Consider the following 55,398-nt stretch of genomic DNA (forward strand, 5'->3'; position numbering starts at 1 on the left):
GGAGAGATCAACGTCTGGCTCGGGGCCAACCTGGCCATCTCGCTGGCCGGCGTCGGCCGCCGGGTCGTGCTCGTCGACGGCCGCCTCGACGGCCAGGGCGGGGGGCCCGACGACGACCCGCACGCGGTCGGGCTGCTCGAGGTGCTCGGCGGGGGCCTGTCCCTCGACGACGCGCTCGTCGCCGGCCCCGTCGACGGCCTCTCGGTCCTGCCCGCCGGCTCCGCCCACGTCCAGCCGCCCGAGGTGCTCATCGAGACCCGCTGGCCGGCCGTGCTCCAGCAGGCCCGCGACCGGGCCGACGTCGTCGTCGTCCTCGCCCCGCCGATGGACGACAGCGACGACGCCCGCGTCATGGCCGCCGGGGGCGCCCTGCTCATGGCGGTGCCCGAGGGCACCGTCTCCGTCGCCGCCCTCCGGGTGCACAGCGAACGCGTGCGCTCGGTGGGGGCCCGACTGCTCGGCCTGGTCCTCGTGGGCCCGCGCGCCGAGCGCCTCGCGGCCTGAGGAGGGCCGACCGATGTCACCGACCGACGCCACCCGCCAGCCCTGGGAGCGGCCCACCACCGGGCGCATGCACGTCGTCCACGTGTCCCGCCCGACCTCCGAGGGCACCGCCGTGGTCGCGCTCGGCTACGTCCGCGAGCAGCTGGCCCGCGGCTGGGAGGTCACCGTGGCCTGCCCCACCGACGGCTGGCTGGGGTACGCCGCCCGCGAGGCCGGCGCGCGCGTGCGCTGGTGGGAGTCGGGTCGGGAGGCCCACAAGGGCGTCCTGCCCGAGGTGGCGGCCCTGCGCGCGATCCTGCGCGAGCGCCCCGTCGACGTGCTGCACCTGCACGCGGCCAAGGCCGGGCTCGTGGGACGGCTGGCCGACCGCGGCCGGCACCTGACCTTCTACCAGCCGCACGGCTGGTCGTTCCTGGCCGGCGAGGGCCGCTCCTCCGACCTCGCCGTGCGGTGGGAGCGCTTCGCCGCCCGCTGGACCGACTCGCTGGTCTGCGTCAGCGACGACGAGCAGGAGCTCGGCGCCCGCAAGGGCATCGACGCCCACAGCGTCGTGCTGCACAACGGCATCGACCTCTCGCAGTGGTCCGACGCGGCCTCGCGGGAGCGCTCCGTCGCCCGCCGCGAGCTCGGCCTCGGTGACGGGCCGGTCGCGGTCTGCGTGGGCCGCCTGGCCCCGCAGAAGGGCCAGCACGACCTGCTCGACGCGTGGCCCGCCGTGCGCGAGCGCGTCGTCGACGCCTCCCTGGTGCTGGTCGGCGACGGCCCCGACCGCGACGAGCTCGCCCGCCGCTCGGCCGACCTGCCCGGCGTGCGCCTGGTCGGGGCGCGCACCGACGTGCACCGCTGGATGGCCGCGGCCAACGTCGTGGTCGTCCCCTCACGCTGGGAGGGCATGGCCCTGGTGCCGCTGGAGGCGATGGCCTCGGCCCGCAGCGTGGTCGCCACTCGCGCCATCGGCATGGCCGAGACCGTGCCGGCCGGTGCCGGCGCGGTGGTCGACCAGGGTCACCAGGGTGCCCTGGTCGACGCCCTCATCCACCGTCTCGCGCACCCGCACGTGGCCGACGACGAGGGCGAGGTCGGACGCGACCACGTGGAGCGGAGCTTCGACTCCGCCGACGTCGCGGCGGAGCTGTCGCGGACCTACCTGCGTCGCCTGGCCCTGCGCCGACGCGGCTGACCTCGCCGCTGCTCCCGGCGCTCCCCGCCGTGCGGACCACCGCCACCGCGTCGCGGGCCGTGGGCTGCGCGCGCCGCATCGTGGGCAGGGTGCGGGCCAGGATGGTGATGTCGCGCCACAGCGACCAGCTGTCGATGTAGGCGTTGTCGAACCGCACCCGCTCGCTGATCGAGGTGTCCCCGCGCAGGTGGTGCACCTGGGCCCAGCCGGTGATGCCGACCGGCACGCGGTGGCGGTCGTCGTACCCGTGGTGGCGGCGGGCGAACTCGGTGGCGTAGTGGGGGCGCTCGGGTCGCGGGCCGACCAGGCTCATGTCGCCGCGCAGCACGTTGACCAGCTGGGGCAGCTCGTCGAGGCCCGTGCGGCGCAGGAACCGCCCCGTCGGGCCGAGGCGGGCGTCGTTGTCGATGTTCCAGGTCTCGCCGGCGGCCGGAGCGGGGCGGAGGGTCTGCAGCTTGTAGAGCGTGAAGGTGCGGCCGTGGAGGCCGACCCGCGTCTGGCGGAACAGCACCCCGCCGGTCTCGCGCCGCGCCGCGAGGCCGCAGACCGCGAGCAGCGGGGCCAGCGCGACGAGCGCGGCGCCGGCCAGCACGACGTCGAGCCCCCGCTTGGCCACCCGGCCCACCGACCACTCCGAGAGGCGGGGCAGCCGGGTCAGCGCGACCCCGTGCACCAGCTCGGTGCGGGTGGCGTGGCGGCGGCTCATGGCCTCGAAGAACCGCGGCACCACGAAGACCTGGTGGTTCTCGGCCACCGCGCGGCGCACGGCCCGCACGACCTCCGGTGACGGCGCGTCGCCGAACGCGACGACCACGTGGCGCACCTCGAGGTCGTGCAGCACCCGGGGCAGGGCGGCGAGCGGGCCGACGTACGGCGCCGCGGGGCGCAGCGGGACGGAGCCGTCGGGGGAGAGGACCCCCACCGGCCGGAGCCCGTGCTCGCGGTGGCGCACCAGCGCCTCGGTGACCCGCCGGGCCACCACGTCGGTACCGACCACGACCACGTCGTGCGAGACCCGGCCCCGGCGGCGGGCGCGGTGGGTGGCGGCGTACACCAGGGCGCGGGCGAGGAGCAGCAGCGCGGCGTGCAGCGCGGCGACCGCGGCGATGCGCTCGTCGAGGACCTCGGGGACCGGGGCCAGGTGGGGGCCGAGGACGACGACCACGCCGAGCACGACGCCGGTCAGCGCGACCACGCGCGGCAGGTCGTCGAGCATGCTGAGCACCAGCCGCGACCGGTGCACGTGCAGCCCGCTCGCGGCCAGCACCGAGACGCCGGCGGCCAGCAGCAGCACCTCGGGCTCGCGCACCCCGATCGCGTGCAGGGCCGCGACCGCGGCCAGCGGGTCGAGCACCGCGAGCAGGGTGCGCATCGTGACGAGCGGTCGCAGGTCGGGCCGCGGCAGGCGGCGTCGGCGGCGAGCGCGGTGCGGCGTCGACAACGAGAGCATGTCCCCCCCAGGACGAGTCGCGCGCCCCGGGGGCACGCTCCCCCGTCCGACCGGCGGACGGAGTGCCCCCACGGTACGGAGCGCCGGGGGTCGCGCGGAACCGCTGCCGGCCTGTCAATCGGCGTCATCTCGATGCCTCGTCGCGCCCGGTGGCCACGCCCTAGGCTTCCGCGATGCGAACGTACGCCGTCACCGGCGCCGCCTCGGGCATCGGCGCGGCCCTCGTGGCGCTCCTGCGCGACGCCGGCCACCGGGTCGTCACCGTCGACCGCGACCCGACCGCCGACGTCGTCGCCGACCTCGCCTCGCCGGCGGGTCGCGCGGCCGCGGTCGCGGCGGTCGTGGCGGCGGCGCCCGAGGGGCTCGACGGGCTGGTCCCGTGCGCGGGCGTCGCGGGGCTGACCGGCGTCGACCCCCGGCTCGTCGTCTCGGTCAACCACTTCGGGTCGGTCGAGGTCGTGGAGGGCCTGCGGCCGCACCTGCGCCCCGGCTCGGCCGTGGTGCTGGTCTCCTCCAACTCCGTGACCTGCCAGCCGGGGTGGAGCCAGGACGTCGCCGCGGCCTGCCTGTCCGGGGACGAGGAGCACGCCCGGTCGGTCGCGACCGCCCTCGACGCCGTGCACGTCTACCCCGCGACCAAGGCGGCGGTGGCCACCTGGGCCCGGCGGGCGGCCGCGGCGCCGGCGTACGCCGGCGCGGGCGTGCGGGTGACCTGCGTGGCCCCGGGCATGGTGGCGACGCCGATGACCGACGCGCTGCGGGCAGACCCCGAGCTCGGGGTCTTCGCCGACGCCTACCCCTCCGCGCTGGGGAGGCCCGGCACGCCGGAGGAGGTCGCGGCCGTGGTCGCGTTCCTGCTCTCGCCCGCGGCCTCGCTCGTGGTCGGGTCGGTGCTGGTCGCCGACGGCGGCACAGACGCCCTGCTCCACCCCGGCCACGGCACCGCCGACCCCCCGCTCGGGTGAGGGTGGCGCCGGTCGGGGTGAACCCCCGGACCGGCCCCGCGGGCGAGCGTGGACCCATGACTGGTGGCACCGACGCGACAGCCGAGACGACCGTGACCGAGTGGCAGGCCGCCTACGACCGGGTGCGCGACCTCGCCCGCGAGAAGGGCGAGGCCGGCCTCGACGTCAAGGTGCCGGCGACCCCCGACTGGACCGCGCGGCAGCTGCTCGCGCACATGGTCGGCGTGGGCCACGACGCGCAGGCGGGCCAGATGCCCGAGCAGCCCGACGACGACTGGACCCGGGGCCACGTGGAGCAGCGCCGCGACCTCAGCGTCGACCAGGTGCTCGACGCCTGGGCCGAGGACCGGATCTCCATCGAGGCCACCGTGGCCGACGACCCGGGCCCCCTGGCCGACCTGGTCATCCACGAGCAGGACCTGCGGGGCGCCGTCGGCGAGCCCGGGGCCCGCGACACCCCCGGCCTGGCCCTGGTCCGCGACGTCGCCGCCGGCCAGCTCGCCGAGGCCGTCCGGGGTCGCGACCCGCTGCGGCTGGAGTCGAACGGCTGGACCTGGCAGAGCCACGACGGCGACCCGGGGCTGGTGCTGAGGGCCGAGGAGTACGACCTGTTCCGGGCCATCACCAGCCGGCGCACCGAGGACGAGCTGCGCTCCTACGTCGCCGCCGGTGACCTCGACCCCTACCTCGACGCCTTCGCCGGGATGGGCCCGCTACCCGAGAGGTCGCTGGGCGAGTGAAGCGCTACGACCTGGTCGTCATCGGCGCGGGCTCCGGCAACACGGTCGTCGACGACCGGTTCGCCGACCGGTCGGTCGCGATCATCGAGCGCGGTCCGTTCGGCGGCACCTGCCTCAACCGCGGGTGCATCCCGTCGAAGATGCTCGTCGCCACCGCCGACCGCGCGCACGACGCGGCCACCAGCGCGCCGTTCGGCGTCTCGACGTCGTACGACGGTGCCGACTGGCCCGCCATCCGCGACCGCGTCTTCTCCCGCCTCGACGGCATCGCCTCCGACGGGCACGACTACCGCGTCGGTCTCGACCACGTCACCGTCCTCGACGGCACGGCCCGCTTCACCGGTCCGCGGCGCCTGGAGGTCACCACCGACGCGGGCACCGAGGAGCTCGAGGCCGGCCAGGTGGTGCTGGCAGTGGGGTCGCGGCCCGTCGTCCCGGACGTCCCGGGCCTCGACGAGGTCGAGGTGCACACCAGCGACACGGTGATGCGCCTCGACGCGCTGCCCGGGCGCATCGGCATCATCGGCGGCGGCTACATCGGCTGCGAGCTGGCCCACATCTTCGACGGCCTCGGCTCGGAGGTCCTCCAGGTCGAGTCGGGCGAGCAGCTCCTCGGCAACCAGGACGAGGAGGTCTCCGAGGTCTTCACCGCCGAGGTCTCGCAGCGGTGGGACGTCCGGCTGGAGACCGAGCTGTCGTCGGTCCGGCCGGTCGACGGTGGTCGCATCGAGCTGGGGCTGTCGCAGGGCGGGCCCGAGGTCGTCGACGTGCTGCTGCTGGCCGTGGGCCGGGTGCCCAACACCGACGGGATCGGCCTCGACCTCGCCGGCGTCGAGACCGACGAGCGCGGCCGGGTCGTCGTCGACGCCCACCAGCGCACGACGGCCGAGGGCGTGTGGGCGCTCGGTGACGCCTCCAGCCCGGAGCCGCTCAAGCACGTCGCCAACCAGGACGCCCGCGTCGTGCAGCACAACCTGCTGCACCCCGACCGCCTCGTCGAGAGCGACCACCGCTTCGTGCCCAACGCGGTCTTCACCCACCCGCAGGTCGCCTCCGTCGGCCTCACCGAGGCCCAGGCCCGCGACCGGGGCCTCGACCTCGCCGTCGGCCGCAACGAGATCGGCGACACCGCCCACGGCTGGGCGCTGCTCGAGGACCGCACCGACCACCGGGTCAAGCTGCTCGCCGACCGCGCCACCGGCCGGCTCGTCGGCGCCCACCTCATCGGCCCGCAGGCCTCGGCGCTCGTGCAGCCGCTGATCCAGGCCATGAGCTTCGACCAGCCGGCCCGCGGGCTCGCCCGGGGGCAGTACTGGATCCACCCCGCCCTCACCGAGACCGTCGAGAACGCGCTGCTCGCGCTGGAGGACGACCTCGACGCCTGACGCCGGGCCCCGTCACCCGATCGCGACCTCCCAGGTCTCGACCAGGCTCCGCACCTGGGCCCGGGCGGTCTCGCGGTCGGCGGGGTCGCTCCAGCGCTCGGCCCAGCCGTCGTCGGCCAGCACCGCGCCCAGGGCGGCGAGCGCGTCGTCGGCCAGCGCGGGGTCGGGCGTGCTGGGCGGGGTGCTCGGACCGTCGGCGGGCTCGGCGGCGCCGGGCAGGCCCGCGGCCAGCCAGGCCGCGGCGGCCACGACGCGGGCCGGGTCGGCGCTGCCCTGCAGCGTGGCGGCGGCGTACGCCGCGGGGTCGGTCGCCTCGTCCAGCTCGTCGCCCCAGGCGGCGGCCTCGTCGTTCTCGAACGGTCCGGTGCCCCAGGTCTCGATGCGCATGGCCCCACGGTGCCCGCCGCGGACGGCGGTGCCCCTCGCCCCCTCAGGTGAGGGTGACCCACCCCCCGCGCGGGCACCGGAGGTGGTGGACGCAGCAGGGATCGACCCCCCGGTCGCGGTGGTCGCCGGTCGGCGCACGCCGCTGACCGACGCCGTCGTGCACCTGCTGCTGGACCGCGGGTACGACGTGCACCTGCCGGCCGGGCTCGTGCCCGACGAGGTCGGCGCCCACGACCGGCGGCACCTGCGCCCGCTGCACGTCCTCGCGGGGCCGGAGCCCGCCGACCCGTTCGAGCCCCTCGTCGCCGCGGCGATCGCAGGCGGTCGGCCCCTGGGACTGGTGGTGCTGGTCGACGGCACCGCGGCCGCGCAGCGGGCGGCCACGGCCGTGGTCCGCGGCCGGGCCGGCGGTCGGGTGCTGGCCCTGCGGTCGCCCGCCGGCCACCGTCGGTGGGTCCGGGCCCGGACCACGCCGAGGTCGGTCGACCGGACCGTGCGGGGCGCCCTCGACGCCGTCGCCGGGTAGCCCCACCCCTTCGGGCAGCCGGGGATGGGACAGGCTAGGGCCACTGGTCACGACGGAGGTAGACCCATGCTGGTGCCACCCGGGGCTGCGCGCAGCGCCCCCCACGACGAGTACGACCGCGTCGCCGAGACCACGGCGGCCATGGTCATCGACGCCTACTCCAGCTCCTTCGGCCTGGCCTCCCGCCTGCTGGCCCCGCCCGTGCGCCGCCACGTGCGCAACGTCTACGCCCTGGTCCGCGTCGCCGACGAGATCGTCGACGCGCCGCGCCCCGACGGCACCGCGGTGCAGCGCGCCGCCGTCCTCGCGACCCTGCGCGCCGAGACGGTGACGGCGATGGGCACCGGCCACAGCAGCAACCTCGTGGTCCACGCCTTCGCCCGCACCGCCCGCGCCGTCGGGGTCACCCCCGACCTCGTCGAGCCGTTCTTCGACTCCATGCACGCCGACCTCGACCCCCAGCCGCACGACCAGGCCTCCTTCGACGCCTACGTCCACGGCTCCGCCGAGGTCGTCGGCCTGATGTGCCTGCGGGCGTTCCTGCACGACGAGCCCCGCCCCGACGACCGGTACGACGCCCTCGCGCCCGGGGCCCGCCGCCTCGGCGCCGCCTTCCAGAAGGTGAACTTCCTGCGCGACCTCCGCGAGGACCTCGACACCCTCGGCCGCAGCTACTTCCCCGGCCTCGACGTGGCCCGGCTGACCGATGCCGAGCGTGACGTGCTGCTGGACGACATCGAGGCCGACCTCGACGCCGCGGCGCGCGTCGTGCCCCACCTGCCGGGGTCGAGCCGGGTCGCGGTGTGCGCGGCCCACGACCTGTTCGCCGAGCTGGCCCGCCGCCTGCGGGCCACGCCGGCCGAGGTGCTCCGCAGCCGCCGGGTGCGGGTGCCCCAGCCGGTCAAGGCGCGCATCGTCACCGCGGCCGCCCTGCGCAGCGGGATGCCCCGATGAGCCGCGGGCGTCGGGTCGTCGTCGTCGGTGGCGGCGTGGCCGGGCTGAGCACGGCCGCCCTGCTGGCCGCCGACGGGCACCAGGTCGACCTGCTGGAGAAGCGCGACGACCTCGGTGGGCGCGCCGGGCTGTGGGAGAGCGACGGGTTCCGCTTCGACACCGGCCCGTCCTGGTGGCTGATGCCCGAGGTCTTCGACCACTTCTTCGCGATGCTCGGCACCACCACCGCCGAGCAGGTCGACCTGGTCACCCTCGACCCCGGCTACCGGGTCTTCTGCGAGGGGCACGAGCCCTTCGACATCGCCCAGGACGTGGCGACCAACACGGCGCTCTTCGAGCGGATCGAGCCCGGCGCCGGCGCCGCGCTGACCCGCTACCTCGACACCGCGCGCGAGGTCTACGACCTGGCCGTGCAGCGCTTCCTCTACACCTCCTTCGACTCCGTCGGGGCCTTCACCGGCCGCGAGCTGCTCCGCAACGCGCCGCGGCTCGTGCCGCTGCTGACCCGGTCGCTGCAGTCGTGGGTGCACAGCCGCTTCCGCGACAACCGGCTGCGCCAGGTGCTCGGCTACCCCGCGGTGTTCCTCGGCTCCTCGCCCGACCGCGCGCCCGCGATGTACCACCTGATGAGCCACCTCGACCTCGCCGACGGCGTCCGCTACCCGCAGGGCGGGTTCACCACGCTCGTGGAGTCCCTCGAGCGGCTGTGCCGCGAGCGCGGTGTCCGCATCCACGCCGGGTCGCCCGCCACCGCCGTCGAGACGACCGCGAGCGGCAGCCGGCGTCGCAAGGCCCGGGTCACCGGCGTCCGGTACGCCGACGCCGCGGGCGCCGAGCACGTGCTGCCCGCCGACGTCGTCGTCGGCGCGGCCGACCTGCACCACGTCGAGACCACGCTGCTGCCGCGCGACCTGCAGACCTTCCCCGCGTCGTACTGGGAGAAGGCGACGTCGGGACCTGGAGCGGTGCTGGTCAACCTCGGCGTCCGCGGCTCGCTGCCCGAGCTCGAGCACCACACGCTGTTCTTCACCGAGGACTGGCAGACCAACTTCGACGCGATCTTCGCCGAGCCGACCCGGGTGCCCGACCCCGCGTCGATCTACGTGTGCAAGCCGTCGCAGACCGACGGGTCCGTCGCGCCCGAGGGCCACGAGAACCTCTTCATCCTCGTCCCCGTCCCGCCCGACCCCGGCATCGGCCGCGGCGGGGTCGACGGGTCCGGCGACGCCGAGGTCGAGGCTGCCGCCGACCGGGCCATCGCCATGGTCGCGGCGTGGGCCGGCGTGCCCGACCTGGCCGAGCGGATCGTCGTACGCCGCACCGTCGGGCCCGCCGACTTCGTGGCCGACCTCAACTCGTGGTCGGGCGGCGCGCTCGGGCCCGCGCACGTGCTGAAGCAGTCGGCGTTCTTCCGGGCGACCAACGTGTCCCGCAAGGTCGAGGGCCTGTACTACGCCGGCTACGGCACCGTGCCGGGCATCGGGCTGCCGATGTGCCTCATCAGCGCCGAGCTGGTGCTGAAGAAGCTGCGTGGCGACACCTCGGTCGGCCCGTCGGTCGAGCCGGCCGCGGTGGGTGCGCTGCGCAGTGCCTGACGGTCCCGACGCCTACGACGCCTGGTCGGAGCGCCACGGCGGGCTCGACCCGCGCGCGTCCGGCTGGGTGCGCGGCTGGATCGGCCTGACCGACGGCGTCGCCGCTCCGCTGGCCCGCTGGGGCGTGCCCGCCGACGCCGTGACCGTCGCCGGACTGGCGGTGACCGCGGTGGCGCCGCTGCTGGCGCGGCGTCCCGGCGCCGGGCCGTGGCTGGTCGTGCCGACCGCCATCGTGGCCGGGGTCCTCGACGGCGTCGACGGGGCCGTGGCCTCCCGCGCCGGGTCGTCGGGCCGCCGCGGCCAGGTGCTCGACGCCGCCACCGACCGGGTCTCCGACGTGCTCCTGGCCGCCGTCCCCGTCGCGCTCGGGGCGCCGCGGTCGCTGGGGGTCGGGCTGGCGGTCGTCGGGCTCGCGCAGGAGGGGTTGCGGGTCGGCCGCGGGTCGCTCACGGTCACCGTCTCCGAGCGGCCCACCCGCGTCAGCGTCGCCTGCACCGCTGCCGCCCTCGCCGCCTTCCGCCCCGCCCGCCGCCGGTCCCTGGCCACCGCGGTCGCCGCGGGTGGCCTCGGGCTGGGGCTCGTCGGGCTCGGCCAGCTGGTCGCGGCGCGGCGGGCTCCCCGCTCTCCGGGAAGCCCTCCCTCGCGTGGCTGACGCCGACCCGACCTTCGTGGACGTGCGGCTCTGGGACCGCTCGGCCCTGGTGCTGATGGACTGGCTCCAGACCCACGACGAGGCCTCGCTCCCGTTCTCCGACCCCGCCGAGAAGCAGGCCCTCCGCGACCTCCTGTCGGCCCTGGAATGGTCGCTCGGGCTCGGCGCCTCCGAGGCCGAGCTCGCGGAGGCGCGGACCCGGGTGGCCCGCGACATGGCCGACGAGGACCGCGTGCTCTAGCGCGTTCGGGCGTGGACGTTGTTGCCCCTACGAGGTCGCCAGGGCCTCCAGCAGCTCGTCGACCATCCCCGCGAACGCCACCAGCTCGCCGCTCTCCTCCCACAGGTCGCGCAGCTCGGAGTCGGTGCCCCGGACACGCTGCAGGGCGGCGGTCGCCAGCCTGCGGTGGCGCCTGGTCAGGCGCGGTGGCCGGGTCGAGGGCGCGTAGGCGCTCGGCGGCGCGGCGTCGTGGGCGGAGGCGAACCACGCCGCAGCAGCCACGGCCGCCGATCCTGCCGGCGCCTCGAGGTAGCCGGTCGTCCGGACGGCCGTGCGGAGCGTCTCGCGCGCGAACCTCGCCGGGTTGCGCGCCTCGTCCAGCTCTCCCGACCAGTCGGCGGCGTCGTCGTTGTCGAACGCACCGGCGTCCCACGAGCCCACGCCGCACCCTCCCACACACGACCGTGGCGGGGCCTGGACGTGCCGGTGTCCCCGCGCGCCGGTGGTGGGCGGGGTGTGGGGCGGGGTGGTCAGGGTTCGGCGGAGCGGTCGACGGTGTACGTCGCGCCGGCGGGGCTGTGCCACTCGAACACGCCGGGTCTGAGTTGCTGGTAGGTCCAGGGGGAGTGGGTCTTGGCGCGATGGTGGGACCGGCAGAGCCGGGCGAGGTTGCTGGACCTGGTCTCGCCGCCTGAGTCGTGGGGCTGGGTGTGGTCGCGGTCGGTGCGGCGGCGATTGCAGAACGGGAACACGCAGCGCCGGTCGCGGACGTCGACCTGCTCGGCCAGGCGTGGTGAGGGTGTGTAGCCGGCGGAGGTGAGGTCGGCGGAGAGGTCGATGACGGGCTTGATGTGCGCGTCGTCGTGCCGCCACGCGGCGACCTGTTGGGCCAGGGCTTGGGCGGCGGTGGGGTCGCCGCCGGGGAGGTCGACGACGGGCGTGATGGTGACCTGGGTGCCGGGGTGGCGGCACCAGGTGGCGAGCTGCTCGGTGGTGATGGTGGTGCCGGTGGTCTCGACGACGTCGGAGTCCGAGCGCAGGTGCGCGTAGACCGTGACGCCGCGACCGGTGGTGGTCTCGAGATCCAGCGCGAGCTGGGCGCGGGCGATCTCGCCGACGGCGAGGGCGCGGCGGGCGTCCCACGACTCATGGCACCCCAGCTCGCCGAGCTGGGCCGCCACGCCGGCGACGGCGGTGTCGAGGTCGACCGCGTCAGCCAGGTCGAGGGTCCCGGTGACCTCGACGGTGCCGTCGAGCGATCGGACGTGGTCGAGGTGCACGTCGAACCGACGGTGCTCCAACGCCGCCAACCTGCGGCGCTCCACCTCGTCGGGGCAGTGGGCGGCCAGGGCGGAGGCGACGGTGCGGTCGACCTGCGCAAACGTGCAGGAGTGCGCGGTCGGCGCCAGCGCCCGGTCGACCTCCGCCGCACCCGCGGGCGGGAGCTGCTGGGTCTGCTCGGCGATGCGGAACGCCTTCCACACCGGCACCTCCAGCCCGACGACCCGGGCCCACAGGCGGGGGAGGCGGTGGCGCAGCTCGAGGGCGTTGCCGACGTACACCGCGCATGAGTCGGGCGAGCGGCCCAGCACGCAGGCCAGGTCGTGGGTGTCGAACTCGCTGACCCACGGACACCCCGGCCCGCCGAGCTGCAACCCCGGCGTCATCGTGTGGAGCGACGCCTCGGCCTCCGACACCTCGTGGGCCGCGCACCAGTCCAGCACCGCCACCAGCCGCGCGACCTCTTGACGCAGCACGGCGTGCTGTGCGTCGGCCACGGCGGCCAGGGCCGGGTCGAGGAGGCGGCTGCTGGTCATGACGTCAGACTAGACACGACCACCGACAGTTATCGACGACACGTTCGACAGCAGGGCCGCAGGGGGTGCGCTCGACGCGCACTACCGCCACGGACGTCCCCGCCACCGCTGGACCGCGTCCGGGGCCACGAGGTCGGGGTCGAGCCATCGGCCGTCGAGACTCCCGCCCCACCCGTCGAGCCGGCGGGTGACGGCATCGCTGCCGCGGCGCGCGTGGACGACGCCGCCGAGCGCGATCGTGAGGATGGTGTCGTCGAGCTCCTCCAGCAGGAGGGCGGAGCCGTCGTCACACGCGTCGCAGCCGCACACCGGGACCGAGGCGACCAGGGCCACCGGGAGCCCCGCCTGGGCCGGCGCGGCCACTCCCACGTCGATCCCGAGGGGCTCCCCATCGACGAGCGTGTCGGCCAGGAGCACCCCGAGGGCGCCGGGCGTCGTCGGCGTGATCCTCCGGACCCGGACGTCGTCCTCCGCGGGACGCAGCAGGTCGCCCACCCAGGTCGGTCGTGCAGGGACGTCGTGGGTGGTCGCCAGTCCCAGGTCCGCGAGGGCCAGCGCCCACGCGTCGACGCGGGCGGGGAGGATCCGGTACTTGCCGGGGTCCAGGCACCGGGAGTACTCCTCGTCCGCCGGCGGCTCCAGGTCGGGATGCGGGTCCGGCCAGCCGGGCGTCGCGGAGCCCGTCGAGGCGAACTCGTCGTCCACCCGGCGGACCAGGTGGTCCACCCAGGCCGGACGTGGCGGCAGGTCCCAGGTCACGCCCCGAGGATCGAGGCTGGAGCGACGGCCGGCAAGCGACTTCCGGGCCCGGGCGGGGGCGGGGACCCGGGCGCCGTGGCCTTCGAGGAGGGACAGGAGCGCGCCCGGGCGGTGCCGGGGGCCGGTGAGCACCGCGCGCCCCACCCGCCCCGCGGGAAGTCAGGCGTCGACACCGTGCAGCCGCGCGTGCAACGCCCGCACCTCGGCCTCGAGCTCGGGGGCGGGGCCGTCGACGGGGAGGTCGGGGGCGACGTCGTTGATCGCGAGCGGGCGGACCGGGCCGGGGGCGACGCCCCACTCGCGGAGCCAGGAGCCGAGCTGGGCGGTGGAGGCGGCGTACACGATGCGGCCGAGTCCGTTCCAGGCGTGCGCGGCCGAGCACATCGGGCAGTGCTCGCCGGAGGTGTACACGGTGCAGGCGGCCCGGTCGGCGGGGTCGACGTGCTCGCCGGCCCAGCGGGCGAGGTCGAATTCCGGGTGGCGGGTGGCGTCGCCGCCGGCGACGCGGTTGCGGTCGGTGCGGAGCACGGTGCCGTCGCCGCCCACGAGCACCGACCCGAAGGGCTCGTCGCCGGCGTCGAGGGCCTGGCGGGCCAGGTCGATGCAGGTGCGGAGGTGGGCCAGGTCGGTCTCGGAGATCGCCATCCCCCGAGTCTGGCAGGGTCGGCGAGGTGCACGACGTCCTCGAGACCGACCGCCTCCTGCTGCGTCCGTGGCGGGCCGAGGAGGCGCCGGTGCTGCGCGCGCTGTGGGCCGAGCGCGACCCGCGGGTGCCCGCCCGGCGCCGGATCGACGCCCAGGGGCGGCCGACCGTGGCCGACCTCGCCGACCGCATCCGCGCGATGCCGACCCCCGACCGCACCGGCCTGTACGCCGTCGAGCGGCGGGTCGAGGGCGACGTCGTCGGCGCGTGCGGGCTGGTCGAGGGCGAGCCGGGCCGCAGCCCCGAGCTGGCCTACGAGCTGCTGCGGCGGGCGTGGGCCGAGGGGTACGCGACCGAGGCCGCGCGGGCGGTGGTGACCTGGGCCCGCGCCGTCGGGCACGAGCGGCTGTGGGCGTCGGTGTGGGCGTGGAACACCCCGTCGCTGCGGGTGCTCGACCGGCTCGGGTTCGTCGACACCGGCGAGCCCGCGGGCGACCCGCGCTCCGAGCACGGGCAGGGGCACGAGCACGGCGCCAACCTGCTGCTCACGCTCGCGCTGGGCCCACCAGGTCGCTGACGATCCGCGCCGAGAGCAGCACCAGCGGCAGGCCGCCGCCGGGGTGCGAGGACCCGCCGACGAGGAACAGCCCCGGCACGGGCGAGCGGTTGGCCGGGCGCAGGAAGGCGGCCGTCGCGCCGTTGGACGACGAGCCGTAGATCGACCCGCCGGGGGTGAGGGTCAGGCGCTCGAGGTCGGCGGGGGAGCGGACGACCCGGTGCCGCACCCGCCCCCGGACGTCGAGCCCGCGCGAGGCGAGCACGTCGAGCACCACGTCGCCGTACGACGACACGAGGTCGCCCTGGTCCCAGTCGAGGCCCTGCCGGCCGGACGGGTCGTGGCGCGGGGCGTTGACGAGTACGAACCACGCCCCGTGGCCGGGCGGCGCGAGGGCCGGGTCGCGCGGGGCGCTCACGTAGACCGTGGGGCGGGCGACGGGCCGGTGCGGGCCGCGGCGGCCGAAGACGGCATCGAACTCCTCGTCGTAGTCCTCGGCGAAGAGCACCTGGTGGTGCGGGACGTCGCCGAGCGGGTCCCCGGAGCCCGCACCGGCCGACTCGTCGACGGCGACCAGCGAGACGTGGCCCGAGAGGGAGGGGGTCGTGCGCCGCAGCTGCGCCACCGCCCGCCGGCGGCCCGGGGCGGTGTCGGCCAGGAGCCGGCCGTAGACCTGGGTGGCGTCGGCGTTGGCCACGACGGCGTCGGCGGCCACGACCGAGCCGTCGCCGAGCTCGACCCCGGTGACCGCGCCCGCGGGGGACACGACGAGCGAGACGACCTCGGTGCCCAGCCGCACCTCGGCGCCGAGCGCGAGGGCCCGGTCGCGCAGGGCCTCGGCGATGCGGTGCAGGCCCCCGGGGACGTACCAGGAGCCCCAGCGCTGCTCGGCGTACGGCACGGTGGCCAGGGCCGCGGGCGCCCGGCGCGGGTCGGAGCCGGTGTAGGTGGCGTAGCGGTCGAGCAGCATGAGCAGCCGCGGGTCGCGCAGGTGGGCGCGGCCCAGCGAGCGCAGGCTGCGCCACGGGGCGACGGCGGCGACGTGGTCGAGGCGGCGGGAGAGCCGCACCATGTCGCCCACGCCGATGGGGGAGTGCAGGAAGGGGTCGGCGGTGATGTCCCAGATGCGCTCGGCCCGGCGCAGGAACGCCGTCCACTGCGCGCCGCGGCCGGGCCCGAGCGCCGCGTCGAGGGCGTCGGGCACGTCGGCCACGTCGCCGGGCAGGTCGAGCACGGTGCCGTCGGGGAAGCGGTAGCGGCAGGCCACGGCGAGCCGCTCCAAGGGGAGCACGTCGGCCAGCGGCGCCCCGGTGGCGGCGAAGACGTCCTCGAGGTGGTGCGGCAGCGTCAGCAGCGAGGGCCCGGTGTCGAAGAGGTGGCCGTCGACGTCGAGCGTGCCGAGCTTGCCGCCGACCTCGGCCGCCTGCTCGAGCACCGTCACCCGGTGCCCGGCCGCGGCGAGCCGGGCGGCCGCGGCGAGCCCGCCCACGCCGGCGCCGACCACCACCACGTGCGAGCTCACGCGACCGATCGTCCCTTCCAGGTCAGCCGGCCCCGACGGTGGGCCACCACCGAGTCGGCGGCGAGCCCGGCGAAGACGAGCACCGAGACGGGGTGGGCCCACGTGTCACCGACCCGCGCGCCGGTGCGCCGGGCGACCAGGCCCCGCGAGAGCACCGACGCGGCGTACCCGACGAGGCCGGCCCGCGACCACCCCGCCAGCGCGCCCACCACGGGCACGACGTGGGCCAGGACCATCAGCCCCACGACGCCCGCGGCGCCGGCGGGGGAGCCGAAGGCGGTCCACAGCGACTTGGCGTAGCCCTCGCGCAGCGCGGGCCAGTCGTCGTACATCCGGCAGGAGGCGATGCGCGCGCCGTCGGCGACGCCGCCGCGGCCGCCGACGGACTTGACGGCCCGCACCAGCGCGACGTCCTCGACGACCTCGGCGCGCACGGCGTCGTGCCCACCGAGCCGCCAGTACGTCGGCGCGCGGACCGCGAGCAGCTGGCCGTTGGCCGCGGCCAGCGACGGGCGCGGGGAGGTCTCGGCGAGCCCCAGGGGCAGGGTGCTCGACCACGACCACTGCAGCAGCGGCTGCACCAGCCGCTCCCCGACCGTGCGCGCCTCCTGGTGCGGGTAGGGGCTGACCAGGTCGAGGTCGGCGTCGCGCAGCAGCGCCACCGTCGCGGCCAGGGCGTCGGGGCGCACCCGCACGTCGGCGTCGACGAAGACCAGCACCTCGGCCCCGCCCGCTCCGCCGGTGAGGCGGACGTGGTCGGCCAGCTGCTGGCACGCCCACGGCTTGCCCAGCCAGCCGGCGGGCAGGTCGGCGCCGCGGACGACCTCGAGGGTGCCGGCGGCCTGCAGCCACGACAGCACCTCGCCGGTGCCGTCGGTGGAGCCGTCGTCGAGCACGACGACCCGGGCCCGCGTCTCGCGGCCGTCCACGGCGTGGGTCGCCGCCTCGAGCAGGGCGCGGACGCAGGCCTCGACGTGCTCCGCCTCGTCGCGCACGGGCAGCAGCACCGCGACCCGGTCGAGGTCGCCGGCGGCGCCCGGCACGGCGGGCGGCACCCGCAGCCGGCGCAGGTTGTCGACGGTCAGGCCGAGCGAGGCGACGGACAACGCCGCCCCCGCCCGGACCGTCCAGCGGGCGAGGCTCACCGGTGCCGCACGGCGCGGACGGCCGGCCACCCGGTCGCCCGCCCTTCGGTGACGGCGAGCGGGATCGCGACCAGCGCCATGACGAGCCCGCCGACGAGGGCCACCGACGGCCGGCCGAAGAAGGCGGCGTGGGCGAGCACGGAGGAGAAGTAGGTCCAGAGGTACGCCGCCACCGGGACCGCGTCCCGGGCCTCGCCCGGCGCGGTGCGACCGACGACCCGGTCGAGGCCGGCGCAGATGGCCAGGGAGACGAGCAGCCAGCCCGCGAAGTTGGTCAGGGGGATGCCCTCGACGCCGGGCAGGGCGGGGGTCGGGTCGGCCCAGGTCCAGTGGCCGGCGTCGACCATCTGCGGGTCGAGGAAGACGTCCCACGCGGTGAGCGCGAAGGCCCCCAGCGCGACCCGGGCCGCGGCCCGCGCCCGGCTGCCCGACCCGACGAGCCGGTGGGCCACGACGGTGGCCGGCCAGGCCATCATCACCCAGGCCAGCGGCACGAGCGCGGGCACCGAGGCCACCTCGAGCCCGAGGGTGCCGGAGTAGGCGTAGTCGCCGAAGGGGAAGCCGGTGCGCACCCCGACCGCCTCGGCCACCAGCCCGCCGCCGCCCGCCACGAGGAGCAGCACGCCCGCCGCGGCCGGCCCGCGGGAGGCCGCGGCGTGGGTCAGCGCGGCCGCGGCCAGGAGCACCACCGCGGCCACCGTCGGGGCGAGCCCGTCGCCGCCGTGGAAGGGGAAGGTCATCTGCACCAGCACGCCGCCGGCCAGCAGCGCCACCGGCAGCACCATCGGGACCCGGTGCAGCCGGGCCGCGGGGACGACCGGGCCGGCGTCGGGATGGGTCGCGGTCATGGGGTCTCCCCTCGGTAGGTGCCGTCGAGCTCGTCGACGGCGAGACGGGCGAAGAGCTCCTCGGCGTACCAGCGCTCGGGCTCGGTGCGCGCGACCGCGGAGCGGTGCTCGGGGCTGCGGTAGGCGAAGGAGACGAGGTCGTCGGTCGAGGACCACAGCGAGAAGGTGCCCTGCAGGCCGATCGGTGCCTCGCCGACCCCGACGGCCAGCCGCAGCCCGGGGGCGCCGTGCAGGTCGCCGACCACGGGCGGCACGGAGCGCCAGAACGACAGCGCGCGGGTGGGACGCAGGCGGGCTCGGGTGATCGCGGCGACGGGGCCGCGGTGGCGGCCCGGCGCGTCGGGCCCGAACGGCTCGGCGCCCGACCACCGCCCGCGCGACGTCAGCGGCGTCATCCGCACCCGCAGCCGCTCGGCCGCGGCGTCGTCCCAGGCCCGCACGACGCGATGGCGCCCGGCGCCCGCCGCCGCGGCGGCGTCGTCCCAGACCGTCAGCAGGGCCCAGTGGTGCGGGTCGGCGTCGCGCGGGGTGAAGGTGCGGCCCGAGCCGGTGCCGAGGAGCTTGGCGAACCGCAGCCCCGGCGTACGACGCAGCGGCCGCCGGCCCGCGCCCATGCGCAGCACCGCGGGCGCGACGCGGTCGACGCGCCACAGCCGCAGCTCCACCACCGGGGTCACGACGCACCTCCCGCGGCCGCTGCCGGCGGCGTGACCGACAGGGGCGTGTCCCCGGCCCGGGCCCGCCGCTCGATGGCCTGCGTGACCGACCATCCCACGAGCAGGACCGCGTGCAGCAGGTAGAGCCACAGGCCCACCGCCACGACGCCGCCCACGAAGCCCAGCCCGCCGAACGGCACGCCGACGTCGACCGGGATGGCCAGGAAGATCTGGAACCCGGACAGGAAGCCCGTCACGAACGCGGAAGTGCCGAAGCCGCCCAGGAACGCGACCCACCACCGCGGGTGCCCGGTCGCGACGTAGCGCATCACCCAGGTCAGCACGACGCCCAGCGCCAGCCACACCACGTGGAAGCCGAGGATGACCCGCAGCACCATGTCGCCCACGCCGCCCCCGCCGCCGTCGGGCGTCAGCGGCGCGATGCGGTCACCGATGCCGAGCACGAACGCGGTCAGCAGCGGCAGCACCAGCAGCACCGGCAGCAGCGCCCCGCGCGCCCGCCACCCGGTGAGCGTGTCGTCCTCGTCGCGCAGGGCCAGGCAGCCGCGCCGCAGGCCCTCGCCCCAGAACGACGCCGGCAGGAGGGCCACCAGCGCCCCGACCACGCCGAGGTGGGCGCCGGCCGAGACGAGCTCGTCGTAGGCCGGCCGACCGCCCATCTGGGGCGGGATGAGCACGTCGAGGGCGAGCAGCCGCTCCTCGGCGGCCTCGACGCCGCGGGTCCAGGTGGTCGACCAGGTGGCGAGCAGCAGCCACGGCACGACCGCGATGCCGGCGAAGAACGAGGCCGTTGCGGCGGCCGAGGCCAGGTGGGACAGGTTGCCGACGTACCACCGGGTGGTGCCCGTCATGGGGCCCTCCGGGAGGATGCGGGCGTGGGGCACCTGACGTACGTCGCGATGCTGGTCTTCGTCGTCGTGGCGACGCTCCCGCTGGAGGTGCTGCTGCGCACCCGGGTGTACGCCCGGCCGCTGCGGCTCGGGCTGACGATGCTGTGCGCCGGGGTGCCGTTCCTCGTCTGGGACGTGGTGGCCGTCGAGGCCGGCCACTGGTTCTTCGACCCCGACCTGGTGCTCGGGCTCGACGTGCCCTTCGGGGTGGCGTCGCTGCCGCTGGAGGAGGTGCTGTTCTTCGTGGTCGTGCCGCTGGCCTCGGTGCTCACGCTCGAGGCCGTGCGCAGCGTGCGCGGCTGGACCGTCGGCGACGAGGCGGGGGACCGTCGGTGACCCACACCGAGGCGTCCCTCATCGGGATCGCGGTCACCGTCGTGCTCGACCTGTGGGTGCTGCGGACGCGCCTGCTCACCCGCCGGGCCTACTGGGTCTCCTACGCCATCGTGCTGTTCTTCCAGCTGCTGACCAACGAGTGGCTTACGTCGCGCGGCGTCTTCGACTACGACGATGACGCCATCCTCGGGTGGTACGTCGGCCACGCGCCGGTCGAGGACTTCTTCTTCGGCTTCTCGCTGGTGACGTGGTCGATGGTCTGGTGGGTGTGGTGGGGCCGCCGCGGGGTGCAGGCCGAGACCGGACCCGGGCCGCGGCCGGCGGTCACCGGGCTGACCAGGGGGCTGGTCACGCGGCTCGCCACGCGCTCGCGTCGACGAGACCGCTGAGCGCGGCCCGCACGGTGGGGTCGACCGGCAGGGTCGCCAGCAGGTCGTGGGCGTCGGCGGTGAGCACGTCGATGCGCTCCTCGACGCGCCGCACCGCACCGGTCTCGGTGAGCACCGCGCGGACGGCCTCGAGGCCGGCCAGGTCGAGGTCGGGGTCGCCGAGGTGACGGTCGAGCACGCGGCGCTGGGACACGGTCGCCCGCTCCTGGGCGTGGGCGACCAGCACGGTGTGCTTGCCCTCGCGGACGTCGTCGAGCGACGGCTTGCCGGTGGTGCGGCTGTCGCCGAAGACGCCGAGCACGTCGTCGCGCAGCTGGAAGGCCTCGCCCACGCCGCGGCCGAGCTCGGCGTACCCCGCGAGCAGCTCGGCCGGGCCCCCGGCCAGGCTGCCGCCGAGGACGAGCGGGTGCTCGACGGTGTAGGAGGCGCTCTTGTAGCGCAGGACCCGGGAGGTCAGCTCGGCCGGTGCGGCGCCGCGGGCCTGGGCGAGCAGGTCGAGGTACTGCCCGGCCATCGTCTGGGTGCGCATGCGCTGCCACACCTCGCGCGCGGCCCGGCCGCGCTCGCCGGCGGAGGAGATGGCCTCGCAGAGCAGGTCGTCGGCCCAGGAGAAGCACAGGTCGCCGAGCAGGGTGGCCACCGCGTCGCCGTGGCCCGCGGCGTCGCCGACCAAGCCCTCGCGGCGGTGGTCGGCGGCGAAGCGCTGGTGGGCCGTGGGACGGCCGCGGCGCAGGTCGCTGCGGTCCATGACGTCGTCGTGCACGAGCGCGCCGAGGTGGAACATCTCGAGCGCGGCGGCCGCGGCCGGCGCGCCCTCGGCGCCCTCGGCCCCGACCAGGCAGAACGACGCCCGGATGCGCTTGCCGCCCCCGGCCAGGTCGGTGGCGGTGCGGGCCATGGCCGCCAGCTCGGGCCCGACCTCGAGGAGCACCTCGGACTCGCGGCGCAGCACGCCGGCCAGCAGCCGGTCGACCTCGTCGAGCCCGGCGGGCGCGGTCACGGTCGCGGGCGCGGGCTGCGCGGTGTCGGGACGAGCGACGGCGGGAGCAGACACAGGCCCGACGGTAGACACGTCCGCGGCCGGTGCGGACCACCCGGGGGTCTATCAATTGCTTTTTTGCAAAGCCTGTTTGGACGAGGTGTCGTCCCCGAGGGAGGAAGACGACCACCCCTGCGGGGGCGCACGGTAGGGGCCACCCGGGTACCGGGCTGCCGTGGCGCCGACGGTCGGCCCGCACCCGACGGACGGAGCGTGCAATGAGGATCGTGGTCACCGGAGCCACCGGCAACATCGGCTCGGCCGTGTGCCGGCGCCTGGTCGAGGACGACACGCACCAGGTCGTGGGCCTGGCCCGGCGGGTGCCCGAGGCGGGCTCGACCGGCGTCACCTGGCGCTCGGTCGACGTGACGGGTCCCGACGCCGAGCGCGCGCTGGCGGACGCCTTCGCCGGGGCCGACGCCGTGGTCCACCTGGTCTGGGGGTTCCAGCCGAGCCACCGGCCCGAGCGGCTCGAGGAGGTCGGCGTGGGTGGCACCCGCCGGGTGCTCCGGGCCGTCGCCGCGGCCGGGGTGCCCCACCTCGTGCACCTGTCCTCGGTCGGCGCCTACGCCCCGCAGCACGACGACCGCCGGGTCACCGAGGACCACCCGGCCACCGGCGTGCCGACCTCCGTCTACAGCCGCCACAAGGCCGCCGCTGAGCGCCTGCTCGACGAGCACGAGGCCGCCGGCCTGGGCACCGTTGTCACCCGGATGCGGCCCGGCATCGTGGTGCAGCGGTCGGCGGCCAGCGCGCTGCTGCGCTACGGCCTGCCGGGCTGGCTGCCCTCCTCCCTGCTCGGGCACCTGCCGGTGCTGCCCCTCGACCGCGACCTCGCGATCCCGGTCGTGCACGCCGACGACGTGGCCGACGCGGTCGCGCGCGCCGTCGAGCGCACCGCCGGCGGACCGTTCAACCTGGCCGCCGAGCCGCCCCTGACCGCGGCCGACATCGCGCGCGCCTTCGGGGCGCGCCTGCTGCCGGTGCCCTCGGGCGCGCTGCGGGCGGCGGTGTCGGCGTCCTGGCACGCGCGGGTGCAGCCGCTCGACCCCGGCTGGATCGACCTGGCCTTCGCCGTGCCGCTGCTCGACTGCGGGCGGGCCCGCACCGAGCTCGGCTGGGTGCCGCGCACCTCGGCCACCGACGCCTTCGGCGAGGTGGTGGCCGCGATGGTCGAGGGCGCGTCGGGTCCCACGGCCTCGCTGCGGCGTCGTACGCCGGTCGGGGCGCTGGCCGACGCGCTGCGCTCGGGCCCCGTCAGTCGCCGGGAGGTGCCGTGACGGCGGTCCCCGCCGCGCCGTCACCGGTCCGCGGCCGGGTCGAGCTGCTGCTGGCCGCCGCCCACGGCGGTCCGGCCGTGGCGGTCACGCTGCTCGCGGCCCTGCTGGGCGTCGCGGCCGACCTCGGCCCCGGCCGGGTCGTCGGGATCACGCTGGCGGTGCTGGCCGGCCAGCTGACCATCGGCTGGGGCAACGACCTGCTCGACGCCGACCGCGACTCCGCGGTCGGCCGGTCCGACAAGCCGCTGGCGACCGGGCGCCTCGACCCGGGCCTGGTGCGGGGCTGCCTGGCCGCGGCGGCGGTGGCCGCGGTCGCGCTCTCCCTCGTGCTCGGCTGGCGGGCCGGGTCGGTGCACCTGCTCCTCCTGGTCGGCATGGGCCACGCCTACAACCTCGGCCTCAAGGCCACCGCCGCCAGCTGGGTGCCGTACGCCGTCGCCTTCGGCTCGCTGCCCGCCGTCGTCACCCTCGCCGCCCCCGGCGCGACCTGGGGCGACTGGGCGCCGTGGTGGCAGTGCGTGGCGGGCGCGACCCTCGGCGTCGGGGCCCACCTGCTCAACGCGCTGCCCGACCTGGCCGACGACCTCGCCACCGGGGTCCGCGGGCTGCCGCACCGGCTCGGGGCGACCGGCTCGCGGGTGCTGGCCGCCCTCGCGCTGCTGGCGGCCTCGGTCGCCACCGTCGCCGGTCCCGGGGGACGCTCGTGGGCCGCCTGGGCCGCGCTCGTCGTCGTGGTCGCGCTGCTGGCCGTCGCGACCACCGGGCGCGGGCGGTGGCCGTTCCGCGCGGCCGTGCTGGTCGCGCTGGTCGACGTCGTGCTGCTGGTGACCGCCCGGTGAGCAGGGGAGGAGGCCGACTGACCATCGTGGGCGCCGGCCCGGCCGGCACCGCCACCGCCCTGGGCGCGCTGGCCGCCGACCCCACCCTCGACGTCACCCTGGTCGACCGTGCCGCGTTCCCCCGCGACAAGGCCTGCGGCGACGGCATCGCGCCGCACGCGCTCGACGTGCTGGCCGAGGTCGGCGTCACGGGCCTGCTCGACGACTGGGCGCCGATCCCGGTGCTGCACCTGCGCCGCGGGCCCCAGCTGGTCGAGCGCACCATGCACCGCCCGGCCCGCGTGGTGCCCCGACGGGTCCTCGACGCCCGGCTGCTCGACGCGGCCGTCGCGGCCGGCGCCCGCTTCGTCGTCCGACGCGTCCGCGGCCTGGCCGACGTGGCCGACGCCGAGGTGGTCGTCGCCGCCGACGGCGCCCACTCGGTGCTCCGCCGCGAGCTCGGCCCGGTCGCCGGCCGCACCGGCACCAACGCCATCGCCGTGCGCGGCTACGCGCCGACGCCCGTCGACCAGGCCGGCACCCAGCGCATCGTGTTCGCCCCGGCCGAGCAGCCGGCGTACGCCTGGTCCTTCGACCGTGGCGACGGCCTGGCCAACGTGGGGTACGGCGAGCTGCTGCGGCCCGACCGACCGGCGCCGACCCGCCGGCACCTGATGGGGCGGCTCGAGGAGCTCCTGCCCGGCAGCACGGGCGCGGGCGAGGACTGGGTCGGCCACCACCTGCCGCTCTCGAGCGCCCGCTGGCACCCGCCCGACGGCCGGGTGCTGCTCGTCGGCGACGCCGCCCGGTTGGTCAACCCGCTCACCGGCGAGGGCATCTTCTACGCCGTCGCCACCGGCGTGGCCGCCGGTCGCGCGGCGGCCGAGGCCATCGCCGCCGGCGACCCGCTGGGCGCGGGCCGGCGCCACCGCGAGGCCACCCGGCCGCTGCTCGCGCGCCACCTCCAGCACACCGCGCTCGCCGCCCGGCTCGGCCGCTCCGGCCGCGTGCTCGAGGCCGGTCTGGCCGCCTCGGCCCGCGACCAGCGGGTCTTCGACGACCTCGTCGAGATCGGCCTGGCCCGCGGCCGCATCACGCCCCGACTGGCCGGCGCGCTCGTCGCCGGCCTCGTCCGTCCCCCGTCCCGGCCTACTGTCGGAGACGTCGACCCCGTGAAGGAGCACCCGTGAGGATCCTCAGCGTCCGCGGCACCCTGCCCGAGCACCAGTACCGGCAGGAGGAGATCGCCGAGTCGTTCGTGAGCCGGATGATGGCCCGCCAGGTCGACCGGCGCGTCGTCGACCGCTTCTTCGGCAACGCCGGTGTGCAGACCCGGCACACCGCGCTGCCCCTCGAGGCGTACGCCGACCTGGCCGACTTCGGGGCCAGCAACGACGCCTTCATCGAGCACGCCGTGGCCCTCGGGTCGCGGGCCGTGGTCGACGCGCTCAAGGCCGTCGACCTCACCCCCGCCGACGTCGACTGCGTCATCTCGGCCACCGTCACCGGCCTGGCCGTGCCGTCGCTGGAGGCCCGCATCGCCGCGACCATCGGGATGCGCGAGGACGTCGTGCGGATGCCGCTCGTCGGCCTCGGCTGCGTCGCGGGGGCGGCCGGCGTCGCCCGGCTCCACGACTACCTCCTCGGCCACCCCGACGCGGTCGCCGTGCTCGTCTCGGCCGAGCTGTGCTCGCTGACCCTGCAGCGCGACGACGTCTCGGTGGCCAACCTGGTCGCCAGCAGCCTGTTCGGCGACGGCGCGGCGGCGGTGGTGGCCGTCGGCGAGCAGCGGGCGGCCGCGCTGCCCGCCGGGGGCGCGGCCGAGCCGGGCGGCGCCGTACGCCCGCAGGTGCTGGCCTCGACCAGCCGCCTCTACCCCGACTCCGAGCGCACCATGGGCTGGGACGTCGGCGCCGGCGGCCTCAAGATCGTGCTCGACAGCAAGGTGCCCGACCTCGTGCAGGCCTACGTCGGCGGCGACGTCGACCGCTTCCTGGCCACGCAGGGGCTCACCCGCGCCGACGTCGAGTGGTACGTCGCGCACCCCGGCGGGCCGAAGGTCCTCGACGCGCTCGCCGCCGCCCTGGGCGTCGACCGCTCGGCGCTCCAGGTCACCTGGGACTCGCTCTCCCGGGTCGGCAACCTGTCGTCGGCCTCGGTGCTGCACGTGCTCGCCGACACCCTCGAGCTCACCGGCGACCGGGCGCCGCGGCCCGGGTCCTACGGCCTGCTGCTGGCCATGGGGCCGGGGTTCTGCTCCGAGCTCGTGCTGCTCAAGGCGGCCTGAGCGTGGGTCTGGGCATGGAGGTGTGGTTCACCGTCCTGGTGCTGGCGTTCGGGGTCGAGCGGCTCGTCGAGCTGGTCGTGTCCAAGCGCAACGCGGCGTGGAGCTTCGCCCGCGGCGGCACCGAGCACGGCCAGGGGCACTTCCCGTTCATGGTGGTGCTGCACACCGGGTTCCTCCTCGGCGCGCTCGTCGAGGTGTGGGTGCGCCGCCCCGACCCGCCGGCCGCGCTGTGGGTGCCGATGCTGGCGCTGGCCGTCGCGACCCAGGTGCTGCGCTGGTGGTGCATCACCACCCTCGGCCCGCGCTGGAACACCCGCGTCATCGTCGTGCCCGGGCTCGCGCCCGTCACCGCCGGTCCCTACCGCTTCCTGTCCCACCCCAACTACGTCGCCGTCGTCGTCGAGGGCATCGCCCTCCCGCTCGTCGGTGGCGCCTGGATCACCGCGCTCGTCTTCACCGTGCTCAACGCGGGCCTGCTCACCGTGCGGATCCGCTGCGAGGAGGCCGCGCTGACCCGCGCCGCGGCGGCACCGGGTGCGGCCCCGTGAGCGGCGCGGTCGACCTGCTCGTGGCCGGCGGCGGGCCGGCTGGGCTGGCCACGGCGCTGCACGCCTCCCGGCTCGGGCTGTCGGTGCGCGTCGTCGAGCCGCGCGAGGCCGTCATCGACAAGGCGTGCGGGGAGGGCCTGATGCCCGGGGCGCTGGCCGCGCTGCGCGACCTCGGCGTCGACCCCGCCGGCCACCCGATCACGGGCATCGCCTACTGCGCGCCGGGACGCCGCGCCGAGACCTCCTTCGCCGCCGGTCCCGGCCGGGGCGTGCGGCGCACGGTGCTCCACGCCGCCCTGCGCGAGGCCGTCCTCGACGCCGGCGTCGAGGTCGCGACCGGGCGGGTGCGCGAGGTCCGCCAGGACCGGCACGGCGTCACCGCCGACGGCGACCGGGCCCGCTACCTCGTCGCGGCCGACGGGCTGCACTCCCCGCTGCGCCGCTCGCTCGGGCTCGAGGTCCGGCCCCGCGGCCGCCCCCGGTGGGGCCAGCGCCGCCACGTCGCCCTCGCCCCCTGGACCGATCGCGTCGAGGTCCACTGGGCCCGCGACGCCGAGGCCTACGTGACCCCCGTCGCCGACGACCTGGTGGGCGTCGCCGTGCTGTCGTCGCGCCGGGCGCCGTACGAGGAGCTGCTGGGGGCCTTCCCCGCGCTGCAGGAGCGGCTCGCCGGCGCCGAGGCCGCCTCGACCACCCGGGGCGCCGGGCCGCTGCGCCAGTCCGCCCGCCGTCGCGTGGCGGGGCGGGTGCTGCTCGTGGGCGACGCCGGCGGGTACGTCGACGCGCTGACCGGCGAGGGCGTGGCCCTGGCCCTCGGCCAGGCCGCGGCCGCCGCCCGGGCCGTCGCCGCGAGCGAGCCGGCGTCGTACGAGGGGGAGTGGCGGCGGCTCACCCGCCGCTACCGCTGGCTGACCGCCGGCCTCGTCGCCGCCACGACCCCGCGGCCCGCGCGGGCGGCCGTGGTGCCGGCCGCGGTGCTGCTGCCGCCGCTGTTCGCCGCCGCCGTCGACGCCCTCGCCCGTCCGGTCGGCTGACTCACCCGCAGGAGGGGGACTACGGCCCCCCGGGTGCGGGTGACCGGGGGGCATGACCCAGACACCCTCCACCGCGGCCTCGACCGCGGCCGACCAAGGACGCCGCGTCGCCGGCGTCGCCCAGGGCGAGGCGGCACACGTCGCCGGCGAGGCCAAGGAGCAGGTCCGCTCCGTCGCCTCCGAGACCGCCCAGCAGGTCAGCGGCCAGGTCGGCGAGCAGAGCCGCCAGCAGAAGGACAAGCTGGTCGGCACGCTCGACACGGCCAGCGACGACCTGCACCGCATGGCCGACAGCAGCGAGGGCGGCCTGGCCGCCGACGTGGCCCGCGAGGTCGCCGGCCACGCCCGCAGCCTCTCCGACTACCTCGGGAGCCGCGAGCCCGGCGAGCTGCTCGACGACGTGCGGGACCTCGCCCGGCGCCGCCCGGGCGTGTTCCTGCTCGGGGCGCTCGCCGCCGGCGTCGTCGCCGGCCGCGTCGCACGGGGCGTCAAGGACGCCGGCTCGTCCGGCCCCGCGACGACCTCCGGCGGCCAGCACGCCGCCGAGGGCTCGGGCACCGCCCCCGCCCCGATGTACGGCGCCCCGCCGCCGTCCACGCCCCCGCTGCCGACGTCCCCGCCGCCGGTGACGCCGGCGACGACCTCGCAGGTGCCGCCCGGCACCGAGGCGCCGCCGAGCATCCCGCTGCCCGGGCAGCCCACGTGACCGCCGGGTCCACCGAGCCCGGCCAGCACACCGGGCCGGAGCAGACCCGCAGCCTCGGCGAGATCCTCGGCGAGGTGACCAGCGACCTCAGCGAGCTGTTCAAGCAGGAGGTGCAGCTGGCCAAGGTCGAGCTCAAGCAGGAGGCGACCAAGGCCGGCAAGGGTGCCGGCATGCTCGCCGGCGCCGGCCTCGCGGCCGTCCTGCTGCTGGTCTTCCTGTCCCTGACCGGTGTCTACCTGCTCGACAACGTGACGCCCGACGAGCTGGCGGCCCTGGTCGTCACCGCCGTCTGGGGCGTCGTGGCCGCGGTGCTCGCGCTCCTCGGTCGCAAGAACCTGCGCAACGCCAACCCCCAGCTGCCCACCACGCAGCAGACCCTGAAGGAGGACGCCCAATGGGCGAGAGCACAGCGGAGCTGACCGGCGACATCGAGGAGACCCGGGCCCGCCTGGGCACCCACCTCGACGAGCTGGAGACCAAGGTGAGCCCGTCGGCCGTCGTCGACCGGCGCAAGCAGGCCGCGAAGTCGCGGCTGCTCGGCGTGCGGGAGAAGGCGCTCGGCACGGCCCGCTCGGCCGGAGACGGCGCGAGCGGGGTGGGCGACCGGGCTTCCGACGCCGCCTCGCAGGCCGCCGACACCGCGCGCGACCAGTACCAGGGCGCCCCGATCGCCGCCGGCGTCGCCGCGTTCGGCCTCGGCATGGTGATCGCCGCCCTGGTCCCGGCCAGCCGGGCCGAGCAGCGCGCCGCCGTCCAGGTCAAGGACACCGTCGCCGACCGCGCCCAGCCGCTCGTCGAGGACGCCAAGCACGCCGCCGCCCAGGTCGGCGAGCAGGTCAAGGAGTCCGCCACCGAGTCGGTCCAGCAGGTCAAGGAGACCGCCCAGGACAGCGCCTCCACGGTCGCCGACGAGGGCCGCTCCTCGGCCGGCACCGTCCGCGACCAGACCTCCGGCTGACCCGACCCCACGGTGGCCGGGAGGACTCGGCTGCACCCCGTCCCTCCTCGACCCCGCGGTGGTCGAGGGGGGACGGAGTCCCGTCTCGAGGCCACGCGACCGCGGCGGGTGGTGTGGTCCCGACCCACGGTGGTCGAGGAGGGACGGAGTCCCGTCTCGAGACCACCCGACCGCAACGGGCGTGTGGTCTCGACCCACGGTGGTCGAGGAGGGACGGAGTCCCGTCTCGAGACCACGTGACCGCAGCCGGTAGTGTGTCTAGACAGGCGCCAGCGCGCCTTCCTCGACCACCGTGTGGTTGCGCCTCTACCTCCTCGACCACCGTGAGGCGCGGTGGTGACCGTCAGTCGTAGGTGTAGAACCCGCGGCCGGACTTGCGGCCCAGCAGGCCCGCGTCGACCATCCGCTGCAGGAGCGGCGGGGCGGCGTACAGGGGCTCCTTGAACTCCTCGTAGAGCGACTCCGCGACCGCCTTGGTCGTGTCGAGGCCGATCAGGTCGGCCAGGGCGAGCGGGCCCTGCGGGTGGGCCGCGCCGAGGACGAGGCCGCGGTCGATGTCCTCGGCCGAGGCGAAGCCCGACTCGGCCATCCGGATCGCGGAGAGGATGAACGGGATCAGCAGGGCGTTGACCACGAAGCCCGCGCGGTCCTGGCAGTCGATGGCGTTCTTGCCGAGCTGCTCCTGGGTCCACGCCCGGGCGCGCTCGGTGGTCTCCTTCGAGGTCAGCAGCGACGGCACGAGCTCGACGAGCCGCAGCACCGGCACCGGGTTGAAGAAGTGGATGCCGATGACCTGCGCGGGCCGCGAGGTCACGACGCCGAGCTTCATGATCGGGATCGAGGAGGTGTTGGAGGCCAGCACCGCCTCGGGCGCCTCGACCACCTGGTCGAGCCGGCGGAACAGCTCGACCTTGGCCGCCTCGTCCTCCACGATCGCCTCGACCACGACCTCGCGGTCGGCGAGGGAGTCGAGGTCGGTCAGCACCCGGATCCGGTCGAGCACGGCGGCGGCGGAGTCGATCTTGCCCTTGCTCTCGGCGCGGCCGAGGGAGGCCTCGAGCCGACCCTGTGCCCGCTTGGCCGCGTCGTCGCTCGACTCGACGACGACCACGTCGTGCCCGGCCCGGGCGCTCACCTCTGCGATGCCGGCCCCCATCAGGCCACCGCCCACCACACCGACCCGGTCCACGCTGCTCGTCTGGCCACTCATCTCGCCAGTCAACACCGCGCTCCCGAGCGGGACCACCTCAGGCCGGCGCCGCCGTACGACGCACGAGGTCGTCGACCACGTCCTCGAGCGACCCGCGCCTGCCGTACGACGCCCGCTGGCGCACCGCGCCGGTGGCCGCGAGGAGCCGCTCGACGCCGCGCTCGACCAGCGCTCTGTCGCCGGCCTCCTCCAGGGCCCGGCTGGTGGAGTCGACGAGGTCGCGCAGCACCTCGGCCGCGCCGAAGGGCCTGGACCCCGGGAACGCGGGGTGCAGCAGCGAGCCGCACAGCCCGTCGTGGGCGGCGCGCCAGCGGGCCGCGCGCAGCAGCTCGGTGCGCCAGGGCGGGGAGGCCAGGCAGCCGCGGGCGGCGGTGTCGACCAGGGCCCGCACCAGCGCCGCGAGGACGGCGACGTCGGCGAGGTCGGTGACCACGTCGCAGACCCGCACCTCGACCGTCGGCTGCTGCTCGGCCAGGCGGGCGTCGAAGTAGAGCATCCCGGCATCGCGAGCCGCGCCCGAGGCGACGAGCGCTGCCCCGGCCGCGCGGTAGCCCGCCTCGCCGCCGAACGGCTCGGTCGGGCCGGCGCTCGGCCACCGCGACCACAGCTCGCTGCGCCACGACGCGTAGCCCGTCTCGGTCCCCCCGGCGTACGGCGAGTTGGCGCTCGCGGCGAGCAGCACCGGCAGCCACGGGGCGATCGCGTCGAGCACCCGCACGCCCTCCTCGGCGTCGGCCACCTCGACGTGGACGTGCATGCCGCAGGTGCCGCCGCCCTCGGCGACCGGGCCGTAGCGGCGCAGCATGTCGCGGTAGCGGTCGTCGTCGCTGACCTCGTGGTCGGCCGAGGGCAGCACGACGACCCCGGACGCGGCCACCGCCAGGCCGACCTGCGCCGCCCGGTCGAGCACGTCGCGCCGGTGCCCGTGCAGCTCGGCGACCACGTCGGCCACGTCCGTCGCCGGGCGGCTCTGCACCTCGACCTGGTGGCGGAACAGCTCGGCGTCGGCCGACGTCCCGGCCAGCACCTCGGGGGCGCGCGGCGCAGCGCGGCGGGTGCCGGGGTGAACGACCCACAGCTCCTCCTCCACCCCGATGCGGCGCACCCCTCCATCGCACCGCCGGGCCCCGGGCCGCCGCACCCCCCGTGCGAGGGAGGCGGCCCGGGCGCCTCACTCCCCGGGGTGGGATCGGCTCCCGCCCGTCGGTTACCGGGACCTCGCACCACCTCGTACCACCACGACCAGTCCACGACCTCTGGAGGACCCATGAGCGACCGCACCACCGACACCACCGGCCCGTCCGGACCGGGTGGCCACGACACCGCCGAGGGCGTGCGCAAGGTCGCCGAGCTCGTCGACGCGGCCCGGATCTGCATGCTGACCACGATGACCGCCGACGGCCGGCACGTGAGCCGTCCGATGGCGCTGCAGGACGTCGAGTTCGACGGTGACCTGTGGTTCTTCGCCTACGCCGACTCCGACAAGGCCCACCAGGTCCAGGCCAACCCCCAGGTCAACGTGGCCTTCAGCGACGACAAGCACCAGGCGTGGACCTCGGTCTCCGGCACCGCCTCGCTCGTGACCGACCGGGCGAAGATGGAGGAGCTGTGGGCCGCCCCGCTCGAGGTGTGGTTCCCCGACGGCCTCGACACCGACGGCATCACGCTGGTCAAGGTGCACGCCGAGACCGCCGAGTGGTGGGAGGCCTCGGGTTCCCGCGCCAAGCGGCTCGTCGGCGCCGTCCGGGCCGCCGTCACCGGCGACCCCGACAAGTTCCCGTCCGAGAACCACACGGAGCGGCTCTCGTGAGCACCGACGTCGACCGCCGCGGCGCCCCGGGTGCCCGGGACAGCGAGGGCACCGATCGTGACCCCGACTCGCCCACCGACCTCACGCGCCGGTCCAAGAAGCTCGTCCTCAAGCAGACGCTGGCCGAGTTCAGCGACGACCAGTGCACCGACCTCGCCGCCGCGCTGACCTACTACGCGGTCCTCGCGCTCTTCCCGGCCGCCATCGCCCTCACCTCGGTGCTGGGCCTGGTCGGGCAGGGCACGGCCGCGGTCGACGAGGTGCTCGGCATCCTGCGCCAGCTCGGGGCCGGCGGGGTCGTCGAGTCCATCGGCCCGACCCTGCGCGACCTCAGCTCCTCCCAGGCCGCCGGGCCGGCGTTCGTCATCGGTCTGCTCGGCGCGCTCTGGTCGGCCAGCGGGTACGTCGGCGCCTTCGGTCGCGCGATGAACCGCATCTACGAGAAGGGCGAGGGCCGCCCGGTCTGGAAGCTGCGGCCCGCGATGCTGCTGCTCACCGCCGTGCTCGTCGTGCTCGTCGCGGTCGTGCTGGCCGCGCTCGTGCTCACCGGACCGGCCGCCGGCGCCGTGGGCGACGCGATCGGTCTCGGCGGCACCGCGGTCACCGTCTGGAACATCGCCAAGTGGCCCGTGCTGCTCGCCGTCGTCGTGCTCATCGTCGCACTGCTCTACTACTTCACCCCCAACGTGCGGCCGCCGCGCTTCCGCTGGATCAGCGTCGGGGCCGTGCTGGCCATCGCGGTGTGGGTGCTGGCCAGCGTCGCCTTCGGCTTCTACGTCGCCAACTTCTCCTCCTACGACAAGACCTACGGCGCCCTGGCCGGCGTCATCGTCTTCCTGCTGTGGCTCTGGATCACGAACGTGGCGCTGCTCCTCGGTGGGGAGCTCGACGCCGAGCTCGAGCGTGGCCGTGAGCTGCAGCGCGGCGAGCCGGCGGAGGACGAGATCCTGCTGCCGCACCGCGACACCCGGCAGCTGGACAAGAAGGCGGCCAAGGAGCGCGAGCGCGCCGACGAGGCGCGGGCGATCCGGCGCGACGCCGACTGAGCCGACCGAGGGGTGGACCCGTGCCACCCGTGGAGGGGGTGGGGCGACCCGGCCGTCTCGCTACGTTCGGAGTCGTCGTCCCACCCGCTCCGCCTCCTGTCCCGGGGCCCGGAGCCACCCCTCTCGTGACCGCTGGAACCACCGGCCGGTCCCTCCTCCGAGCCCTCGGAGCGCTGCCGTGACCCTGCTGATCGCACCCCTGACGGCCGACCCCCTGATGGCCGACCCCCTGCTCGATCCCGTCCCCGACCCCGCCCGCCTGTCCCGGGCCGAGCGGTCGCGGCGCACCGACGCCCTCGTCCACGCCGCCCGCGCCTGCGACGCCGCGGGTGACGAGGCCGGGAGGGACGTCCTGCTCGAGCAGGTCATGGTCATCAACCGTCGCGTCGCCGACGCCGTCGCCGCCCGCTACCGCGACCGCGGCGTGCCGCTGGAAGACCTCCAGCAGGCGGCGTACGAGGGCCTGGTCAAGGCCGTGCGCCGGTTCGACACCGCCCAGGCCGAGGACCTGCTGACGTTCGCGGTGCCGACCATCCGCGGCGAGGTGCAGCGCTACTTCCGCGACCGGTCGTGGATGGTCCGCCCGCCGCGGCGGGTGCAGGAGCTCCAGCACCACGTCAACGCGGCGATCGGCCGTCTCCACGAACGGCTGGGCCGGGAGCCCACCGACGCCGAGGTGTGCGCCGACCTCGACCTGGACCCCCAGGAGCACGCCGAGGTGGTCACGGCGTTCGGCTGCTTCCACCCGGCCAGCCTCGACCGGCCCGTCGGCGACGACGACGGTGCCGCGACCCTCGGCGAGCTGCTCCCCGACACCGGCGACGAGCGCGCTGCGGCCGAGGCCCGCTGCCTGCTCGCCCCCGCGGTGAGCCGGCTCGGTGCGCGCGACCAGCGGTTGGTCTACCTGCGCTTCTACGAGCAGCGCACCCAGCTCGAGATCGCCACCGAGCTCGGCCTCACCCAGACCCAGGTCTCCCGGCTGCTCGCCCGCGTGCTGCGTGACCTGCGCCAGGCCGTCGGGGCCGAGGCGCCGGTCGACCACGACGTCGCCCGCCCGGTGACCCCGCTCGGCCGGGCCCGGCTCGACGCCGCCCCCACCGGGCCGCGCCTGGAGGGGGTGCGCAGCGCATGAGCACCCGCCACGAGGTCGTCCGGGCCACGCCCCAGCACGTGTGGGACGTGCTGGCCGACGGCTGGCTCTACCCGCTGTGGGTCGTCGGGGCCTCCCGGATGCGCGAGGTCGACGACCACTGGCCGGCCGTCGGCGCGCGGCTCCACCACTCCGCCGGCCTGTGGCCCGCGCTGGTCGACGACACCACCGAGGTGCTGGAGAACGACGCCCCGCACCACCTGCGACTGCGCGCCCGCGGCTGGCCGGCCGGCGAGGCCGAGGTCGACCTGCGCGTCGAGGCGCACGGCGAGGGCACCCTGGTCACGCTGGCCGAGGACGTCGTCGCCGGCCCCGGCAAGCTCGTCCCCAAGCCGCTGCGCGACCCGCAGATCTCCTCCCGCAACCGCGAGACCCTGCGCCGCCTGCGGCTGCTCGCCGAGAACCGCGCGTGACGGGCCCCGACCGGTCCTACGACGCGGTGGTCGTCGGCGGCGGGCCCAACGGGCTCGTGGCCGCCAACCACCTCGCCGACGCCGGCTGGTCGGTGCTGCTGCTCGAGGCCCAGGACACCGTCGGGGGCGGGGTGCGCAGCGACCGCGAGCTGCACCCCGACTTCGTGCACGACACGTTCAGCGCGTTCTACCCGCTGGCGCCGCTCTCGGCTGCCCTGCGGCCCCTCGAGCTGGAGCGGCACGGCCTGGAGTGGTCGCACGCCCCGGCGGTGCTGGGCCACCCGCTGCCCGACGGGCGCTGGGCGGTGCTGCACCGCGAGCGCGACGTCACCGCCGGGCTCATGGACGAGCAGCACCCGGGCGACGGCGAGGCGTGGCTCGACCTGTGCGCCACGTGGGACCGGGTCGGTCCGCTGCTCGTCGAGGGCCTGACCGCGCCGTTCCCGCCCGTCCGGACCGGGGTCCGCCTGCTCCCGGCGCTGGCGCGCGCGGGCGGGCTCGACCTGGTGCGCACCCTGCTCACGCCGGCCTCCGCCCTCGGCCGCCGCCGCTTCGGCGGCGACGCGCCGGGCCTGCTCCTCAACGGCAACGCCGGCCACGCCGACATCCCCATCGGCTCCCCGGGCTCCGGGTTGTTCGGCCTGCTGCTGACCATGCTCGGCCAGACGGTCGGCTTCCCGGTGCCGGTCGGCGGCGCGGGCGAGCTCGCCGCGGTGCTGCGGCGTCGGTTCGAGTCCGCGGGCGGCACGGTGCGCACCGGCGCGGCCGTGACGCGGGTCGTCGTCGAGCGCGGCCGGGCGAGAGCGGTGCTCACCGCCGACGGGGAGCGGTACGACGCCCGCCGGGCCGTCGTCGCCGACGTCTCCGCCCTGCACCTGTTCGGCGGGGGTGGCCTCGAGGGCATGCTGGCCGACCACGAGGTGCCGCCCGGCGTGCGCCGGGGGATGCGCTCCTTCGAGCTCGACCCGGGCACGGTCAAGGTCGACTGGGCGCTGTCGGGACCGGTGCCGTGGGCCAGCCCGCCGGCGTACGACGCGGGCACGGTGCACGTGGCCGACTCCGTCGACGACATGGCGCTGTCGCTGGCCGCCGTCGCCGCGCACCGCATCCCGTCCCGGCCGTTCCTGCTGACCGGGCAGATGACGACCAGCGATCCCACCCGCTCGCCGGCCGGCACCGAGTCGTTCTGGGCCTACACCCACGTGCCGCAGGACGACGCCCCCGTCACCGACGAGCGCGGCGAGATCACCGGCACCTGGGACCACGACGACTGCGAGCGGATGGGCGACCGGGTGCAGGAGCGGCTCGAGGCGCTCGCGCCCGGGTTCTCCGAGCGGGTGCTCGCCCGTCGGGTCCTGGGCCCCGCGCAGCTGGAGGAGCGCAACGCGAGCCTGGTCGGCGGGTCGCTGGGCGGCGGCACCGCGCAGATCCACCAGGAGCTGGTGCTGCGGCCGGTGCCCGCGATGCTCGGACGCCCCGGGACGGGCGTGCCGGGCCTCTACCTCGGCTCAGCCTCCGCCCACCCCGGCGGCGGCGTGCACGGTGCCCCGGGCCACAACGCGGCCCGCGCCGCGATCGCCGCCCACCGCCTCGCCCCGCTCGCCCGTGGGCCGCTGCGCCTGGGGCGAGGTCGCCGCCGGTGAAGCCCTACCCTGGGGGGTACGCCGTCCCCCCACGGCGGACCGACCACCCGAGGGGTTCCTGATGGACCTGCCCGAGAGCTCGGCCGCGTTCGCGGCCATCGCCGCCGAGCTGCACGCCGAGTCGGCGGAGGGCCCGACCGCGCGCACGGTGGTGCACCGGCTCGCCGACCTCCTGGTCGACGCCGAGGAGGTCAGCCTCACCGTCCGCGGCCGCGAGGGCCACCGCACCCTCGCCGCGACGGGCGAGGTCGCCGAGCAGGCCGACGCGGCGCAGTACGCGCTGGGGCAGGGGCCGTGCCTGGCCGCCGCCGAGGGCGCGTCGTGGATCCGCAGCGGCGACGTGCGCAGCGACCCGCGGTGGCCGCGCTGGGGCGCCGCCGCCGCCGAGCTCGGCGTGCGGTCGCTGCTGAGCGTCCAGCTGCTGGCCTCCGACGGCACCAGTCCCGTCGGCGCGCTCAACCTCTACTGCCGCGAGACCGGCGGCTTCGCCGACCCCGACGCCATCGACGTCGCGGTGATCTACGCGATGCACGCCGCCAGCGCCCTCAACTCCGCCCGACTCGTCACCAACCTGCAGACCGCGCTCGGCACCCGGCACACCATCGGCCTGGCCCAGGGCATCGTGATGGAGCGCTACGGCCTCGACGAGCAGCAGAGCTTCGAGCTGCTGCGACGCCTGTCGTCGACCACCGAGACCAAGCTGCGCGACGTCGCCTCCGGCATCGTCGAGACGCGGGCGCTGCCCGAGCACTGAGGCGACCACCCGGACGCGGGTGGTTGGCTGGCGGGGTGCGGCTGCTCATCACCTTCGTCGGCGGGCTCGGCCACCTCGCCCCGCTGCTCCCGCTCGCGTGCGCCGCGCGCGACGCCGGGCACGAGGTCGCGATCGCCGGTTCCGGCGGGCTCGTGCCGCGCATCGAGGAGGCCGGGTTCGCGGCGTACGCCACCAGCGCCCCGGCCCACCACGCGGCGCCGCCCGCGAGCCCGGCCCGCAGCCCGCTGGAGGTGATGGACGCGCACGCGGCCGAGGTCGAGCTCGCCGCCAACTTCGCCGACCGCGGCGCCCGGCGGATGGCTGCCGCGGTGCCTGACGTGATCGAGGCGTTCCGGCCCGACCTCGTGCTGCGCGACGAGACCGACCTCGGCACGACGATCGCCGCCGAGCTGCTCGGCATCCCGGTCGCCTGCCACCTGGTGCTGGCCTCGGGCCTGCTCGTGCGGCCCGGCCTCGTCGCGCCCGTCCTCGACGCCGTGCGCACCGACCACGGGCTGCCGCCCGACCCCGACCTCGACCGGTTGACCACCGGTCTCCAGCTCACCCAGGCGCCGCCGTCGTTCCGCAGCCCGGACGCGCCGCTCCGGTTGCCGCGGGAGCCCCTGGCCTACCGGACCACGGTGCTCCCCGCCCGCTGCGCGAGCCGGGATCGCCCCGGGGGTCTACGTCACCCTCGGCACCATCTTCAACGGCGGGTCGGGTGACCTGTTCGAGCGGCTGCTGGCCGGGCTGGCCCGGCTCGACGTCGACGTGGTCGCCACGGTGGGCACCGGTATCGACCCCGCCGACCTCGGCCCGCAGCCGCCGCACGTGCGCGTCGAGCGGTTCGTGCCCCAGGACGAGGTGCTCCCCGCCGTCGACCTCGTGGTCTCGCACGGCGGGTCGGGCAGCCTGGTCGCGGCCCTCGCGCACGGCCTCCCCTCGCTCCTGGTGCCCCTGGGCGCCGACCAGCCGCACAACGCACGACGAGCCCGGGAGCTCGGCGTCGCCTCCGTGCTCGACGCGGTCGCGGTGACCGCCGCCGAGGTCGCCGAGCAGGCCGGAGCCCTCCTCGCCGACCCCGACGTCGCGCGGCGGTGCGCCGCCGTCGCCGACGAGGTCCGGTCGCTGCCCGACGCGGCCGCCGCGGTCGCTGCCCTCGAGGCGGCCGCCTCGGTCTGAGCGGCGGGGGTCCGCCCGACCAACGCGCACGACGACCGGTCTCCTGACCGCTCGCCCCTCCGGGCGAGGCTGCACGGCCCCGAGGGCGGCAACCGCGGGGGATGACCGAGGCCCTCGTCGTCATCGACCTGCAGCGCGACTACTTCGCCGACGGGGAGCTCGAGCGCTGCCGTGACGACCTGGTGGCGACGACCAACGGGCTCGCGGCGGCGGCGCGGGCGGGCGGCGTACCGGTGCTGGAGGTGCGCACCGAGCACGACCCCGGCGGGTCGACCTGGACGATCTCGATGCACGAGGACGGCGGGGGGCCGGTGATGGCCGGCACCGAGGGCGTCGAGCCGGTGCCCGGCCTCGACCTGGGACCGGACGTGCCGGTGGTGACCAAGACCCGGGACAGCGCGTTCTTCGGCACCGACCTCGCCGACCGGCTCCGCGACCTCGGGGTCGACCACGTCGTCCTGGCAGGGGTCTCGACCGAGTCGTGCATCGTCGGGACGGCGGTGGACGCGTTCGCCCACGACCTGGCCGTCACGCTCGTCAGCGACGCCACGGCCTCGATCGAGTGGAGCCTGCACGACGAGGCGCTGCAGCGCGCGCGGAAGCAGTACCGCCAGGACGTCGCCACCGCGGCCGAGGTCGCCGGGCGCTGGCGCGACGACGCGGGCAGGGGCCCCCAGGGGTGAGGGTCGGGCCCCCGGGCCCGGGGGCACCGGACCCCATGAAGGCAGTCACCTGGCAGGGCCGCACCGACATGCAGGTCACCGACGTCCCCGACGCCCGGATCGAGGAGCCGACCGACGTGGTCGTCCGGATCACCTCGACCGGTCTGTGCGGCAGCGACCTGCACCTCTACGACCCGCTCACCCCGTTCATGACGCCCGGCGACATCGTCGGGCACGAGCCGATGGGCGTCATCGAGGACGTCGGTCCCGACGTGCAGAGCCTGCGCCCGGGCGACCGCGTCGTCGTCCCGTTCAACGTCTCCTGCGGCACCTGCTGGATGTGCAGCCGCGGGCTGTTCAGCCAGTGCGAGACCACCCAGAACCGCGAGCACGGCACCGGCGCCTCGCTGTTCGGCTACTCCAAGCTCTACGGCCAGGTGCCGGGCGGCCAGGCCGAGGCGCTGCGGGTCCCGTTCGGCGACACGCTGCCGATCAAGATCCCCGACGGTCCCTCCGACGACCGGTTCCTCTACCTCTCCGACGTGCTCCCCACCTCCTGGCAGGCCGTGGAGTACGCCGACACGCCGGACGGCGGCACCCTGCTCGTCATGGGCGCCGGTCCCATCGGCGACATGTGCGCCCGGATCGCCAAGCACCGCGGCCTCCGGGTCATCGTGGTCGACAGCGTCGCCGAGCGGCTGGCCCGCATCACCGCCCGCGGCGGCGAGGTCATCGACACCTCCGAGATCGACGCCGACGACGTGCCCGACCGGGTCCGCGAGCTCACCGACGGCCGCGGCGCCGACGCCGCCATCGACGCCGTCGGCATGGAGGCACACGGGTCGCCCGTGGCCGAGGCCGCGCAGAAGTCGTTGCGCTTCCTGCCCAAGAAGCTGGCCGAGATGGTCATGCAGAACGCCGGCTCCGACCGCCTCGACGCCCTCTACACGACCTTCGAGGCCGTCCGCCGCGGCGGCACCGTCTCCATCTCCGGCGTGTACGGCGGCGCCGCGTCGCCCATGCCGATGCTCCAGCTCTTCGACAAGCAGCTCCAGCTGCGCATGGGCCAGGCCAACGTGCACCGGTGGAGCGACGACATCCTCGACCTCCTGCAGCGCGACGAGGACGTGCTCGGTGTCGAGGGCTTCGCCACCCACCACCTCCCGCTGGACGAGGCGCCGACGGCGTACCGGAAGTTCCGCGACAAGGAGGACGGGATGGTCAAGGTCGTCTTCCGTCCCTGACCCGCCCCGACCCGGCCGCCCGCGGCCGGTCCAGACCTGTGGACCGGCTGTGTTCGAGGACGCCGTCCAGGAGATCTACGACGTCTCCCTGCTCCCCGGCATCCGGTTTCCCGAGATCCTCGACGCCGCGTCCGAGGTCGCGACCGACACGTTCCTCCTGCCCCCGCCGCAGGCCTGACCCGAACCTTTCCCTCACCGCACCCGAAGGGCCCCGGGCCACCCTCGGCCCATGACCGCCACCCGCGCCGCCCGCAGCACCCGCGCCGCCCGCAGCACCCGCGCCGCCCGCCTCGCCGCCACCGTCGTCGCCACTGCCCTCCTCGGCCTCCCGCTCGCCGGCTGCGGGGGTGACGACAACGGCAGCGGCGTCGGCGGCTCGGGTGCCGAGGGAGGCGTCCCCGACGGCCAGGGCGGCACGGTCCCGGCGATGCAGGGCGAACCCTGCGACGCCGAGGTGACCCTGACCGGGGCCGTCGACCAGTCGTGGTCGGGGGAGGGCAGGGTCGACACCAGCGAGAGCGACGTGGCGCCGCCCGCGACGTACCAGGGCATCGACGGCGACACCATGCTGACGCTGGCCTCGACCGGCAACGGGTTCGACGACCCGTCGGTCATCCTGCTCGTCGACGGACGGTCCTTCGCGGTCGCCTTCGGGGAGGGCGAGGTCGACGTCGCCCCGGACGGGTCCGGCGCCACCGTCGACGCGCCCGCGGCCGAGATCGGCACCGACGAGCAGGTGCAGGTCGAGGCCACCTTCACCTGCTGAGCCCGGGCTCGGCCCGCACGGTCTAGCCTCGGCGGATGTCCTCGACCCGGCTCCCGCGCGTGCTGGGCCTGGTCACCGCCGTCCTCGTCGCGCTCCACCTCGCGGCGCTGGCGGCCGACCGGCTGCTCGGGGCCACGCGGCTGACCGGGCCGCTGCGCCAGGTCGACCTCAACGCCGAGGGCAACCTGACCTCGTGGTGGGGCTCGTTCCTGCTGCTCCTCGCCGCCGGGGTCGCGGCCGCGGTGGCCGCGGGGTCCCGCGCCGACGGGCCGGCCGCCGCACGGCGCTGGTGGGTGCTGGCCGGGCTGCTCGCCCTGATGTCGATCGACGAGACCGCCCAGCTCCACGACCTCGCCACCGGTCCGCTGCGCCGGGCGCTGGGCACCGACCTCGGCCTGTTCCACTTCGCGTGGGTGATCCCGGCGCTGCTGGCGCTCGTCGCCAGCGCCGCCTACCTCGCCCCGCTGGTGCGCTCGCTCGAACCGGTCGTCCGCCGCCGGTTCCTGGTCGCCGTCGGTGTGTACGTCGCCGGCGCGGTCGTGCTCGAGATGCTCGGCGGCCTCGTGGTCGACACCGACGTCGACGTGCGTGGCTACACCGCGCCGTACCTGACGACCATGACCGCCGAGGAGACCCTGGAGCTGGTGGGGTCGGTGCTGCTGGTCACCGCGCTGCTGGCCGTGGCCGCCGGGCGGGGGGTGGCGCTGGCGCTCCGGTTCGGGCCCGGCGAGGGTGCCGTCGAGGCCCGGGACGCCCGCCCCTCCTGATCGCCCCGGACCCGGTCGGTCGCGCCGCCGTGGATACCGTGACGGCATGGTCAGCATGGAGCAGCGCACCCTGGGCAGGACCGGCCGCGAGGTCTCGGTCGTCGGACTCGGCACCTGGCAGCTGGGGGCCGACTGGGGCGACGTCTCCGAGGCCGACGCCCGGGCCGTGCTCGAGGCCTCCGCCGAGGCCGGGGTCACCCTGTACGACACCGCCGACGTGTACGGCGACGGCCGCAGCGAGACCGTGATCGGCGCCTTCCTCGCCGACCACCCCGACGCCGGCTTCACCGTCGCCACCAAGATGGGCCGACGCATGGACCAGGTGCCGGAGAACTACCGCGCCGAGCACTTCCGCCAGTGGGTCGACCGCTCGCGCCGCAACCTCGGCGTCGACACCCTCGACCTGGTCCAGCTGCACTGCCCGCCCAGCGCGACCATCGACGACGACGCGACCTACGACGCCCTCGACGCGATGGTCGCCGACGGCTCGATCGCGGCCTACGGCGTCAGCGTCGAGACCGCTGCCCAGGCCCTGTCGGCCATCGCCCGCCCGCACGTCGCGTCGGTGCAGATCATCCTCAACGCGTTCCGGCTCAAGCCCCTCGACGAGGTGCTGCCCGCCGCGGCCGAGGCCGGCGTCGGCATCCTCGCGCGGGTGCCGCTGGCCAGCGGCCTGCTGTCGGGTCGCTACGACCGCAGCACCACCTTCGCCGCCGACGACCACCGCAGCTACAACCGCGACGGCAGCGCCTTCGACGTCGGCGAGACCTTCTCCGGCGTCGACTACGACACCGGCGTCGAGGCCGCGCAGTCGTTCGTCGACCTGGTGCGCGAGCACGTCCCCGACGCCACGCCCGCGCAGGCCGCGATCGCCTGGTGCTGGCAGCAGCCCGGGTGCACGACGGTCATCCCCGGCGCCCGCAACGCCGACCAGGCCCGCGCCAACGCCGCCGCCGGCGAGCTCGGCCCGCTGCCCGACGCCTTCCTCACCGCCGTCCGCGACCTGTACGACGCCCGCATCCGGGCGCAGGTGCACGAGCGCTGGTAGGTGGACCACCACCCACGTGGTGGTCCTCGGCCTCGCCCGCTCAGACGTCGGCGACGCGGGGCGCGACCTCGGTGCCGAGCAGCTCGATGCCGCGGAGCAGGTCGTCGTGGGCGAGGCGGGGGTTGGTCATCTGGATCGCGATGCGGTCGACGCCGCCGAGCTGGTCGGCGACGCGGCCGAGCTTGGTGACGATCTCGTCGGGGCTGCCGAGGAAGAAGGCGCCGTCGGGGCCGCTGGTGGCGTCGAACTGCGCTCGGTTGGGCGGGGGGAACCCGCGCTCGCGGGAGTGCGAGGTGAACATCTCCAGCCACCCCGGGAAGATCGTGTCGGCCGCCTGCTGACGGCTCTCGCCGACGTACCCGAAGACGTGCAGGCCGACCTGCAGCGTCGCCGGGTCGTGGCCGGCCTCGGCGCCGGCGCGGCGGTAGAGGTCGACGAGCGGGGCGAAGCGGCGGGGCTCGCCGCCGATGATCGCGACCATCAGCGGCAGGCCGAGGAGGCCGGCGCGCACGAACGACTCGGGCGTGCCGCCGACGCCGACCCAGATCGGCAGCGGGTCCTGCAGGGGCCGCGGGTAGACGCCCTGGCCAGTCAGGGCGGGGCGGTGCCGGCCGGACCAGGTGACCCGCGGTGACTCCCGCAGCTGCAGGAGCAGCTCGAGCTTCTCGGCGAAGAGGTCGTCGTAGTCGGCCAGGTCGAGGCCGAAGAGCGGGAAGGCCTCGGTGAACGACCCGCGCCCCACGACCAGGTCGATGCGTCCGCCCGAGACGAGGTCGAGGGTGGCGAACTGCTGGAAGACCCGCACCGGGTCGTTGGCGCTCAGCACGGCCACGGCGCTGCCGAGACGGATGCGCGTGGTGCGCGCGGCGGCCGCGGCCAGGATCACCGGAGGGGCGGAGTCGTAGTACTCCTCGCGGTGGTGCTCCCCGATGCCGAAGGAGTACAGGCCCGAGGAGTCGGCCAGCTCGATCTCCTCGAGGAGGTGGGCCATCCGCTCGGCGGGGCCCACCACGTGGCCGGTGGACGGGTCGGTGACCCGGGAGACGAAGCTGTCGACGCCGACGTGCATCCGTCGAGTCTGGCAGCCGCGCGTCAGCCGAGCGCCGCGGCCTCCTCGGCCAGGTCGGTGATGGCGTCCCAGGCACGGGCGGCGACGAGGTCGCCGGGGGTGAGCCAGGAGCCGCCGACGCAGCCGACGTTGGGCAGCGCGAGGTAGTCGGACGCCGAGGCGGCGGTGACCCCGCCGGTCGGGCAGAAGCGCGCGGCCGGGACGGGGGAGGCGACCGAGGACAGGAACGCCCGCCCGCCGGAGGCCTCGGCCGGGAACAGCTTCATCTCGGTCTGCCCGGACTCGAGCACGGCCAGGACCTCCGAGACGGTGGCGACGCCGGGCAGGAACGGCAGCCCGGTCTCGCGCATCGCGCCCAGCAGGGTCGGCGTCGAGCCGGGGGAGACCAGGAACTGCGCGCCGGCGTCGTGCGCCTGCTTGGCCTGGCCCGGCGTGACGACCGTGCCCGCGCCGACCAGCACGTCGGGCACCGCGGTGGCGACGGCCTCGATGGCGTCCAGGGCGACCGGCGTGCGCAGGGTCAGCTCGATGGCGGGCAGGCCGCCGGCGGCCAGCGCCCGGGCGATGTCGACCGCGTCCTCGACGCGGTGGACCACGACGACCGGCAGGACCGGGACGACGTCGAGCAGGGAGTCGTAGAAGACGTGGTCAGACGACAACGGGGACCTCCGAGGGAGCCGCCGGGGCGGGGTGGGTGGGGAAGATGGACGCGCCGGCGTCGGCCGCGCCGACGGTGGCGCGGAAGGCCGCGAACAGCTCGCGCCCGGTGCCTGCCCAGGCCGGGCCCTCCGGGGCCGAGCCGGTGGGTCGACGCTGCTGGACGGCGTACGCGTCCTCGATGTGGAGCACCCCGCGGTCGGCGTCGACGGTGATGACGTCGCCGTCGCGCACCCGGGAGAGCAGGCCGCCGACGGCGGCCTCGGGGGTGACGTGGATGGCGGCGGGCACCTTGCCGGACGCGCCGGACATGCGGCCGTCGGTGACGACGGCGACCTTCTGGCCGCGGTCCTGCAGGACGCCGAGGCAGGGGGTGAGCTTGTGCAGCTCGGGCATGCCGTTGGCGGCCGGGCCCTGGTAGCGGACGACGGCGACGAGGTCGCGGCCGTCGAGGCGGCCCTCGGCGAACGCCGCCAGCAGGTCGGCCTGGTCGTCGAAGACCATCGCCGGTGCGGTGACGACACGGTGCTCGGGCTTGACCGCGGAGGTCTTGACCACCGCCGTGCCGAGGGCGCCGCGGACGACCTTGACGCCGCCGTCGGGGGCGAACGGGTCGTCGGCCGGACGCAGGACGTCGCGGTCGAGGCTGGCCTTGGGGCCCTCCTCCCACGACAGCGCGTCGCCCCGGAGCACGGGCTCGCGCGTGTAGTGCTCGAGGCCGCGGCCCATGATCGTGAGCACGTCGCCGTGCACCAGGCCCGCGCGGAGCAGGGTGTGCACGAGGAAGGCGATGCCGCCGGCGGCGTGGAAGTGGTTCACGTCGGCCTGGCCGTTGGGGTAGATGCGGCACAGCGACGGCACGACCGCCGACAGCTCGGCCAGGTCGTCCCAGGTGAGGTCGACGCCGGCGGCGCGGGCGATGGCCACCAGGTGCATCGTGTGGTTGGTCGACCCGCCGCTGGCCAGCAGGGCCACGCAGGCGTTGACGATGGCCCTCTCGTCGACGATCTCACCGATCGGCGTCGGGTCGCCGCCCTGCCGCGTGATGGCCACGGCACGGGCCGCGGCGGCGTCGGTGAGCGCCTCGCGCAGCGGGGTGCCGGGGTTGACGAAGGACGAGCCCGGCAGGTGCAGGCCGAGCACCTCCATCAGCAGCTGGTTGGAGTTGGCCGTGCCGTAGAAGGTGCACGTGCCCTTCGAGTGGTACGACGCCGCCTCGGCCTCGAGCAGCTCCGCGCGACCGACCTTGCCCTCGGCGTGCAGCTGGCGCACCTGGGCCTTCTCGGCGTTGGGCAGCCCGGAGGCCATCGGGCCGGCGGGCACGAACACCGTCGGCAGGTGGCCGAAGGACAGGGCCCCGATGAGCAGGCCGGGCACGATCTTGTCGCACACGCCGAGCATGAGCGCGCCGTCGAACATGTCGTGGCTGAGCGCGATCGCGGCCGACATGGCGATGACGTCGCGGCTGTAGAGGCTCAGCTGCATGCCGTCGCGGCCCTGGGTGATGCCGTCGCACATGGCCGGCACGCCGCCCGCGACCTGCGCGAGGCCACCGGCCCGCGCGGCGGCCTTCTTGAGCACCGGCGGGTAGTCGCCGTACGGCTGGTGGGCCGAGAGCATGTCGTTGTAGCTGGTGACGATGGCCAGGTTGGGCTTGACCCGACCGCGCAGGGCCAGCTTGTCCAGCGCCTCGGAGGCGGCGAAGCCGTGGGCGAGGTTGGCGCAGCCGAGGTCGGTGCGGGCCGGCTCGCGGCGGGCGCCCGCGGCGCGGATGCGCTCGAGGTAGGCGGTGCGCGTGGTCGCGCTGCGCTCGACGATGCGACGGGTGACCGCGGCGACGACGGGGTGCATCGCGGGGGTGGGGGTGCGCTCAGTCAAGGTCGGACTCCTGCCAGTGTCGGCCGTCGCGCTCGAGGAGCGCGGCGGCGGCGAACGGCCCGCTGGTGCCGGCCGGGTAGCGCTTGGGGCGCTCGGCGGTGACCGCCCAGCGCTGGAGGATGGGCTCGACCCACGACCAGGCGGCCTCGACCTCGTCGCGGCGCATGAACAGGGTCGGGTTGCCGCGCACGACGTCCATGAGCAGCCGCTCGTAGGCGTCGGGCATCCGGGCGTCGAACGCCGAGGCGTAGGACAGGTCGAGCGAGACCGGCTTGAAGCGGAACCCGCCCGGACCCGGCTCCTTGGCCGTCATGTGCAGGCGCATGCCCTCGTCGGGCTGGACCTGGATGTGCAGCCGGTTGGGGGTCTGCACGCCCTCGTGGTGGGGGAACATCGCGTGCGGCGGCTCCTTGAAGACCACCACGATCTCGGAGAGCTTGCGGTCCATCCGCTTGCCGGTGCGCAGGTAGAACGGGACGCCGGCCCAGCGCCAGTTCTGCACCTCGGCGCGGATCGCGACGTAGGTCTCGGTGGCGCTGCCGGGGCGGCCGAGGTCCTCGGTGTAGGACGGCACGGCCTCGCCGGCGACCAGGCCCTGGCCGTAGCGGCCGCGCACGGTGTCGCGGTCGACGTCCTCGGGGCTCATGGGCTTGAGGGCCTGGAGCACCTTGAGCTTCTCGTCGCGCACGCTCTCGCTGCCGACGTACGTCGGGGGCTCCATGGCCGTGAGGCAGAGCAGCTGCAGCAGGTGGTTCTGCACCATGTCGCGCAGCGCGCCGGAGGTGTCGTAGTAGCCGCCGCGGGTGCCGACGCCGAGGGTCTCGGAGACGGTGATCTGCACGTGGTCGACCCAGCGGGAGTTCCACAGCGGCTCGAGGAAGGTGTTGGCGAAGCGGGTGACCAGGAGGTTCTGCACGCTCTCCTTCCCGAGGTAGTGGTCGATCCGGTAGATCTGGTGCTCCTCGAAGACCGCACCGACGGCGTCGTTGACGGCGTGGGCGGAGGCGAGGTCGGTGCCGATCGGCTTCTCCATGACCACGCGCGAGGTCGCATCGACGCAGCCGGCCTCGTCGAGGCGCTCGCAGATCGGGCCGAACATGGCCGGGGCGACGGCGAGGTAGAAGACCCGCACGGTGCCGGGAGCGGTGGACTCCTTGAGCAGGCCGTGCAGCAGGTGCCAGTCGTCGCCGGTGGAGGCGTCGAGGCTGAGGTAGTGCAGGCGCGCGAGCAGCCGGTCGACGACCACCGGGTCGCGGTCGGCCACGTGCTGCTCGAGGGCGGCGCGGGCGATCGCGCGGTAGGACTCGTCGGTGTGCTCGGAGCGCGAGACGCCGATCACGCGGGACTCGGGGGCGAGCTGGCCCTCGACCTCGCGGTGGTACATGGCCGGGAGCAGCTTGCGCAGCGCCAGGTCACCGGTGGCGCCGACGACGGTGAAGTCGCAGGGGGGCATCGCGGTGGGGTCGGAAGAAGTCACCCGACGACGGTAGGACCAATGACTGTCTTGCACAAGCAGGCTTTCGTATTTGCCGAACATAAGTCAGGATGACCAGATGACGACCGCGGGGGAGCTGCTGCAGCTGGTGCGCCACGGGGGGTCCCCGAGCCGCTCCGAGCTCAGCCGCGAGACCGGTCTGTCGCGCACCGCGGTCAACGCCCGCCTCTCCGCGCTCGAGGACCTCGGGCTGGTCGTGCCCGGCGACGAGCTGGCCTCGACCGGCGGCCGGCCCGCAGGCGGCGTCGCCTTCAACCCGGCCGCCGGCGTGGTGCTCGCCGCCGCCGTCGGCCGCTCCCGCTCGCAGGTCGGCGTGCTCGACCTCGCCGGCGAGGAGCTGGTCGCCAGCTCCGCCGAGCACGCGGTCGGCGCCTCGCCCGACGACGTCATGCCGCAGGTCGCCGACCGGCTGGCCAAGCACCTCGCCGACCTCGGGTCGCCCCCGGTGCACGGCACCGGCGTCAGCCTGCCCGGCACCGTCGACCCCGTCCGGGGCGTCAGCATCGACTCCCCGGCCATGCCCGGCTGGGACGGCGTCGACCTGGCGGCGTACCTGCGCCAGCCGGGTCCGGTGTACGTCGCCAACGACGCCGACGTGCTCGCCCGCTCCGAGCGGCTCGGCCACGCCGCGACCTACCGCGACCTCGTCGTGGTCAAGGCCTCCACCGGCCTCGGGCTCGGCATCATCGCCGAGGGCCGGGTCGTCGCCGGCCACCTCGGTGCGGCCGGCGAGATCGGCCACACCAAGGTCGACGCGGCCGCCGGGCGGCGGTGCCGCTGCGGTGACGTCGGCTGCCTGGAGACCATCGCCGGCGGCTGGGCGCTCGTCGCCGAGCTGCAGGAGGCCGGCCACCGGGTCGAGCACGTGCGTGACCTCGCCGCCCTCGCCGTGGCCGGCGACGCCGACGCCAAGCGCCACCTGCGCGAGGCCGGCCGCCGCCTCGGCGAGGTGCTCGCCGTGGCCATCAACCTGCTCAACCCGCAGGCCGTCGTGCTCGGTGGCGACATGGCCGCCGCCTTCGACGCCTACGCCGCCGGCGTCCGCGAGAGCGTCTACGCCCGCGCCGCCGCCCTCGCCACCCGCGACCTGCGCCTGCTCGCCTCGACGTACGGCGACCGGGCCGGCCTGGTGGGCTGCGCGGCCATGGCCCTCGACCACGTCCTGAGCCCCGCCGCCGTCGACGCCCGCCTCGCCGAGCTCGCCCGCGGCTGACGCGCGTCCGCCCGAGCCGGCGGGCCGCCTCCGGGCGCGTCCCGTCGCCGACGCAAAATGCCCCACCGGCCATCGCGCGATCCCCTACAGTCCTCGCCGTGGAGGGGACGGTCCGGGTCGGCGTGCTCGGGCCCGTGGAGGTCACCGTCGACGGCCGGCCGGTGCCGCTGTCGCCCTCGCTGCGCACGGTCGTCGCCGCCCTGGCCGTCGAGGAGGGGCGGGTCGTCTCGGCCGACCAGCTCGTCGACCGCATCTGGGACGACGAGCAGCCGCGCGCGAGCGTGACCCTCCTCAGCTACGTCTCGCGGGTGCGCGCCCGCCTCGCCGCCGCGAGCGGCGACGACGACCTCGGGGTCGCGGTCCTGCGCACCCGGGCCCCGGGCTACCAGCTCGTGCTCGACGCGGGGGCGCTCGACGCCCAGCGGTTCCGCGGGCTGCTGCGCCGTGCCCGCACCGACCCCGACCCGCACGCCGCCCGCGCCACGGTCGGCGAGGCGCTCGACCTCTGGCGCGGCCCGGCGTACGCCGACGTGCCGGCCGACTTCGCCCGGGCCGAGGGCGAGCGGCTGGGGGAGACCCTGCTGCAGGCCCGCGAGCTGGCGATCGAGCTCGACCTCGCGCTCGGCCGCCACCTGGCGGTCCTCGACGAACTGGCCGCGCTGGTGCACGACGAGCCGCTGCGCGAGGGGCTGTGGGCGTCGTACGCGCTGGCGCTCTACCGCAGCGGCCGGCAGGCCGACGCGCTCGCCGCCCTCGGCCGGGCCCGGTCGGAGCTGGCCGAGCACCTCGGGGTCGACCCCGGACCCGCGCTGCGCGCGCTGCAGGACCAGGTGCTGCGGCAGGACCCGACCCTCGACGCCCCGGCCGCCCCGCCCGTGGCCGCCGCGCCGACCTCCGCCAGCCTGCCCGCCGAGGTCGCCGGGTCGGGCTCGGCCGGCATCGGTCGCGCGGCCCTGGTCGTCCCGCCCACGAGCCTGGTCGGCCGCGAGGACGACCTGGCCGAGCTGGCCGACGTCGTCCGGTCGGGGGCACGGCTCCTCACGCTCACCGGCTTCGGCGGCGTGGGCAAGACCCGGCTCGCGAGCCGGCTCGCCGACCACCTCGCCGGGCCCGACGCCCCCGCGTCGCCGTTCCCCGACGGCGTCGTGCTGGTGCCGCTCGCCACGACCCTCGACCCGGCGCTGGTGGTGCCGACCATCGCGCGCGCCCTCGGCCAGACCGCGCCCACCGGGCCGGACGGCGTACGCGTCCTGGCCGAGCAGCTCGCCGGACGCCGGCTGCTGCTCGTGCTCGACAACCTGGAGCACCTGCTCGACGCCGCGCCCGACGTCGCGGCCCTGGTGGCGGCGCTGCCGGGGCTGACCGTCGTCGCGACCAGCCGCGCGCCGCTGCGGGTCGGCGGGGAGCAGGAGTGGCCGGTACGGCCCCTCGCCGTGCCGGGCACGGCCGGGCGGGCCGTGGGGCTGGCCGAGGCGCAGGCGTCGTCGGCGGTCGAGCTGTTCGTGCAGCGCGCCCGGGCGGTCGCGCCCGGCTTCCGCCTCGACGCCGGCAATGCCGCGACGGTGGTCGAGATCGTGCGTCGCCTCGGGGGCATCCCCCTGGCCGTCGAGCTCGCCAGCGCCCGGCTCCGCATCCTCGGGCCCGAGGCCCTGCTCGAGCGGCTCGACTCCGCGCTCGGGTCCGGACCGCGCGACCTGCCCGAGCGGCAGCGCACGATGCGGGCCACGCTCGACTGGAGCTACCGGTTGCTCGACGGCGACGCCCAGCGCCTCTACCGCCGCCTCGCGGTCTTCTCGGGCGGCTGGACGCTCGACACCCTGCAGGTGCTCGAGGGGCCGGAGGTCCACTCGGCGCTGGAGACGCTGGTCGAGCACTCGCTCGTCACCACGAGCTGGGGCGGGCGGGACACCCGCTACGGCATGCTCGAGCCGGCCGCCCAGCACGCCCGCTCGCTCCTCGCCCAGGACGAGCTGGCCGAGGCCGCCACCGCGCACGCCGCCCACTTCGTCGAGCTCGCCGAGCGCGCCGGCCAGGGCCTGCTCGCCGCCGACCAGCTGGCGTGGCTGGAGGTCATCGACTTCGAGCACGCCAACCTGCTGCGGGCCCACGAGTGGTCACGCGGACCCGGCGACGGCGAGGTCGCGGGCCGGCTGGTGTGGGCGCTGTGGCTCTACTGGTGGTGGCGCAGCTTCACCACCGTCGGCCGCCGCGCGGTCGCCGCGGTGGTCGACGACCCGCGCCTGTCGCGGCCCGTCGCGGTGCGGGCGCGCCTGGCGGGGGCGGCGCTCGCCTACTCCCAGGGTGACCTCGACGTCGCCGAGGCCGAGTACGTCGCCGTGGTCGCCGCCGCCCGCGCCGACGGCGACCTCGAGCCGCTGGCCAACTCGGTCGCCGGCCTCGGCATCGTGGCCATCGCCCGGGGCGACCTGGTCGGCACCGAGGCCCACCAGCGCGAGGCCATCGCGGTCGCCGAGGAGCTGGTCGCGACCGAGGAGGGCGCCACCGGCTACGGCCCGTGGATCCTCTCGCTCGGCCACTGCTGGCTCGGCACCGCCCTGCTCGGCACCGGCCGGCACGAGGAGGCCCTGCACCACCTGCGGCGCGGTCTCGAGATCGCCCACGCCAGCGGCGACCGGCTCGCGGCCTACACGACGCTCTGGTACCTCGCGCACAGCGAGGCCGACCCCGCCGCCGCCCGCGCCCACCTGGTGGAGGGCCTGCGCCTCGCCGAGGGCGTCGGTGACCTGACCAACCTGTCCTACTTCCTCGACGCGCTCGTCGTCGTCGAGTCGGTCGGCGCCACGGCGTACGACGCCGCCGCGGCCGAGCGGCACGGTCGCCTGCTCGGGGCCGCCGCGGCCTTCCGCGACACCGAGGCCGCGCGCGCGATCAGCTACTACCAGCCCGACGACGAGGCCCGCGACCGTGCGGCCCAGCGGGCCCGGGCCGAGCTCGGTGACGAGGCCGACGACGCCGCCCGGGCCGCCGGTCGGTCGCTCACGATCGCCGAGGCGCTGCGGCTCGCGGTCGGCTGACGGGTCCGGGTCGGCGGCCGGCTCGGCTCGACGCGGTCGCCCGCCCGGCGGCCCCTGGCCCTCCGGTGGCTGAGGTGCGAGCGCAGCGAGCCCAGGGGTGCGGCCAGGGCGCGACGGCCCCGGTGGCGACGAGGCGGAGTGATCGGGGCATCGCGGACCCTTGCCTTGCAAGCGCTGACAACAGCGGTGTGTGACCACGGTCACCTTGGGGCGTCAAGAGCGGTGGCGGTGCTGTGAACGCTCGCAGACCGCCGGTCGAGCACTCGCCTGGTGACATCGCGCTGTCGAACATGTGTTCGATGTGGGGCACGATGGGTCCATGCCCAGCCCGATGCCAGCACCCCGCGATCGCAGCACCGTCCACATCGCCCCCCGGCCACCGATCCCGTGCGAGGTCCACGTCACCAGCGGTGCTGCCCCGGACGGGTGGTACGACGCCGAGCTCCTGGAGTGGATCAGCTACCCCTCGACGGGCTGGGTCGGCATGGTGCGCTACCGGACCGGTCCGAGCGGCGGCTACGTCGGGTGCTTCTCCCCCGCGGACATCCGGAGGATCGAGCCGCCGGCGTAGTCCGGGGCCGGGTGCCCGCCGCCCCTCCCACCCGCACCTCAGCCGACGTCCTCGACCTCCACGACCAGGTCGAGGGCGTCGGCGACGGGGCCGAGGACGGTGACCTCGGCGAGCGCGCCGGCGGCGCCGTGGCGGCGGCGCAGCTCGTCGTAGGGGTAGTCCGCCACGGGCTGCCACACGTCGTGGCCGCGGACCGGGTGGGTGGGGTACATGATCGCGCCGGAGTTGAGTCGGCACAGGCCGACGCGGTCGCCGTGCCGCTCCAGCAGCCGGGCGGTGTCGAGGTGGAGCACGAGCTGGGGGAGGTCGCGGTAGGCCCGGGCGCCGCGGAGGCGGGCGAGGCGGGCGGGGGTGGCCCAGCAGAAGACCCGGCCGTTGACGGCCGCGAGGAACTGCGCGACCGAGCTGTGCGGGGCGATGCGCTCGGCCAGGTACTTCATCGGACGCTGGTCACGCAGCAGGGCCGGCGGCTCGCCGGGTGCCTCGAGGAGCGCGGGGGAGCGGCGGGGCGACTCGAGCAGGTCGCGGCGGCGCGCCCCGGTCACGCCGTGCAGGGCGACCAGGTCGGCGGCGGGCAGCAGGCCGTGCCGCTCGATCGACGGCCAGGCCAGGGCGGGGGCGACGTGGAAGACCCGCGGGTGCCGGCGTACCAGCTCCTCTGGTTCCACGCTCCCATCGTGCCGGGGTCCCGGCGCGGCCGCCCACCCGGCTCACCCGGCTGACGCACTCAACGCTCGCAGCCCACCCGGCGCTCGGCGCGGCAGAGGTCGGAGCCGCGGCCTCCGGCGGCGGAGTCGCGCCCGGGGCCGCCGAGCAGCACGTCGTCGCGCAGCGAGCCGACGAGGACGTCGGCGCCCGGGCCGCCGCGCAGGGTGCCGCGGCGGCGGCAGTCGGGGAGCAGCTCGTCGTCGGTGGCGGGCACGATCTCGAGGGCGTCGGCACCACCGAGCCCGGCGGCGTCGATGGAGCACGCGACGACGCGCAGCGAGTTCGGCTGGTCGGTGCCGCGGAACCGGGCGTCCCCGCTCACGACCAGGCCGAGGTCGGCGAAGGACCTCGTCACGGCCGAGGCGGAGCCGACGCGGGCGCGACCGAGGCCCAGGTCGACGTCGGCGTCGCCGGCGCCGCGCAGGTCGAGCCGGTCGCGGCCGGGGCCGGCGGCCAGCCGTGCGCCCCGGACCGGCGCGAGCATCCGCACGGCGTCGCGCCCGGGCCCCAGGTCGGCCTCCAGGGACGCGGGCCGGTCGACGACCAGCGACTCGGCCGCCCCGGACCCGCGGAAGGTGACGGATCCGGAGGCGGCCGAGAGGTCGAACCCCTCGAGCCCGCCGAACCGCCACCAGCGGGCGCCGGCTCGGGTGGCGACGCCCCGGCCGTTGTCGACGACGACCGGCTGCGACGGCCGCACCGCGCTGCTGCGCGGACCCCACGCCACCACCTCGTCGCGGCCTGCGCCGCCCTGCAGCCAGGCGCCCGTGCCCGCCCGGCGCGCGGCCACGAAGACCCGGTCGTCCCCGTCGCCCAGGCGTGCGGTGTCGCGCATCGTCGCGCCCCCGACCTGCACCGCGTCGTCACCGCCGCGGGTCTCGACCACGTCGCGGCCGGCGTCACGGTCCGGGCTCGTGCCGCCCGCCTCGACGGTGCCGGTGCCGACCTGGTCGCCGCCGGGCCCGCCGACGAAGGTGTCGGCTCCGCGGCCCAGGACGGCGCGGACCCCGCGTGCCTCGGTCGAGGTGACGACGACCCGGTCGGCTCCGTCCCCGGTGCGCACCACCGGGGCGAGGTCGGCGGGGTGGACGTCGACGCAGACGAGGTCGTCGCCGCCGTAGGTCTGCACCGAGCGTGCCCCGCCGCTGACGACCACGTCGGGTCCGGGTGTCCCGCGCAGCAGCCCCTGGCCGGGCTCGCCGATGACGGTGGCCGGCCGTCCTTCGCAGGTGGCTGCGGCCGCCGCGGCTCCCGGGGCCGGGGGCGCCGCGGTGGCCGGGGCGCCCGAGAGCACCGACAGCACCGGGAGGACGAGGGGGACCGCGAGCAGTGCGGTCCGCAGGGCTGGGGCGGGGTGGGGCATGGGGGTCCCTTCCGAGGGCGCGTCCCGAGCGACGCGCAGGACGGCGAACCTACCCCGATCGTCCGGCGCCGCCCGGCGACCTGTGAGCGCTCACCGGCCCCAGAAAGGCCGCCGGGAGAGCACATCCGCGATCCGTCGACCCCGTCTACGTGAGCTCCGACATCCCATGTCTGTCGTTCCAGGGCGACGTCCAGCTCGAAGGAGCGCCCTGCGCCGTCCCGCCCCCCGACCCGCCTCGGTCCGGGTGCTGGCCGCCACCGGCCGCCCGGCCGGCGTGGTCCGACTCGTCGAGCGGGGCCGGGTGCTCGCCGCCGGCCGCCTCGACGCCCGGGGCCGGGCGTCCCTGCGGGTGCCCGCCCGCCGTCTCGGGCTCGGCCGCGCCGTCCTCGTGGTCCGGTACGCCGGCAGCGCGACGCACCGGCCGGACCAGGACACCCTGCGCGTGCGCGTGCGGCGGGGGTGAGGTCTCCCGGCTCGCCCGGGCACCCCCGGGAGCGCGGCTGTCGCAAGAGGCGTCCCTACGATGCGCACATGACCCGGGCCACACCGCGCACGCGAGGGCGCAGCCCCTCCATGGCCGACGTGGCGGCCCGGGCCGGCGTGTCCCACCAGACCGTGAGCCGGGTGCTCAACCAGTCGCCCCTGGTGCGCGACGACACCCGGGCCCGGGTGCTGGAGGCGATCCGGGAGATGGGCTACCGCCGCAACAGCGCGGCCCGGCAGCTGGCCACCAACCGCTCCGGGCGCATCGGGGTCGTGGCCACCCAGCTGCGGCTCTACGGGCCGACCATGGTCGCCAGCTCGGTGCAGCAGGCCGGCCACGACGCGGGCTACGAGGTGGCGCTGGTCGCGCTGGCCGACTACGACGACGGCGCGCTGCCGGCCGCGGTCGACCGGCTGCTCG

The 55,398-nt window shown here is 76.2% G+C and carries 60 protein-coding genes and 1 pseudogene (2 of these 61 running past the window's edge); 41 read left to right on the forward strand and 20 right to left on the reverse strand.

What is annotated here, in order from left to right; translation table 11 throughout:
• Both FJQ57_RS00265 and FJQ57_RS00270 read left to right on the forward strand, forming a co-directional pair.
• On the forward strand, positions 1–504 hold the 3' portion of the coding sequence (locus FJQ57_RS00265) for a Wzz/FepE/Etk N-terminal domain-containing protein (protein ID WP_139977282.1). 768 nt of this gene lie to the left of the window's left edge; the window shows 504 of its 1,272 coding nt (coding positions 769–1,272); the start codon falls outside the window, past its left edge; it ends in the stop codon at positions 502–504.
• Positions 505–517: 13 nt separating this feature from the next.
• Positions 518–1,684 carry a glycosyltransferase gene (locus tag FJQ57_RS00270; protein WP_139977283.1) on the forward strand — a complete coding sequence of 389 codons (1,167 nt, stop codon included), beginning with the start codon at positions 518–520 and terminating at the stop codon, positions 1,682–1,684.
• A gap of 88 nt (positions 1,685–1,772) precedes the next feature.
• Here the strand turns inward: FJQ57_RS00270 and FJQ57_RS23140 are convergent.
• A pseudogene (locus FJQ57_RS23140) lies at positions 1,773–3,134 on the reverse strand (exopolysaccharide biosynthesis polyprenyl glycosylphosphotransferase); the annotation flags it as partial.
• 173 nt (positions 3,135–3,307) lie between these two features.
• Between FJQ57_RS23140 and FJQ57_RS00280 the strand changes: the two are divergent.
• Genes FJQ57_RS00280 through FJQ57_RS00290 form a run of 3 tightly spaced genes read left to right on the forward strand, consistent with a single transcriptional unit; the run spans position 3,308 to position 6,224 of the window.
• Positions 3,308–4,099 carry an SDR family oxidoreductase gene (locus FJQ57_RS00280; RefSeq protein WP_139977285.1) on the forward strand — a complete coding sequence of 264 codons (792 nt, stop codon included), beginning with the start codon at positions 3,308–3,310 and terminating at the stop codon, positions 4,097–4,099.
• A gap of 56 nt (positions 4,100–4,155) precedes the next feature.
• On the forward strand, positions 4,156–4,839 hold the full coding sequence (locus FJQ57_RS00285) for a maleylpyruvate isomerase mycothiol-dependent enzyme family protein (RefSeq protein WP_139977286.1): 684 nt from the start codon (positions 4,156–4,158) through the stop codon (positions 4,837–4,839).
• A complete protein-coding gene (locus tag FJQ57_RS00290; RefSeq protein WP_139977287.1) occupies positions 4,836–6,224 on the forward strand; it encodes a mycothione reductase in 1,389 nt (462 codons plus the stop codon). Before FJQ57_RS00285 ends, FJQ57_RS00290 begins: the two co-directional genes overlap by 4 nt.
• A gap of 12 nt (positions 6,225–6,236) precedes the next feature.
• On the opposite strand, the gene FJQ57_RS00295 is transcribed toward FJQ57_RS00290, so the two are convergent.
• Positions 6,237–6,611 (reverse strand): DUF4259 domain-containing protein, encoded by a 375-nt coding sequence (locus FJQ57_RS00295; RefSeq protein WP_139977288.1) that lies wholly within the window; start codon positions 6,609–6,611, stop codon positions 6,237–6,239.
• A gap of 85 nt (positions 6,612–6,696) precedes the next feature.
• On the opposite strand from FJQ57_RS00295, the gene FJQ57_RS00300 reads away from it, so the two are divergent.
• The 5 genes from FJQ57_RS00300 (at position 6,697) to FJQ57_RS00320 (ending at position 10,579) form a co-directional block, all read left to right on the forward strand.
• On the forward strand, positions 6,697–7,137 hold the full coding sequence (locus FJQ57_RS00300; RefSeq protein WP_139977289.1) for a hypothetical protein: 441 nt from the start codon (positions 6,697–6,699) through the stop codon (positions 7,135–7,137).
• A 66-nt stretch (positions 7,138–7,203) separates the two neighbouring features.
• Positions 7,204–8,091 (forward strand): phytoene/squalene synthase family protein, encoded by an 888-nt coding sequence (locus tag FJQ57_RS00305; RefSeq protein ID WP_139977290.1) that lies wholly within the window; start codon positions 7,204–7,206, stop codon positions 8,089–8,091.
• The gene (gene crtI / locus FJQ57_RS00310) at positions 8,088–9,686 is read left to right on the forward strand and encodes a phytoene desaturase family protein (RefSeq protein WP_139977291.1); all 1,599 of its coding nucleotides are present in this window, start codon (positions 8,088–8,090) and stop codon (positions 9,684–9,686) included. Before FJQ57_RS00305 ends, crtI begins: the two co-directional genes overlap by 4 nt.
• The gene (locus FJQ57_RS00315; RefSeq protein WP_170219199.1) at positions 9,679–10,338 is read left to right on the forward strand and encodes a CDP-alcohol phosphatidyltransferase family protein; all 660 of its coding nucleotides are present in this window, start codon (positions 9,679–9,681) and stop codon (positions 10,336–10,338) included. The genes crtI and FJQ57_RS00315 overlap by 8 nt, the downstream gene beginning before the upstream one ends.
• Entirely contained in the window at positions 10,331–10,579 is a 249-nt protein-coding gene (locus FJQ57_RS00320) for a hypothetical protein (RefSeq protein WP_139977293.1), read from the forward strand. Before FJQ57_RS00315 ends, FJQ57_RS00320 begins: the two co-directional genes overlap by 8 nt.
• Positions 10,580–10,606: 27 nt before the next feature.
• Here the strand turns inward: FJQ57_RS00320 and FJQ57_RS22115 are convergent, their stop codons facing one another.
• From FJQ57_RS22115 to FJQ57_RS00335, 4 genes are all read right to left on the reverse strand, one after another.
• Positions 10,607–10,999 carry a DUF4259 domain-containing protein gene (locus FJQ57_RS22115; protein ID WP_170219200.1) on the reverse strand — a complete coding sequence of 131 codons (393 nt, stop codon included), beginning with the start codon at positions 10,997–10,999 and terminating at the stop codon, positions 10,607–10,609.
• 89 nt (positions 11,000–11,088) lie between these two features.
• On the reverse strand, positions 11,089–12,375 hold the full coding sequence (locus tag FJQ57_RS22120) for an HNH endonuclease (RefSeq protein ID WP_170219201.1): 1,287 nt from the start codon (positions 12,373–12,375) through the stop codon (positions 11,089–11,091).
• An 81-nt stretch (positions 12,376–12,456) separates the two neighbouring features.
• Complete coding sequence (locus FJQ57_RS00330) at positions 12,457–13,134, reverse strand: DUF6226 family protein (protein ID WP_139977294.1); 678 nt, start codon at positions 13,132–13,134, stop codon at positions 12,457–12,459.
• Between the two features lie 159 nt (positions 13,135–13,293).
• Positions 13,294–13,779, reverse strand: a complete 486-nt coding sequence (locus tag FJQ57_RS00335) for a nucleoside deaminase (protein WP_139977295.1) — start codon at positions 13,777–13,779, stop codon at positions 13,294–13,296.
• Between the two features lie 26 nt (positions 13,780–13,805).
• Here FJQ57_RS00335 and FJQ57_RS00340 point away from each other — a divergent pair, with 26 nt between their 5' ends.
• Positions 13,806–14,354, forward strand: a complete 549-nt coding sequence (locus tag FJQ57_RS00340; protein WP_139977296.1) for a GNAT family N-acetyltransferase — start codon at positions 13,806–13,808, stop codon at positions 14,352–14,354.
• Here FJQ57_RS00340 and FJQ57_RS00345 read toward each other — a convergent pair.
• From FJQ57_RS00345 to FJQ57_RS00365, 5 genes are read right to left on the reverse strand one after another with little or no spacing between them, the layout of a single operon-like run.
• Entirely contained in the window at positions 14,323–15,855 is a 1,533-nt protein-coding gene (locus tag FJQ57_RS00345; RefSeq protein WP_139977297.1) for a phytoene desaturase family protein, read from the reverse strand. The two genes, FJQ57_RS00340 and FJQ57_RS00345, sit on opposite strands and share 32 nt — an antisense overlap.
• Complete coding sequence (locus FJQ57_RS00350) at positions 15,852–17,000, reverse strand: glycosyltransferase family 2 protein (protein ID WP_139977298.1); 1,149 nt, start codon at positions 16,998–17,000, stop codon at positions 15,852–15,854. The genes FJQ57_RS00345 and FJQ57_RS00350 overlap by 4 nt, the downstream gene beginning before the upstream one ends.
• Positions 16,997–17,848: a carotenoid biosynthesis protein gene (locus FJQ57_RS00355; RefSeq protein ID WP_211348695.1), complete on the reverse strand. Its 852-nt coding sequence runs from the start codon at positions 17,846–17,848 to the stop codon at positions 16,997–16,999. Before FJQ57_RS00355 ends, FJQ57_RS00350 begins: the two co-directional genes overlap by 4 nt.
• Positions 17,845–18,525 carry a monooxygenase gene (locus tag FJQ57_RS00360; RefSeq protein ID WP_139977299.1) on the reverse strand — a complete coding sequence of 227 codons (681 nt, stop codon included), beginning with the start codon at positions 18,523–18,525 and terminating at the stop codon, positions 17,845–17,847. Before FJQ57_RS00360 ends, FJQ57_RS00355 begins: the two co-directional genes overlap by 4 nt.
• Positions 18,522–19,376 carry a YhjD/YihY/BrkB family envelope integrity protein gene (locus FJQ57_RS00365; RefSeq protein ID WP_139977300.1) on the reverse strand — a complete coding sequence of 285 codons (855 nt, stop codon included), beginning with the start codon at positions 19,374–19,376 and terminating at the stop codon, positions 18,522–18,524. The genes FJQ57_RS00360 and FJQ57_RS00365 overlap by 4 nt, the downstream gene beginning before the upstream one ends.
• A gap of 24 nt (positions 19,377–19,400) precedes the next feature.
• On the opposite strand from FJQ57_RS00365, the gene FJQ57_RS00370 reads away from it, so the two are divergent.
• Together FJQ57_RS00370 and FJQ57_RS00375 are read left to right on the forward strand one after the other, a co-directional pair.
• Entirely contained in the window at positions 19,401–19,751 is a 351-nt protein-coding gene (locus FJQ57_RS00370; RefSeq protein WP_139977301.1) for a lycopene cyclase domain-containing protein, read from the forward strand.
• Positions 19,748–20,140, forward strand: a complete 393-nt coding sequence (locus tag FJQ57_RS00375) for a lycopene cyclase domain-containing protein (protein ID WP_139977302.1) — start codon at positions 19,748–19,750, stop codon at positions 20,138–20,140. Before FJQ57_RS00370 ends, FJQ57_RS00375 begins: the two co-directional genes overlap by 4 nt.
• Here the strand turns inward: FJQ57_RS00375 and FJQ57_RS00380 are convergent.
• Positions 20,100–21,194 (reverse strand): polyprenyl synthetase family protein, encoded by a 1,095-nt coding sequence (locus tag FJQ57_RS00380; protein ID WP_139977303.1) that lies wholly within the window; start codon positions 21,192–21,194, stop codon positions 20,100–20,102. The two genes, FJQ57_RS00375 and FJQ57_RS00380, sit on opposite strands and share 41 nt — an antisense overlap.
• 203 nt (positions 21,195–21,397) lie before the next feature.
• Here FJQ57_RS00380 and FJQ57_RS00385 point away from each other — a divergent pair, with 203 nt between their 5' ends.
• From FJQ57_RS00385 to FJQ57_RS00425, 9 genes are read left to right on the forward strand one after another with little or no spacing between them, the layout of a single operon-like run.
• A complete protein-coding gene (locus FJQ57_RS00385) occupies positions 21,398–22,459 on the forward strand; it encodes an NAD-dependent epimerase/dehydratase family protein (protein WP_139977304.1) in 1,062 nt (353 codons plus the stop codon).
• Positions 22,456–23,298, forward strand: coding sequence for a UbiA family prenyltransferase (locus FJQ57_RS00390; RefSeq protein ID WP_211348696.1), 843 nt, complete (start codon positions 22,456–22,458; stop codon positions 23,296–23,298). Before FJQ57_RS00385 ends, FJQ57_RS00390 begins: the two co-directional genes overlap by 4 nt.
• A complete protein-coding gene (locus FJQ57_RS00395; protein ID WP_246081516.1) occupies positions 23,295–24,467 on the forward strand; it encodes an NAD(P)/FAD-dependent oxidoreductase in 1,173 nt (390 codons plus the stop codon). The genes FJQ57_RS00390 and FJQ57_RS00395 overlap by 4 nt, the downstream gene beginning before the upstream one ends.
• Positions 24,464–25,564, forward strand: coding sequence for a type III polyketide synthase (locus tag FJQ57_RS00400; protein WP_139977305.1), 1,101 nt, complete (start codon positions 24,464–24,466; stop codon positions 25,562–25,564). The genes FJQ57_RS00395 and FJQ57_RS00400 overlap by 4 nt, the downstream gene beginning before the upstream one ends.
• Positions 25,565–25,578: 14 nt before the next feature.
• Positions 25,579–26,112 carry an isoprenylcysteine carboxyl methyltransferase family protein gene (locus FJQ57_RS00405; RefSeq protein ID WP_139977306.1) on the forward strand — a complete coding sequence of 178 codons (534 nt, stop codon included), beginning with the start codon at positions 25,579–25,581 and terminating at the stop codon, positions 26,110–26,112.
• Positions 26,109–27,146: an NAD(P)/FAD-dependent oxidoreductase gene (locus FJQ57_RS00410; protein WP_139977307.1), complete on the forward strand. Its 1,038-nt coding sequence runs from the start codon at positions 26,109–26,111 to the stop codon at positions 27,144–27,146. The genes FJQ57_RS00405 and FJQ57_RS00410 overlap by 4 nt, the downstream gene beginning before the upstream one ends.
• 52 nt (positions 27,147–27,198) lie before the next feature.
• Positions 27,199–27,852, forward strand: a complete 654-nt coding sequence (locus tag FJQ57_RS00415) for a hypothetical protein (RefSeq protein ID WP_139977308.1) — start codon at positions 27,199–27,201, stop codon at positions 27,850–27,852.
• A complete protein-coding gene (locus FJQ57_RS00420) occupies positions 27,849–28,271 on the forward strand; it encodes a phage holin family protein (protein ID WP_139977309.1) in 423 nt (140 codons plus the stop codon). The genes FJQ57_RS00415 and FJQ57_RS00420 overlap by 4 nt, the downstream gene beginning before the upstream one ends.
• Positions 28,247–28,810: a DUF3618 domain-containing protein gene (locus FJQ57_RS00425; RefSeq protein ID WP_139977310.1), complete on the forward strand. Its 564-nt coding sequence runs from the start codon at positions 28,247–28,249 to the stop codon at positions 28,808–28,810. The genes FJQ57_RS00420 and FJQ57_RS00425 overlap by 25 nt, the downstream gene beginning before the upstream one ends.
• Positions 28,811–29,153: 343 nt before the next feature.
• Here FJQ57_RS00425 and FJQ57_RS00430 read toward each other — a convergent pair whose 3' ends face one another.
• Both FJQ57_RS00430 and FJQ57_RS00435 read right to left on the reverse strand, forming a co-directional pair.
• Positions 29,154–30,020 (reverse strand): 3-hydroxybutyryl-CoA dehydrogenase, encoded by an 867-nt coding sequence (locus FJQ57_RS00430; protein ID WP_139977311.1) that lies wholly within the window; start codon positions 30,018–30,020, stop codon positions 29,154–29,156.
• Positions 30,021–30,057: 37 nt separating this feature from the next.
• On the reverse strand, positions 30,058–31,125 hold the full coding sequence (locus FJQ57_RS00435) for a carboxylate-amine ligase (protein WP_139977312.1): 1,068 nt from the start codon (positions 31,123–31,125) through the stop codon (positions 30,058–30,060).
• Between the two features lie 162 nt (positions 31,126–31,287).
• Here FJQ57_RS00435 and FJQ57_RS00440 point away from each other — a divergent pair, with 162 nt between their 5' ends.
• From FJQ57_RS00440 to FJQ57_RS00500, 14 genes are all read left to right on the forward strand, one after another.
• Positions 31,288–31,830: a pyridoxamine 5'-phosphate oxidase family protein gene (locus tag FJQ57_RS00440; protein ID WP_139977313.1), complete on the forward strand. Its 543-nt coding sequence runs from the start codon at positions 31,288–31,290 to the stop codon at positions 31,828–31,830.
• Entirely contained in the window at positions 31,827–32,876 is a 1,050-nt protein-coding gene (locus tag FJQ57_RS00445; protein WP_139977314.1) for a YihY/virulence factor BrkB family protein, read from the forward strand. The genes FJQ57_RS00440 and FJQ57_RS00445 overlap by 4 nt, the downstream gene beginning before the upstream one ends.
• A gap of 178 nt (positions 32,877–33,054) precedes the next feature.
• Entirely contained in the window at positions 33,055–34,008 is a 954-nt protein-coding gene (locus FJQ57_RS00450) for a sigma-70 family RNA polymerase sigma factor (RefSeq protein ID WP_246081517.1), read from the forward strand.
• A complete protein-coding gene (locus FJQ57_RS00455) occupies positions 34,005–34,439 on the forward strand; it encodes an SRPBCC family protein (RefSeq protein WP_139977315.1) in 435 nt (144 codons plus the stop codon). The genes FJQ57_RS00450 and FJQ57_RS00455 overlap by 4 nt, the downstream gene beginning before the upstream one ends.
• Entirely contained in the window at positions 34,436–36,082 is a 1,647-nt protein-coding gene (locus FJQ57_RS00460) for a phytoene desaturase family protein (protein ID WP_211348697.1), read from the forward strand. Before FJQ57_RS00455 ends, FJQ57_RS00460 begins: the two co-directional genes overlap by 4 nt.
• A 61-nt stretch (positions 36,083–36,143) precedes the next feature.
• On the forward strand, positions 36,144–36,836 hold the full coding sequence (locus tag FJQ57_RS00465) for a GAF and ANTAR domain-containing protein (protein WP_139977316.1): 693 nt from the start codon (positions 36,144–36,146) through the stop codon (positions 36,834–36,836).
• A gap of 35 nt (positions 36,837–36,871) precedes the next feature.
• Complete coding sequence (locus FJQ57_RS22810; RefSeq protein ID WP_211348698.1) at positions 36,872–37,561, forward strand: glycosyltransferase family protein; 690 nt, start codon at positions 36,872–36,874, stop codon at positions 37,559–37,561.
• Between the two features lie 16 nt (positions 37,562–37,577).
• Complete coding sequence (locus FJQ57_RS22815; protein WP_342775374.1) at positions 37,578–38,018, forward strand: glycosyltransferase; 441 nt, start codon at positions 37,578–37,580, stop codon at positions 38,016–38,018.
• Between the two features lie 101 nt (positions 38,019–38,119).
• Entirely contained in the window at positions 38,120–38,701 is a 582-nt protein-coding gene (locus FJQ57_RS00475) for a cysteine hydrolase family protein (RefSeq protein WP_139977317.1), read from the forward strand.
• Between the two features lie 35 nt (positions 38,702–38,736).
• Positions 38,737–39,924, forward strand: a complete 1,188-nt coding sequence (locus FJQ57_RS00480) for a zinc-dependent alcohol dehydrogenase (protein WP_139977318.1) — start codon at positions 38,737–38,739, stop codon at positions 39,922–39,924.
• 49 nt (positions 39,925–39,973) lie between these two features.
• Positions 39,974–40,102, forward strand: coding sequence for a TIGR03032 family protein (locus FJQ57_RS23145; RefSeq protein ID WP_246081518.1), 129 nt, complete (start codon positions 39,974–39,976; stop codon positions 40,100–40,102).
• Between the two features lie 51 nt (positions 40,103–40,153).
• Positions 40,154–40,690, forward strand: coding sequence for a hypothetical protein (locus FJQ57_RS22125; RefSeq protein WP_170219202.1), 537 nt, complete (start codon positions 40,154–40,156; stop codon positions 40,688–40,690).
• Between the two features lie 35 nt (positions 40,691–40,725).
• Complete coding sequence (locus FJQ57_RS00495) at positions 40,726–41,457, forward strand: hypothetical protein (protein WP_139977319.1); 732 nt, start codon at positions 40,726–40,728, stop codon at positions 41,455–41,457.
• Positions 41,458–41,503: 46 nt separating this feature from the next.
• Positions 41,504–42,505: an aldo/keto reductase gene (locus FJQ57_RS00500; RefSeq protein ID WP_246081519.1), complete on the forward strand. Its 1,002-nt coding sequence runs from the start codon at positions 41,504–41,506 to the stop codon at positions 42,503–42,505.
• Between the two features lie 40 nt (positions 42,506–42,545).
• Here the strand turns inward: FJQ57_RS00500 and FJQ57_RS00505 are convergent, their stop codons facing one another.
• The 4 genes from FJQ57_RS00505 to zwf are packed head-to-tail and all read right to left on the reverse strand — an operon-like array spanning position 42,546 to position 47,586.
• The gene (locus tag FJQ57_RS00505; protein ID WP_139977320.1) at positions 42,546–43,574 is read right to left on the reverse strand and encodes an LLM class flavin-dependent oxidoreductase; all 1,029 of its coding nucleotides are present in this window, start codon (positions 43,572–43,574) and stop codon (positions 42,546–42,548) included.
• Positions 43,575–43,597: 23 nt separating this feature from the next.
• Positions 43,598–44,233 carry a bifunctional 4-hydroxy-2-oxoglutarate aldolase/2-dehydro-3-deoxy-phosphogluconate aldolase gene (gene eda / locus FJQ57_RS00510; protein ID WP_139977321.1) on the reverse strand — a complete coding sequence of 212 codons (636 nt, stop codon included), beginning with the start codon at positions 44,231–44,233 and terminating at the stop codon, positions 43,598–43,600.
• Positions 44,223–46,109, reverse strand: coding sequence for a phosphogluconate dehydratase (gene edd / locus FJQ57_RS00515; RefSeq protein WP_246081520.1), 1,887 nt, complete (start codon positions 46,107–46,109; stop codon positions 44,223–44,225). The genes eda and edd overlap by 11 nt, the downstream gene beginning before the upstream one ends.
• Positions 46,102–47,586 carry a glucose-6-phosphate dehydrogenase gene (gene zwf / locus FJQ57_RS00520; RefSeq protein WP_246081521.1) on the reverse strand — a complete coding sequence of 495 codons (1,485 nt, stop codon included), beginning with the start codon at positions 47,584–47,586 and terminating at the stop codon, positions 46,102–46,104. Before zwf ends, edd begins: the two co-directional genes overlap by 8 nt.
• A gap of 76 nt (positions 47,587–47,662) precedes the next feature.
• Between zwf and FJQ57_RS00525 the strand changes: the two genes are divergently transcribed.
• From FJQ57_RS00525 to FJQ57_RS00535, 3 genes are all read left to right on the forward strand, one after another.
• The gene (locus FJQ57_RS00525; protein WP_139977322.1) at positions 47,663–48,817 is read left to right on the forward strand and encodes an ROK family transcriptional regulator; all 1,155 of its coding nucleotides are present in this window, start codon (positions 47,663–47,665) and stop codon (positions 48,815–48,817) included.
• 98 nt (positions 48,818–48,915) lie between these two features.
• Positions 48,916–51,852 carry an AfsR/SARP family transcriptional regulator gene (locus FJQ57_RS00530; RefSeq protein ID WP_139977323.1) on the forward strand — a complete coding sequence of 979 codons (2,937 nt, stop codon included), beginning with the start codon at positions 48,916–48,918 and terminating at the stop codon, positions 51,850–51,852.
• Positions 51,853–52,171: 319 nt separating this feature from the next.
• Positions 52,172–52,423, forward strand: coding sequence for a hypothetical protein (locus FJQ57_RS00535; protein WP_139977324.1), 252 nt, complete (start codon positions 52,172–52,174; stop codon positions 52,421–52,423).
• Positions 52,424–52,461: 38 nt separating this feature from the next.
• Here the strand turns inward: FJQ57_RS00535 and FJQ57_RS00540 are convergent, their stop codons facing one another.
• On the reverse strand, positions 52,462–53,091 hold the full coding sequence (locus tag FJQ57_RS00540; RefSeq protein WP_139977325.1) for a DUF7002 family protein: 630 nt from the start codon (positions 53,089–53,091) through the stop codon (positions 52,462–52,464).
• Positions 53,092–53,150: 59 nt separating this feature from the next.
• A complete protein-coding gene (locus tag FJQ57_RS00545) occupies positions 53,151–54,494 on the reverse strand; it encodes a hypothetical protein (protein ID WP_139977326.1) in 1,344 nt (447 codons plus the stop codon).
• Between the two features lie 244 nt (positions 54,495–54,738).
• Between FJQ57_RS00545 and FJQ57_RS00550 the strand changes: the two genes are divergently transcribed.
• On the forward strand, positions 54,739–54,957 hold the full coding sequence (locus tag FJQ57_RS00550; RefSeq protein ID WP_139977327.1) for a hypothetical protein: 219 nt from the start codon (positions 54,739–54,741) through the stop codon (positions 54,955–54,957).
• A gap of 68 nt (positions 54,958–55,025) precedes the next feature.
• Positions 55,026–55,398: the 5' portion of a LacI family DNA-binding transcriptional regulator gene (locus FJQ57_RS00555; RefSeq protein ID WP_211348699.1), read on the forward strand. The gene runs 659 nt beyond the window's last position; 373 of the gene's 1,032 nt are visible here — the first part of the coding sequence; it begins with the start codon at positions 55,026–55,028; the stop codon falls past the right edge of the window.

Origin of the sequence: Nocardioides litoris, from assembly GCF_006346315.1 — a bacterium.
Classification (GTDB): domain Bacteria; phylum Actinomycetota; class Actinomycetes; order Propionibacteriales; family Nocardioidaceae; genus Nocardioides; species Nocardioides litoris.

Coding starts and splice junctions, on each gene's coding strand:
- FJQ57_RS00270 (WP_139977283.1), top strand. CDS start 518: ATGTCACCGACCGACGCCACCCGCCAGCCCTGGGAGCGGCCCACCACC.
- FJQ57_RS00280 (WP_139977285.1), top strand. CDS start 3,308: ATGCGAACGTACGCCGTCACCGGCGCCGCCTCGGGCATCGGCGCGGCC.
- FJQ57_RS00285 (WP_139977286.1), top strand. CDS start 4,156: ATGACTGGTGGCACCGACGCGACAGCCGAGACGACCGTGACCGAGTGG.
- FJQ57_RS00295 (WP_139977288.1), bottom strand. CDS start 6,611: ATGCGCATCGAGACCTGGGGCACCGGACCGTTCGAGAACGACGAGGCC.
- FJQ57_RS00305 (WP_139977290.1), top strand. CDS start 7,204: ATGCTGGTGCCACCCGGGGCTGCGCGCAGCGCCCCCCACGACGAGTAC.
- crtI (WP_139977291.1), top strand. CDS start 8,088: ATGAGCCGCGGGCGTCGGGTCGTCGTCGTCGGTGGCGGCGTGGCCGGG.
- FJQ57_RS22120 (WP_170219201.1), bottom strand. CDS start 12,375: ATGACCAGCAGCCGCCTCCTCGACCCGGCCCTGGCCGCCGTGGCCGAC.
- FJQ57_RS00335 (WP_139977295.1), bottom strand. CDS start 13,779: ATGGCGATCTCCGAGACCGACCTGGCCCACCTCCGCACCTGCATCGAC.
- FJQ57_RS00355 (WP_211348695.1), bottom strand. CDS start 17,848: ATGACCGCGACCCATCCCGACGCCGGCCCGGTCGTCCCCGCGGCCCGG.
- FJQ57_RS00365 (WP_139977300.1), bottom strand. CDS start 19,376: ATGACGGGCACCACCCGGTGGTACGTCGGCAACCTGTCCCACCTGGCC.
- FJQ57_RS00385 (WP_139977304.1), top strand. CDS start 21,398: ATGAGGATCGTGGTCACCGGAGCCACCGGCAACATCGGCTCGGCCGTG.
- FJQ57_RS00405 (WP_139977306.1), top strand. CDS start 25,579: ATGGAGGTGTGGTTCACCGTCCTGGTGCTGGCGTTCGGGGTCGAGCGG.
- FJQ57_RS00415 (WP_139977308.1), top strand. CDS start 27,199: ATGACCCAGACACCCTCCACCGCGGCCTCGACCGCGGCCGACCAAGGA.
- FJQ57_RS00425 (WP_139977310.1), top strand. CDS start 28,247: ATGGGCGAGAGCACAGCGGAGCTGACCGGCGACATCGAGGAGACCCGG.
- FJQ57_RS00430 (WP_139977311.1), bottom strand. CDS start 30,020: ATGAGTGGCCAGACGAGCAGCGTGGACCGGGTCGGTGTGGTGGGCGGT.
- FJQ57_RS00440 (WP_139977313.1), top strand. CDS start 31,288: ATGAGCGACCGCACCACCGACACCACCGGCCCGTCCGGACCGGGTGGC.
- FJQ57_RS00455 (WP_139977315.1), top strand. CDS start 34,005: ATGAGCACCCGCCACGAGGTCGTCCGGGCCACGCCCCAGCACGTGTGG.
- FJQ57_RS00465 (WP_139977316.1), top strand. CDS start 36,144: ATGGACCTGCCCGAGAGCTCGGCCGCGTTCGCGGCCATCGCCGCCGAG.
- FJQ57_RS00475 (WP_139977317.1), top strand. CDS start 38,120: ATGACCGAGGCCCTCGTCGTCATCGACCTGCAGCGCGACTACTTCGCC.
- FJQ57_RS00480 (WP_139977318.1), top strand. CDS start 38,737: ATGAAGGCAGTCACCTGGCAGGGCCGCACCGACATGCAGGTCACCGAC.
- FJQ57_RS22125 (WP_170219202.1), top strand. CDS start 40,154: ATGACCGCCACCCGCGCCGCCCGCAGCACCCGCGCCGCCCGCAGCACC.
- FJQ57_RS00495 (WP_139977319.1), top strand. CDS start 40,726: ATGTCCTCGACCCGGCTCCCGCGCGTGCTGGGCCTGGTCACCGCCGTC.
- FJQ57_RS00500 (WP_246081519.1), top strand. CDS start 41,504: ATGGTCAGCATGGAGCAGCGCACCCTGGGCAGGACCGGCCGCGAGGTC.
- FJQ57_RS00505 (WP_139977320.1), bottom strand. CDS start 43,574: ATGCACGTCGGCGTCGACAGCTTCGTCTCCCGGGTCACCGACCCGTCC.
- FJQ57_RS00525 (WP_139977322.1), top strand. CDS start 47,663: ATGACGACCGCGGGGGAGCTGCTGCAGCTGGTGCGCCACGGGGGGTCC.
- FJQ57_RS00535 (WP_139977324.1), top strand. CDS start 52,172: ATGCCCAGCCCGATGCCAGCACCCCGCGATCGCAGCACCGTCCACATC.
- FJQ57_RS00545 (WP_139977326.1), bottom strand. CDS start 54,494: ATGCCCCACCCCGCCCCAGCCCTGCGGACCGCACTGCTCGCGGTCCCC.